Annotated in this window: 50 protein-coding genes and 1 riboswitch (1 of these 51 running past the window's edge); of the genes, 19 read left to right on the plus strand and 31 right to left on the minus strand. The window is 34.6% G+C overall.

Annotated features, from left to right (window positions below; genetic code table 11):
- The coding region (locus tag ACIQ2L_RS10170) for a choice-of-anchor L domain-containing protein (RefSeq protein WP_396158399.1) at window positions 1-4,106 on the minus strand (4,106 nt) is incomplete at its 3' end.
- A gap of 130 nt (window positions 4,107-4,236) precedes the next feature.
- Here ACIQ2L_RS10170 and ACIQ2L_RS10175 point away from each other — a divergent pair.
- The 4 genes from ACIQ2L_RS10175 (at window position 4,237) to ACIQ2L_RS10190 (ending at window position 8,878) form a co-directional block, all read left to right on the plus strand.
- Window positions 4,237-5,133, plus strand: coding sequence for a NifU family protein (locus tag ACIQ2L_RS10175; protein WP_396158401.1), 897 nt, complete (start codon window positions 4,237-4,239; stop codon window positions 5,131-5,133).
- A 110-nt stretch (window positions 5,134-5,243) separates the two neighbouring features.
- A complete protein-coding gene (locus tag ACIQ2L_RS10180; RefSeq protein ID WP_396158403.1) occupies window positions 5,244-7,295 on the plus strand; it encodes a thioredoxin domain-containing protein in 2,052 nt (683 codons plus the stop codon).
- A 47-nt stretch (window positions 7,296-7,342) separates the two neighbouring features.
- On the plus strand, window positions 7,343-7,732 hold the full coding sequence (locus ACIQ2L_RS10185; RefSeq protein WP_396158405.1) for a hypothetical protein: 390 nt from the start codon (window positions 7,343-7,345) through the stop codon (window positions 7,730-7,732).
- Window positions 7,733-8,044: 312 nt separating this feature from the next.
- Window positions 8,045-8,878: a mechanosensitive ion channel family protein gene (locus ACIQ2L_RS10190; protein WP_396158407.1), complete on the plus strand. Its 834-nt coding sequence runs from the start codon at window positions 8,045-8,047 to the stop codon at window positions 8,876-8,878.
- Between the two features lie 23 nt (window positions 8,879-8,901).
- Here ACIQ2L_RS10190 and tsaB read toward each other — a convergent pair whose 3' ends face one another.
- The 3 genes from tsaB to ACIQ2L_RS10205 form a co-directional block, all read right to left on the minus strand.
- Window positions 8,902-9,573, minus strand: a complete 672-nt coding sequence (gene tsaB, locus ACIQ2L_RS10195; protein WP_396158409.1) for a tRNA (adenosine(37)-N6)-threonylcarbamoyltransferase complex dimerization subunit type 1 TsaB — start codon at window positions 9,571-9,573, stop codon at window positions 8,902-8,904.
- Between the two features lie 84 nt (window positions 9,574-9,657).
- The gene (locus ACIQ2L_RS10200; RefSeq protein ID WP_396158411.1) at window positions 9,658-10,965 is read right to left on the minus strand and encodes an efflux RND transporter periplasmic adaptor subunit; all 1,308 of its coding nucleotides are present in this window, start codon (window positions 10,963-10,965) and stop codon (window positions 9,658-9,660) included.
- Window positions 10,966-10,967: 2 nt separating this feature from the next.
- Window positions 10,968-12,299, minus strand: coding sequence for a TolC family protein (locus ACIQ2L_RS10205; protein WP_396158413.1), 1,332 nt, complete (start codon window positions 12,297-12,299; stop codon window positions 10,968-10,970).
- A gap of 165 nt (window positions 12,300-12,464) precedes the next feature.
- Here ACIQ2L_RS10205 and ACIQ2L_RS10210 point away from each other — a divergent pair, with 165 nt between their 5' ends.
- On the plus strand, window positions 12,465-13,856 hold the full coding sequence (locus ACIQ2L_RS10210) for a DUF4403 family protein (protein ID WP_396158415.1): 1,392 nt from the start codon (window positions 12,465-12,467) through the stop codon (window positions 13,854-13,856).
- Between the two features lie 58 nt (window positions 13,857-13,914).
- On the opposite strand, the gene ACIQ2L_RS10215 is transcribed toward ACIQ2L_RS10210, so the two are convergent.
- The 11 genes from ACIQ2L_RS10215 to ACIQ2L_RS10265 form a co-directional block, all read right to left on the minus strand.
- A complete protein-coding gene (locus ACIQ2L_RS10215; RefSeq protein WP_396158416.1) occupies window positions 13,915-14,172 on the minus strand; it encodes a hypothetical protein in 258 nt (85 codons plus the stop codon).
- Window positions 14,162-14,755 carry a DUF420 domain-containing protein gene (locus tag ACIQ2L_RS10220; protein ID WP_396158418.1) on the minus strand — a complete coding sequence of 198 codons (594 nt, stop codon included), beginning with the start codon at window positions 14,753-14,755 and terminating at the stop codon, window positions 14,162-14,164. The genes ACIQ2L_RS10215 and ACIQ2L_RS10220 overlap by 11 nt, the downstream gene beginning before the upstream one ends.
- Window positions 14,748-15,434, minus strand: a complete 687-nt coding sequence (locus ACIQ2L_RS10225; RefSeq protein WP_396158556.1) for an SCO family protein — start codon at window positions 15,432-15,434, stop codon at window positions 14,748-14,750. Before ACIQ2L_RS10225 ends, ACIQ2L_RS10220 begins: the two co-directional genes overlap by 8 nt.
- A gap of 8 nt (window positions 15,435-15,442) precedes the next feature.
- Entirely contained in the window at window positions 15,443-16,102 is a 660-nt protein-coding gene (locus tag ACIQ2L_RS10230; RefSeq protein WP_396158420.1) for a hypothetical protein, read from the minus strand.
- 86 nt (window positions 16,103-16,188) lie between these two features.
- Window positions 16,189-16,545 carry a cytochrome C oxidase subunit IV family protein gene (locus ACIQ2L_RS10235; RefSeq protein WP_396158422.1) on the minus strand — a complete coding sequence of 119 codons (357 nt, stop codon included), beginning with the start codon at window positions 16,543-16,545 and terminating at the stop codon, window positions 16,189-16,191.
- Between the two features lie 21 nt (window positions 16,546-16,566).
- Window positions 16,567-17,595, minus strand: a complete 1,029-nt coding sequence (locus ACIQ2L_RS10240) for a cytochrome c oxidase subunit 3 (protein ID WP_396158424.1) — start codon at window positions 17,593-17,595, stop codon at window positions 16,567-16,569.
- A 43-nt stretch (window positions 17,596-17,638) separates the two neighbouring features.
- Window positions 17,639-18,220 (minus strand): heme-copper oxidase subunit III, encoded by a 582-nt coding sequence (locus ACIQ2L_RS10245; RefSeq protein ID WP_396158426.1) that lies wholly within the window; start codon window positions 18,218-18,220, stop codon window positions 17,639-17,641.
- 6 nt (window positions 18,221-18,226) lie between these two features.
- Window positions 18,227-19,141, minus strand: a complete 915-nt coding sequence (gene cyoE, locus ACIQ2L_RS10250; RefSeq protein WP_396158428.1) for a heme o synthase — start codon at window positions 19,139-19,141, stop codon at window positions 18,227-18,229.
- 303 nt (window positions 19,142-19,444) lie between these two features.
- The gene (gene accD / locus ACIQ2L_RS10255) at window positions 19,445-20,299 is read right to left on the minus strand and encodes an acetyl-CoA carboxylase, carboxyltransferase subunit beta (protein ID WP_396158430.1); all 855 of its coding nucleotides are present in this window, start codon (window positions 20,297-20,299) and stop codon (window positions 19,445-19,447) included.
- A 126-nt stretch (window positions 20,300-20,425) separates the two neighbouring features.
- A complete protein-coding gene (gene fbaA / locus ACIQ2L_RS10260) occupies window positions 20,426-21,493 on the minus strand; it encodes a class II fructose-bisphosphate aldolase (protein ID WP_396158432.1) in 1,068 nt (355 codons plus the stop codon).
- 61 nt (window positions 21,494-21,554) lie between these two features.
- A complete protein-coding gene (locus ACIQ2L_RS10265; RefSeq protein WP_396158434.1) occupies window positions 21,555-24,128 on the minus strand; it encodes a BamA/TamA family outer membrane protein in 2,574 nt (857 codons plus the stop codon).
- Window positions 24,129-24,165: 37 nt separating this feature from the next.
- Here ACIQ2L_RS10265 and ACIQ2L_RS10270 point away from each other — a divergent pair, with 37 nt between their 5' ends.
- Window positions 24,166-24,921 carry a TrmH family RNA methyltransferase gene (locus ACIQ2L_RS10270; protein WP_396158436.1) on the plus strand — a complete coding sequence of 252 codons (756 nt, stop codon included), beginning with the start codon at window positions 24,166-24,168 and terminating at the stop codon, window positions 24,919-24,921.
- Here ACIQ2L_RS10270 and ACIQ2L_RS10275 read toward each other — a convergent pair.
- The 4 genes from ACIQ2L_RS10275 to ACIQ2L_RS10290 form a co-directional block, all read right to left on the minus strand.
- Window positions 24,918-25,556: a porin family protein gene (locus tag ACIQ2L_RS10275; RefSeq protein WP_396158558.1), complete on the minus strand. Its 639-nt coding sequence runs from the start codon at window positions 25,554-25,556 to the stop codon at window positions 24,918-24,920. The two genes, ACIQ2L_RS10270 and ACIQ2L_RS10275, sit on opposite strands and share 4 nt — an antisense overlap.
- 89 nt (window positions 25,557-25,645) lie before the next feature.
- Window positions 25,646-26,377 (minus strand): bifunctional demethylmenaquinone methyltransferase/2-methoxy-6-polyprenyl-1,4-benzoquinol methylase UbiE, encoded by a 732-nt coding sequence (gene ubiE, locus ACIQ2L_RS10280; protein ID WP_396158438.1) that lies wholly within the window; start codon window positions 26,375-26,377, stop codon window positions 25,646-25,648.
- An 81-nt stretch (window positions 26,378-26,458) separates the two neighbouring features.
- Window positions 26,459-26,941 carry a dihydrofolate reductase gene (locus ACIQ2L_RS10285; RefSeq protein WP_396158440.1) on the minus strand — a complete coding sequence of 161 codons (483 nt, stop codon included), beginning with the start codon at window positions 26,939-26,941 and terminating at the stop codon, window positions 26,459-26,461.
- On the minus strand, window positions 26,938-27,276 hold the full coding sequence (locus ACIQ2L_RS10290) for a 2TM domain-containing protein (protein WP_396158442.1): 339 nt from the start codon (window positions 27,274-27,276) through the stop codon (window positions 26,938-26,940). The genes ACIQ2L_RS10285 and ACIQ2L_RS10290 overlap by 4 nt, the downstream gene beginning before the upstream one ends.
- Before the next feature lie 238 nt (window positions 27,277-27,514).
- On the opposite strand from ACIQ2L_RS10290, the gene ACIQ2L_RS10295 reads away from it, so the two are divergent.
- A complete protein-coding gene (locus tag ACIQ2L_RS10295; protein WP_396158444.1) occupies window positions 27,515-27,811 on the plus strand; it encodes an isoamylase early set domain-containing protein in 297 nt (98 codons plus the stop codon).
- Window positions 27,812-28,040: 229 nt separating this feature from the next.
- Here the strand turns inward: ACIQ2L_RS10295 and ACIQ2L_RS10300 are convergent, their stop codons facing one another.
- The 7 genes from ACIQ2L_RS10300 to ACIQ2L_RS10330 all read right to left on the minus strand — a co-directional run bounded on the left by ACIQ2L_RS10300 (window position 28,041) and on the right by ACIQ2L_RS10330 (window position 33,445).
- Entirely contained in the window at window positions 28,041-28,340 is a 300-nt protein-coding gene (locus ACIQ2L_RS10300; protein WP_396158445.1) for a helix-turn-helix domain-containing protein, read from the minus strand.
- Between the two features lies 1 nt (window position 28,341).
- Complete coding sequence (locus ACIQ2L_RS10305; protein ID WP_396158447.1) at window positions 28,342-28,680, minus strand: type II toxin-antitoxin system RelE/ParE family toxin; 339 nt, start codon at window positions 28,678-28,680, stop codon at window positions 28,342-28,344.
- Between the two features lie 141 nt (window positions 28,681-28,821).
- Complete coding sequence (locus ACIQ2L_RS10310) at window positions 28,822-29,766, minus strand: energy transducer TonB (protein WP_396158449.1); 945 nt, start codon at window positions 29,764-29,766, stop codon at window positions 28,822-28,824.
- Window positions 29,767-29,768: 2 nt separating this feature from the next.
- Window positions 29,769-30,617 carry a thymidylate synthase gene (locus ACIQ2L_RS10315; protein WP_396158451.1) on the minus strand — a complete coding sequence of 283 codons (849 nt, stop codon included), beginning with the start codon at window positions 30,615-30,617 and terminating at the stop codon, window positions 29,769-29,771.
- A gap of 91 nt (window positions 30,618-30,708) precedes the next feature.
- Window positions 30,709-31,335, minus strand: a complete 627-nt coding sequence (locus ACIQ2L_RS10320; RefSeq protein WP_396158453.1) for a bifunctional nuclease domain-containing protein — start codon at window positions 31,333-31,335, stop codon at window positions 30,709-30,711.
- 301 nt (window positions 31,336-31,636) lie between these two features.
- Complete coding sequence (locus tag ACIQ2L_RS10325) at window positions 31,637-32,605, minus strand: electron transfer flavoprotein subunit alpha/FixB family protein (protein WP_396158455.1); 969 nt, start codon at window positions 32,603-32,605, stop codon at window positions 31,637-31,639.
- A gap of 93 nt (window positions 32,606-32,698) precedes the next feature.
- A complete protein-coding gene (locus ACIQ2L_RS10330; RefSeq protein ID WP_396158457.1) occupies window positions 32,699-33,445 on the minus strand; it encodes an electron transfer flavoprotein subunit beta/FixA family protein in 747 nt (248 codons plus the stop codon).
- A gap of 273 nt (window positions 33,446-33,718) precedes the next feature.
- Between ACIQ2L_RS10330 and ACIQ2L_RS10335 the strand changes: the two genes are divergently transcribed.
- From ACIQ2L_RS10335 to ACIQ2L_RS10345, 3 genes are all read left to right on the plus strand, one after another.
- Entirely contained in the window at window positions 33,719-34,696 is a 978-nt protein-coding gene (locus tag ACIQ2L_RS10335) for a pyruvate dehydrogenase complex E1 component subunit beta (protein ID WP_396158459.1), read from the plus strand.
- 129 nt (window positions 34,697-34,825) lie between these two features.
- Window positions 34,826-37,318, plus strand: coding sequence for a DUF5686 family protein (locus ACIQ2L_RS10340; RefSeq protein ID WP_396158461.1), 2,493 nt, complete (start codon window positions 34,826-34,828; stop codon window positions 37,316-37,318).
- Between the two features lie 51 nt (window positions 37,319-37,369).
- Entirely contained in the window at window positions 37,370-37,969 is a 600-nt protein-coding gene (locus ACIQ2L_RS10345) for a DNA-3-methyladenine glycosylase family protein (protein ID WP_396158463.1), read from the plus strand.
- Here ACIQ2L_RS10345 and ACIQ2L_RS10350 read toward each other — a convergent pair whose 3' ends face one another.
- Window positions 37,970-38,689: a glycosyltransferase family 2 protein gene (locus tag ACIQ2L_RS10350; RefSeq protein WP_396158465.1), complete on the minus strand. Its 720-nt coding sequence runs from the start codon at window positions 38,687-38,689 to the stop codon at window positions 37,970-37,972.
- A 166-nt stretch (window positions 38,690-38,855) separates the two neighbouring features.
- Here ACIQ2L_RS10350 and ACIQ2L_RS10355 point away from each other — a divergent pair, with 166 nt between their 5' ends.
- On the plus strand, window positions 38,856-41,441 hold the full coding sequence (locus ACIQ2L_RS10355) for a sodium-translocating pyrophosphatase (RefSeq protein WP_396158467.1): 2,586 nt from the start codon (window positions 38,856-38,858) through the stop codon (window positions 41,439-41,441).
- An 82-nt stretch (window positions 41,442-41,523) separates the two neighbouring features.
- Here ACIQ2L_RS10355 and ACIQ2L_RS10360 read toward each other — a convergent pair whose 3' ends face one another.
- Window positions 41,524-42,138, minus strand: a complete 615-nt coding sequence (locus tag ACIQ2L_RS10360) for a deoxynucleoside kinase (RefSeq protein WP_396158469.1) — start codon at window positions 42,136-42,138, stop codon at window positions 41,524-41,526.
- A complete protein-coding gene (locus ACIQ2L_RS10365) occupies window positions 42,138-42,932 on the minus strand; it encodes a hypothetical protein (RefSeq protein WP_396158471.1) in 795 nt (264 codons plus the stop codon). Before ACIQ2L_RS10365 ends, ACIQ2L_RS10360 begins: the two co-directional genes overlap by 1 nt.
- Window positions 42,933-43,050: 118 nt before the next feature.
- Between ACIQ2L_RS10365 and ACIQ2L_RS10370 the strand changes: the two genes are divergently transcribed.
- From ACIQ2L_RS10370 to ACIQ2L_RS10380, 3 genes are read left to right on the plus strand one after another with little or no spacing between them, the layout of a single operon-like run.
- The gene (locus ACIQ2L_RS10370; RefSeq protein WP_396158473.1) at window positions 43,051-44,016 is read left to right on the plus strand and encodes a GLPGLI family protein; all 966 of its coding nucleotides are present in this window, start codon (window positions 43,051-43,053) and stop codon (window positions 44,014-44,016) included.
- Between the two features lie 30 nt (window positions 44,017-44,046).
- Entirely contained in the window at window positions 44,047-44,889 is an 843-nt protein-coding gene (locus ACIQ2L_RS10375; protein ID WP_396158475.1) for a GLPGLI family protein, read from the plus strand.
- Window positions 44,890-44,914: 25 nt separating this feature from the next.
- Window positions 44,915-47,644 (plus strand): carboxypeptidase-like regulatory domain-containing protein, encoded by a 2,730-nt coding sequence (locus ACIQ2L_RS10380; RefSeq protein ID WP_396158477.1) that lies wholly within the window; start codon window positions 44,915-44,917, stop codon window positions 47,642-47,644.
- Between the two features lie 202 nt (window positions 47,645-47,846).
- On the opposite strand, the gene metK is transcribed toward ACIQ2L_RS10380, so the two are convergent.
- Window positions 47,847-49,097 (minus strand): methionine adenosyltransferase, encoded by a 1,251-nt coding sequence (gene metK, locus ACIQ2L_RS10385; RefSeq protein ID WP_396158478.1) that lies wholly within the window; start codon window positions 49,095-49,097, stop codon window positions 47,847-47,849.
- 343 nt (window positions 49,098-49,440) lie between these two features.
- A riboswitch (SAM riboswitch) is annotated at window positions 49,441-49,535 on the plus strand.
- Window positions 49,536-49,945: 410 nt separating this feature from the next.
- Here metK and ACIQ2L_RS10390 point away from each other — a divergent pair.
- The 5 genes from ACIQ2L_RS10390 to ACIQ2L_RS10410 all read left to right on the plus strand — a co-directional run bounded on the left by ACIQ2L_RS10390 (window position 49,946) and on the right by ACIQ2L_RS10410 (window position 57,009).
- Complete coding sequence (locus ACIQ2L_RS10390) at window positions 49,946-50,941, plus strand: homocysteine S-methyltransferase family protein (RefSeq protein WP_396158479.1); 996 nt, start codon at window positions 49,946-49,948, stop codon at window positions 50,939-50,941.
- Window positions 50,942-50,968: 27 nt separating this feature from the next.
- Window positions 50,969-54,043 carry a vitamin B12 dependent-methionine synthase activation domain-containing protein gene (locus tag ACIQ2L_RS10395; RefSeq protein ID WP_396158481.1) on the plus strand — a complete coding sequence of 1,025 codons (3,075 nt, stop codon included), beginning with the start codon at window positions 50,969-50,971 and terminating at the stop codon, window positions 54,041-54,043.
- Between the two features lie 108 nt (window positions 54,044-54,151).
- Window positions 54,152-55,108, plus strand: coding sequence for a methylenetetrahydrofolate reductase [NAD(P)H] (gene metF, locus ACIQ2L_RS10400; protein ID WP_396158483.1), 957 nt, complete (start codon window positions 54,152-54,154; stop codon window positions 55,106-55,108).
- 52 nt (window positions 55,109-55,160) lie between these two features.
- Window positions 55,161-56,249: an acyloxyacyl hydrolase gene (locus ACIQ2L_RS10405; RefSeq protein ID WP_396158485.1), complete on the plus strand. Its 1,089-nt coding sequence runs from the start codon at window positions 55,161-55,163 to the stop codon at window positions 56,247-56,249.
- Window positions 56,250-56,259: 10 nt separating this feature from the next.
- Window positions 56,260-57,009, plus strand: coding sequence for a head GIN domain-containing protein (locus ACIQ2L_RS10410; RefSeq protein ID WP_396158487.1), 750 nt, complete (start codon window positions 56,260-56,262; stop codon window positions 57,007-57,009).
- 59 nt (window positions 57,010-57,068) lie between these two features.
- On the opposite strand, the gene gldA is transcribed toward ACIQ2L_RS10410, so the two are convergent.
- On the minus strand, window positions 57,069-57,671 hold the 3' portion of the coding sequence (gene gldA, locus ACIQ2L_RS10415; protein ID WP_396158489.1) for a gliding motility-associated ABC transporter ATP-binding subunit GldA. The gene runs 297 nt beyond the window's last position; the window shows 603 of its 900 coding nt (coding positions 298-900); the start codon falls outside the window, past its right edge; the stop codon is at window positions 57,069-57,071.

A 57,671-nucleotide genomic window follows, 5' to 3' on the forward strand; every position in this document is an offset into this window, starting at 1 on the left:
TCCGAATCTTTAGTAGTCAAATCAAAAGCACAATAAAAGCCATCGTTATTTAAACTGTCATCACAAACTACATAGTTTGTAGGGGTATTTATGATAGGTGCTCCAATTACAGTCACCGTAGCGGAACCTGCTTGGTTTTGTGAGCAGGTAGTAGCGCTACTTTCTGTAACACTGACTAGAGAATAAGTATATGTTGTAGCCGTTGCAGTTGATGGAATTGCAAGCGATACACTATCACCTGACGTAGTAGTTATTGAAAAAGGAACTGTATTAAGTGTATAGTTAAAAGTATAGGGAGCAGTTCCATTGGCTCCCGTAAAAGTAATAAAAGGAAGACTGGCGCCCATACATACGGCGGTTGTCCCTGAAATAGTTGCTGTGGGTGAAGGATTGATAGTAACTGTTACAGAACCAACTTGAGGTTGAGAACAAATTGTAGCTCCAGATCCTGTAACACTTACCAATTGATAGTTAAATATTCCAACTGCTCCAGTAGAAACTGAAAGTGTGACACTGTTTCCCACTGTAGTCGAAATCGTCTGAGACGTACCACTTGGATCTAAATAAGTAAATGTGTACGGAGCAACTCCATTGGCTCCTGTAAATGTTATCAATGGATTTGCAGCATTCTGACAAAGAGCCGTTGTTCCCGAAATTGAGGCTGTAGGCAAAGGAACTACTGTAACTGTAGCTGAACCAGACTGTAACTGAGAACAAACCGTGGTTCCAGAACTTACAACACTAACCAATTGATAAGTAAATGCACCTGCAGAATTAGTAGAAACTGGAATTGTTACACTATTTCCTGATACAGTTGAAATTGTTTGCGAAGCTGCATTTTCATCCAAATAGGTGAAGGTATAGGGTGCTGTGCCATTGGAACCTGTAAATGTTATGGATGGATTTGGCGTATTTTGGCAAACCGATGTAGTACCAGATATGGTAGCTGTAGGTAATGCTATAACTGCTACCGTCGCACTACCCGATTGAGCCTGAGAGCAGGCAAGAGCACCAGAACTTTGAACGCTGATTAAAGTATAAGTAAATGTTCCTGCTGTACCAGTCGCAACTGGCAATATAAATATATTTCCTGTACTTGGAGGTGATGTAATTGTCGTAACGCCACCGTCAGTACTATATGTAAATGTGTAAGGCGCAACTCCGTTAGCCCCAGTAAAAGTAATATTCGGACTAGGATCGTTTCTACACACTGATGTTGTTCCAGAAATTGTCGCAGTTGGCAATTGATTAACCGTTACGGTGGCTGTTCCTGATTGTAACTGAGAACATGCTGTAGTTCCAGAGCTTTGAACACTAACTAAGGTATACGTAAATACTCCGTCCGTGGAAGTAGAAACTGGAATGGTAACTGTATTTCCAACTGTAGTCGAAATCGCCTGAGATGTTCCACTTGGATTTAAATAAGTAAATGTGTAAGGTGCTGTTCCATTCAATCCTGTAAAAGTGATAGTAGGACTTGTAGCATTTCTACATACGGATGTTGTTCCTGAAATTGTTGCTGTTGGCAATGCCCTTACCGTAACTGTTGCTGTACCACTTACATTTTGTCCACAAGTTGTCAAATTTACACTAACCAAACTATAGACAGAATTAATAGTTAAGTTAGGGGTAATTACTGTACCGACACCTGAACCATCTAATGTAATTTGCGCAGGAGTTCCGTCTACTGTATAATCAACAACAGCAGTCGGTGTGCCATTAAAGGTAATCGTAGTACTTGTATTTGAACAGATTGTTGCTGTTCCTGAAATTGTTGCAATTGGCAATGAAGTAACTGTAACAGTAGCACTACCCGATTGTAACTGAGAACATGCTGGAGTTCCAGAGCTTTGTACACTGATTAAAGTATAAGTAAATGTTCCTGCTGTACCAGTCGCAACTGGCAATATAAATATATTTCCTGTACTTGGAGGTGATGTAATTGTCGTAACGCCACCGTCAGTACTATATGTAAATGTGTAAGGCGCAACTCCGTTAGCCCCAGTAAAAGTAATATTCGGACTAGGATCGTTTCTACACACTGATGTTGTTCCAGAAATTGTCGCAGTTGGCAATTGATTAACCGTTACGGTGGCTGTTCCTGATTGTAACTGAGAACATGCTGGAGTTCCAGAGCTTTGAACCCTAACTAAGGTATACGTAAATACTCCGTCCGTGGAAGTAGAAACCGGAATGGTAGCTGTATTTCCAACTGTAGTCGAAATCGTCTGAGATGTTCCACTTGGATTTAAATAAGTAAATGTGTAAGGTGCTGTTCCATTCAATCCTGTAAAAGTAATTGCTGGTGATGGTGAATTTTGACATACAGCCGTTGTACCAGAAATAGTAGCTGTTGGCAATGGATTTACAATTAATTGGAAAGTAGTTGTGCCAAAAAATGTTGGGTCAGCATTCTCCTCTAATCTTACATATAAAGTTTGACCATTTGTCCCAAATACAACTGAAGGATTAATTCCAAAACCACCACCATCTGCATCTGCCTGAGTTAAATGAAAACTTACGGTATAATCGGCTGGATTATAGCTGCCCAAAATAATTGGAATTTGTGGTAATAAATTAAAAATGGCTTCGCCAACTCCTGAAGCATTTTCGCAAAGTGAAAGATTAGGTGGCGTTGTTGGAATAGGATTAGTGTTGCATAACGTTGGATCTATTTGCAATGCAAATTGAGTAGTCACAATACAACCTGTAGCAAAATCTTCAACACTAGCATATATTATTTCGCCATCGGTACCATTATAATTGATAGCATTAGGAATTGCAAAAGATTGTTGTTGCGCATCGGATAAAGAGGTATAATAGCTCACAGGATTTGTTAATCCATTTTGAATAATTGGAGTGTTGTCACTTAAATTAAATGGCGCACTACATTGGGTTAAATCATTAGGAGTTCCAAGTGTAATCGAATTAATAAGGTATTCAACAACCATAGTATCCGTTTGTTGACAACCACCAGGATAGGTAATGGTTATTCCATAGGTACCCGCTTGGGTGATACTATAGGTAAATGAATTTGTTCCTATTGGATTACCATTTAACGTCCAAGCATAAGTTGCTCCAGTAATTGCTGCTAAACCCGCTTGTGCAACAATAATTTTCGAACCACAAACTGCTCTATTTCCAGTAAAGTCGGTTATTCCATCAAACTCTGTCCCAGTTCCTGCTATTTCTACAGTTCCGATATCAAAACTTCCACCACCTAAAAATACGGCAGAGTCATAGAGACTATCATTTAAGTCTGAAATAACTAATTTGATATGATATACATTATTCGGAATTACGGCTGATGTTGCTCTCATTTTAATGGTTTCACCATTAAAGTTTGTAGCTGCACTTGCAACTGCTCCTCCAGTATTTGAATTTCCAAAATAGGTCTCATTTGCATTACCACAATTGGCTCCAAAACCAGTAAAATACTGGCCATCATGAATTGTAGTTACTGAAATAGGAATAGTGGTATTTGGAACTAAAGCTAAATTAGTTGCAGGTGTGCCTGCCGTTTGATTTGTTAGAAAAAACGCAAACGCATCCGAATAACTGCATTGAAAATCTCCATATTCTTCTGAGGCAAATAAGAATTCAAAACTCATTTGATTGGTTAATGGAATAAAATCAAACTCTAAGATAGTAGCATTAAAATATTCATCCTCAGCACCAGGAAAAGGTGTTGGGTCAATTATTCCTAAACCAGCCATATAATCTGTTAAATCAGTATCTCCTGGCCAAGCATTAACGCCATTACTTTGTGTTGTTGAGTTTGGCCCAGGAGCGCCATTTGGCAGATTCGGTGGGATAGCAGTTGAAAATATACTTCCAGTACTTAAAATAACACCAGAAGATATTGGAAAATTTGGATTTGTATTCGTAAAATACCCAATACCATTAGTGGATCCAAAATTGGTACCCGTACTCCAAGTAATGTTGCTAATAGTTCCTACACAAGCTGCGCTACCAGAAGAAGGCGCAAATAAAACATCTTCCACAAGTTGCGGTACCGTATAGGTTGTGGTATTAACCGTAATGGGCTGTGAATAGCTATTCCATCCAACAAAAACGATAAATAATAAAAGTAAAATTCTTCTCATTAATAGGCAATTACATCAATGTTTTAAAAAAAAGAAAACATTCCTAGTGTTAATTAATTGTTTAATTGTCCAAATATAAGTATTCACTGAAAATAACTTTGTTAAATTTGTAGAAAAATAAACATTTCCGATGAAAATCAGTATAAAAGAAACACAAAATCCAACCATATTAAAATTTGAATTCCCAGAGTTTATTACGCAAAACGAAAACTTTGAATTCAAAAACATTGATGAAGCTAAAAATTCACCTTTAGCACAACAATTGTTTTATCTTCCGTTTGTAAAAACGGTATACATTTCGGGTAACTTTATTGCAATCGAAAGATTTGGAATAGTTGAGTGGTCAGATGTTCAAGATGATGTTGCAGAACAAATAGAAAATTTTGTAGAAAATGGTGGAATTATTGTGTTGCCAAATGAAAATCCAACAAAGAAACAACCGATAAGTGTTTATGGCGAAACCACACCAAATCCGGCTTCACTTAAATTTGTGGTCAATAAGGCATTAACAAAATCGGCAGCCGAATTCAAAAATATTGACGAAGCAAAACCATCACCGCTGGCACAAGAATTATTCAAGTTTCATTATGTGAAAGAAATTTTCATAGCCGAAAATTATATTTCTGTTACGAAATACGAAAGTAGTTCTTGGGATGAAATCACGTTGGAACTTCGAACGTTTATCAAACAATTTATCGAAAATGGCGGAACAGTTATCAATGAAAGCCAAATCGAAACTACTGAAAAGCAAGAAAAACAACAAATCAAAAATTTTGACAATCTCGATACAACCTCACAACAAATCATCAATATTCTCGAAGAGTATGTGAAACCTGCGGTTGCAGCCGATGGCGGTAACATCCTTTTTGATTCCTATGATGCAAATGAAAAGCGCGTAAAAGTAGTGTTGCAAGGTGCTTGTAATGGTTGCCCTTCTTCCACATTCACTTTGAAAAGCGGTATCGAAAATATGTTAAAAGACATGCTCAACGATAAAGATATTGTTGTTGAAGCATTAAATGGATAAATTTAGGAGCTATTCCCGCTTTCCATTATATCTTTTAGACCTGTCAGGTTTTTAAAACCTGACAGGTCTAAAAGGATGCCATTCCAATCGGGGCTAGAAAAAAATCTGCTATGAACGAACTACATCACGAAACCAGCCCTTACTTACTCCAACACGCCAACAATCCGGTGCACTGGAAAGCATGGAATACGAATTCTTTATCGCTTGCCAAAAATGAAAATAAGCTAATCATTATCAGTATTGGATACTCGGCGTGCCATTGGTGTCACGTAATGGAACACGAAAGTTTTGAAGATAACGATGTGGCCGCAGTGATGAATTCCAATTTCGTCAATATCAAAATTGACCGCGAAGAACGCCCCGATATCGATGCTGTATATATGAAAGCTGTGCAAATTATGACCGGTCATGGCGGCTGGCCCATGAATGTAGTAGCCTTACCCGACGGCAGACCTATTTGGGGTGGAACCTATTTCAGAAAAAACGATTGGATCAACTCTTTAGAAAGACTTAATGAAATTTATAAAGAACAACCACAAACCATTTTGGATTATGCAGAAAAATTAATCGATGGTTTACAATCGTTGAGCATCATTTCAAAAAGTGAATCCGAAAGTAATTTTGATTTGGAAGTGCTAAACACTTTAGTTTCTAAATGGCAAAAAAGCTTCGATTGGGATTATGGCGGAATGGCGCGTGCTCCCAAATTTATGATGCCAACCAATTATGAATTTCTTTTGCGATACGGCTATCAAACAAAAAATCAATCGATAGTAGATTTTGTAAATCTAACGCTAACCAAAATGGCTTATGGCGGATTGTTTGATACTATTGATGGCGGTTTTTCTCGCTATTCCGTCGATGTGAAATGGCACGTTCCCCATTTCGAAAAGATGTTGTACGATAATGGACAATTGGTTTCGATTTATGCCGATGCGTATAAATTGACGGGTAACCAACTGTATAAAGAGGTCATTGAAAAAACACTAAAATTTGTCGAAAAAGAATGGTTAACTAAAGAAGGAAGTTTTTATTCAGCAGTAGACGCCGATAGTTTAAATACAGAAAATCGTCTAGAAGAAGGCGCATTTTACGTTTGGACAAAATCAGAGTTGCAGCAGGTACTTCAAGAAGACTTCGACTTATTTTCTATTGTTTTTAATGTCAATGAATTTGGTTTTTGGGAACACGAAAATTATGTTCTAATCCAAAATAAATCGTTGGAAGAAATAGCAAAAGACCAAAATACTACTCTAGAAAATTTAGAACAAAAGAAAAAATCTTGGGAACAATTACTTTACATCGAAAGAGAAAAAAGAAGCAAACCACGATTAGACGATAAATGCCTAACGTCTTGGAACGCGATAATGCTTAAAGGTTTTGTTGATGCCTACAAAGCTTTGGGTCACAAAAAATATTTAGACATTGCGTTACAAAATGCACATTTTATTATCAATACGGTTTGGAGTTCAGAAGGCAATTTACAGCACAGCTACAAAGACGGAATTCGAGGCGGAGCCGAACAGAGCGTAGCTAAAGCAACGAGTAATGGTTTTCTTGAAGATTATGCTCATGTAATTCAAGCCTTTATTTCTTTATATGAAGTTACTTTTGATGAGCAATGGTTGCAAAATTCCAAGCAGTTAACGGATTATACTTTTGATAATTTTTATGACGCCAACCAACAATTTTTTTCGTTTACATCTCATCAAGACGAAGCCTTAATAACCAAACATTTTGAAGTAGAAGACAATGTAATTCCAGCCTCAAATTCTGTTTTGGCTGATGCATTGTTCAAGTTGAGTATCTATTTCAACAACAGTTATTACGAAAAAGTGAGTCAACAAATGGTTCAGAACATTGTCCCGACTGTTGATTATCCATCGGCTTTCTCAAATTGGCTTACTGTCTTACTAGATTTTTCAGAACAGAATAAAGAATTGGCCATTTGTGGGAACAATGCATTGGAGTATTTGTATACTTTAAATCAAAAGTATTTACCCAATATCATTATTGCCGGAAGTACTTCAATTTCAACACTTCCTTTTTTGGAAAATCGTTTTTCAGATAACGGGACACTTTTTTACCTCTGCCAAAACAAAACCTGTCAAAAACCTACTACAGATATAAAAGAAATCAGTCAAGAAATTGGACTTGAATAGAAGAAAATCGTATTATTGTTATTATTAACAAACTAAAAACTAACAGCATGGCATTTGGAGATTTTTTTAAAAAACTTTTTGGTTCTTCAACCAAAGAAATGGCAGATAAAGCAGAAACTTTTGCAGAAGAAACGTTTGAAAAAGCCAAAGTGGCTGCGGCACCAATGGTAGATAAAGTAGAAGACTTAATTGATTCGGCTAAAGAAAAAGTAAGTGAGCATATGCCCGCTGCAAAAGAAGCTATTGAAAATGTGGTTGAAACCGTAAAGGAAAAAGCGACAGAATTTGCAGAAAAAGCAGAAACTTTTGCTCACGAAACGGTAGAAACCGTAAAAGAAAAAGTAAGTGCATTTACTAGTGATGCTTCCGAAGATGCCGAAGAAGTTAGAACAAAAACAGAAGATACAGTTAAACCTGCTGACGAAAATGCAGATTAATTTAAATTGTTGTCCAATAAAAATTCAATTTAACAATTTTTACATTAAAAAATTTAAATCGCAAAGGCGCTAAGTCGCAATTTACGCTAACTTTTCTTTGCGCCTTTGTCCCTTTGCGAGAAATTAAAACAAGTAAAAGTTAATTAAAATTTTATAAAACCCAATAAAATCAATATCTAGTAAGATATTTAAAAAGTTTTATCGGACAACTATGATAAATTTATAAAAATATTATTTTTGTGTCCCGTCCCGATGCTTCGGGAGTCGGGATTTTTTTTATCCCGAATTTAGTTCAGGATCTAACGTATTAAAATGGAAAAGAAAAAACTACACTACATTCATTCGTTTGCCGATTATGTTGATCAATTTATCAAACTTTTAATTGATTATTCTCCTAAATTGATTACCGCTTTCATAGTGCTATTCGTAGGACTATATATAATTAGAATACTAAACCGGTTGGTTAGGAGAATTATGATTAAGCGCGAAATAGACCCAACATTGTCAAAGTTTTTAGCAGACAGTTTGCTTTGGGCAATGCGAATTTTACTTTTTGTTACGTTTATTTCAAAACTAGGGATTGAAACTTCCTCTTTTGTAGCCATTCTTGGCGCAGCTGGTTTAGCTATTGGTTTATCATTACAAGGGTCATTGTCTAATTTTGCTGGTGGCATGTTGATTATTTTATTCAAACCTTTCCGAGTTGGAGATACCATAGAAGCGCAAAATGTAATTGGAACGGTAGGCGAAATTCAAATTTTTGTAACCAAATTAATTACCGCCAACAATCAAACTATTTTTGTCCCAAATGGCATTTTATCCAATGGTGTCATTACTAATTATTCGTTACAAAAAAATAGAAGAGCCAATTTGCTTTTTAATGTTTCGTATGATACTAATATAAAAACAGCAAAAGAAATTGTGCTACAAGTCATGGAAAATAATCCAAAAGTTTTGAAAAACCCATCGCCAACTATAGTTGTTAATCTATTAACCGATTCAGCTATACAGTTAGCCATTCGTCCTTGGTCAAAAAATGAAGATTTTGTAGAAATGAGTTCCGATATTTTAGAAGGATGTAAAGATGCTTTTGATTCAGCCGGAATTGCGGTACAACCTTTTGTAAAAGAAGCTTCGAAGGAATAAGGCGTTATAAATGTTCAGATGAATTACTTAACCGTCAAAAAATCCTTCAAATAAAACGGCTCAAAATAAGCTACATCTTCACATTCGCTTTTAAGAAATTTTTCATAACTCAACGCACTCATTTCGTTTGCGGATGGAAAAACGATTTCGGGAAGAAAGTGAACGTTTTTTCCTTTAATAACGGTTTGGCATTTTTCTTGGCAATCGCCAATAAAATATAATGTTTCAGGGCAATCAGCGTAACTGTCTTCCGTTACTATCTCGGCTTGTACCTCGTTTATCCTATTGAGACCACCATCATAAACGGCACTATAAACTTCCATTCTTCGAGCATCAATCATAGGAACAATGTAGCCACCATCATAATTAATTACAGTAAGGGCTTTTTTGGCTAATATTTGTAGCGTATCTACAGCAAGTAACGGAATGCTCAAGGCATAGCACAAGCCTTTTGCCGTAGAAACACCGATACGCAAACCCGTAAAAGAACCAGGTCCTTTGCTTACGGCTACGGCATTCAAATTAGTAATACCAATTCCAGTTTCTTTTAAAATTTCTTGTATAAAAACATGCAGTTTTTCGGCATGAGAATACCCTTCTTCAGCTATTTCTTTGCACAAAACCGTTTCGCCATTTTTTGCTAAAGAAACCGAACAATTTTTGGTAGCTGTTTCTATGTTGAGGATATAAGTCAAGATAAATAAGTTGTAGTTTTGAATGGTAAACGCAGATTCGCAAATTAAACTGAATTTATTGTCTGCGAATCTGTGGTTAAATTTTTATTTTTTCTCTTTGTCTTTCTCCTTTTCAGAGTCTTTTTTAACACTGACATTATCACCAGAATTCAGGTCTTTAGTTACCGTAGTGTAAGGTCCAACAATTACGACATCTCCTTTTTTCAAACCAGAAATTATTTCAATATTGGTATCATCCTGAATTCCCGTTTTTACGATTCTAATTTTAGCTTTATTGCCGTCTTTTACAAAAACGCATTCAAACTTTTTATCGCTTTTTGCGGTTACTTTTTTATCTTCGGACTCCTCCTTAACTTCATAAATTTTTGTTGCTGTGGTATCCGATTTTACAACAACCGAACTAATTGGTACACCAATAACTTTTTCTTTTCGAGTGGTTATAATATCAACGGTAGCGGTCATTCCTGGGCGGAATGGTGAATAAGTAATCGGTTTCCCTTCTATTAAATCCATGTAGGATTCTTTTAAAATTCTAACTTTCACCTTAAAATTAGTTACTTGATCGGCTGTTGTAGCAGTACTGGCCGAATTAGAGATGCTAGTTACAATACCCTTAAACTCTTTTTTAAGATAGGCATCAACTTGAATTTTAGTGCTGTCTCCGATGCTTATTTTTACAATATCATTTTCATTAACATCTACTTCAACTTCCATATTGTTCAAATTGGCTACTCTCAAAAGTTCGGTTCCAGTCATTTGTTGTGTTCCTAAAACACGTTCGCCCAATTCAACGCCCAAAGAAGAGATAGTGCCATCAGCCGGAGCATAAATGGTGGTTCTGCCTAAATTGTCCTTGGCTTCTTTAACGGTTGCATTAGCACTTTGAACATTGTAATAGGCCGATTCTTTACTGGCTTTGGCTCCTTCAAAAACAGCAATGGCTTTATCCCAATCTGACCTTGAAATGATGCCTTTATCAAACAACGTTTTACTTCGATCGAAACTTGCTTTTGCTTCTTTAAACGTAGCATCAGCCTGATTCAATCCGGCTTTAGAACCTGATAGATTGGAAATCGTTCTGTTATAACCAGAAGTATACAAATCGGGATTTATTTTAACTAATAAATCGCCTTTTTTTACTACTTGACCTTCTTTTATGGGTAGCGCAATAATTTCTCCCGATACTTCAGAAGATATTTTTACCTCAATTTCCGGTTGAATTTTTCCGGTTGCTGATACCGTTTCAATAATTGTTATTTCATCAACTTTAGCGGTTTCAATTTCTTTAGAATCATCTTTACCACCAATAATTCCTTTTGATTTTAAAGTTATGGCTACAACTAATAAGGCAATAACGACTCCAACGAGTATATAAATTTTCTTTTTTGACATAATTATTGTTTTTGAATGATTGGGATTCCGAAATAGAACTCGAGTAATTTTATTTTAAATATGTAGTCGTATTTTGTTCGCAAAACTTCTGATTGCGCATTTTCATAGGATAATAAGGACTGACTGTAATCGAAAGAATTTAGCAAGCCAACGGCATAGCGTTCTTTTGAAAATTCTTGAGCAAATTTTCGTGCTTCAGCTGTTTTTAGTGCAGCTTCATAGGCAGCTTTAGCTGTTTTCAGATCGTTATATGCCTGATAAACGGTTCTTTCTAAATCCAACTCGGATTGATCTAAAAGCAACTTTGTTTTTTGCTGATTGATTTTACTTCTTTGAACTCTGCCACGAGTACTAAATCCGTTTAAGATGGGCACATTCAATTGTATCCCAATATTAGTACCGTCAAAAGCGGAAAGCTGATCCACAAAACCAAGTGGAATACTTTCAGACCAACGGGTGTTATATCCTGCAAAACCTGAAAGTGATGGTAAATAGCCTGCTCGGGAAAGTTGAACATCTTTTTTTGCAATATCAAGATTAGAACTAGCAATTTTTACATCATTGACCACTTCTTTTGCTTTAAGAATTATTGCCTCGGGCGTTTCAAGTAAAATAGTACTGGGTGGAATACTCATATCATCTACTGCAACATCAAAACTTGCATATTCTTTTAGTAAAAGTGTTTGTGCCAAAGCTAATTTAGAAATAATCAAAGTGTTTTCAGCAACAATAATTTGTTGTTCTTGGGCCGCATCGGTTGCTCTTAATTCATAAATATCTCCCGATGGAAGTGTGCCTGCTTGTATTAATTCGTTGGTACGTACTAGATTCTCTTTAGTGATTTTGTTTTGATTAATTAAAACCTTTAATTGTTCTTTATTGAATAAAATTTGCAAATAAGAATTAGCAACAGAAAGCGCAATATCGTCTTTCATTTTGCTCAATTTATAGCTGTTTGCTAGCTTGTTGAGCTTCACGCGTTGCAAGGTTTTCCAGTTTAATAAACCATTAAATAAATTTATTCCTGTATTAACATTTGCCGAAGCAGAACGAAAAGTTTCATTTTCAAATTGATTTGTCGCGGGGTTAATGTTGGCACCTGTATTTATTCCGTAATTTGCCGAACCAGAAACATTAGGAAGAAAATTTCCAATAGCTTCAAGTTTTTCAATATCGGAGGTATTTAAATCCAGTTCAGATTGTTTTACAGAAATGTTGTTTTTCAGCGCATAGTCAACACATTCCTGAAGCGTCCAGTTTTTTACTTGAGCTTTGGCCGAGAAACCAATAAATAAGATAAAGAGGAGCGCTGTTTTTTGGATGCTATATATCATAATAAAACTAGATTGCAAAAGTCAATTTTTATTGTTAACAAAGATATGATTTTTGTCTTTGGATTCTTTATTAAAAAAGATACAAACTTAGACTTGTCTTTTTTGATAATGTTACAGGATTATTACTTTTTTTACTTTTATTTTGCCAAAAAAATTATTTTCATCATGTATACTTATAAGAGAACATTTTCTATTTTATTCGCAGCACTAGTTTTTAATAGTTGTTCTACTACTCAAAAGATCGAAGCATTAAAACCTTTGCCTTCAGACGATACTCCGATGGTATTCAACAATAAGACTTCATTTGTAAATATGCCATTGGAAATTTCTTTAAAAGAAATAGAAAACCAATTAAATAAAACGTTAAGTGGTGAAATTTATAATGACTCTAATCTTGAAGATGACAAAACCGAAATGAAAATTATCAAAACGGCAGCCATTCGATTGATTGAAAAAAATGGAAAAATTCAAACCGTTCTTCCTCTGAAAATTTGGGCTCGATTTAAGTATGGAACGGATTTTATGGGGTTGAATGATACTAGAGAGATTTATCTTAACGGAACAATTACGATGACCAGCGATGTGAAATTATCGAATTGGAAATTATCGACAACCTCTAAAATTGAAGATTTTCAATGGGCTGAAAGTCCTTCGATAATGGTAGCAGGAAAAAGTGTGCCAATCACGTATATTATTAACCCAACACTTTCCATATTCCAATCGAAAATCGCAAAAAAAATTGATGAAGCCATTGAAAACTCTTGTGATTTTAAGCCATATGTTCTAGATGTATTGGAAAAAATGAGCACCCCATTTTTAACCAGCGAGCAATACCAAGCATGGTTTAAGTTAATTCCAATAGAAGTGTATGTAACGGATGCCACTTTGGGTAAAAAAGAAATAAAAATGGATTTAGGATTAAAATGCAATATGCAAACGATGGTTGGAACAAAGCCTAAAACTAATTTTGATAAAACGGCTATTCAATTTAAAGCAGTAACAAAAATTCCAGAAAAGCTAACAGCTAATATCGCCGCTATTTCAACGTATGATAGTGCTTCTAAAATTATCTCTAGTAACTTTAAAGGAAAAGAGTTTGTCTCTGGAAGTCGAAAAATCCTAGTTCAAAATGTAGCACTGTGGCAAAGAGATAGTAAAATAATTATTGCCCTTGAGATGACTGGAAGCATCAATGGAACTATTTATCTTTCGGGAACGCCAAATTATAATGCGGTGACCAAAGAAATCTATTTTGATCAAATGGATTATGTTCTGAATACAAAAGGATTACTAACCAAAACTGCCAATTGGCTACTACAAGGTGTGATTTTGAAAAAAATTCAAGAAAACTGTCGCTATTCTATTAAAGAAAATCTTGATGAAGGAAAAAAAAGTTTGTTGCCTTACTTGAATAATTTTTCCCCCATGAAAGGCGTTTTTGTCAATGGAACTTTTAATGATTTTGAATTTGAAAAAGTAGAAGTAACCGATAAAGCCATAGTAGCCTTTATTACTACCACTGGCAAAATGAATGTGAAAATTGACGGAATGGATTGATTTTAGTATTCAGTCCCAATCCCGAAGTTTCGGGATGGGACAGTTTATAGTGTTTAGTTCACACTGACTTCTTTTTATAATACATTCTATAAATGGCAAACCCAATCAAAGCTACCAAAATATAAGGAATTGCCATCAGGAAAACAATACCATCATTCACGGCTTCCACTTTAGTTTTATTGCCCGAACTTTCTAATGCTGCCCGACACATGGCACATTGCCCATAACTGGAAATTCCAAAAAACAAAAAACAAAATCCAATAAAAAAGTTTGGAATTTGGAATTTGGAATTTGGAATTTGAAATTTAATTAGCATAATAAGGAGAAATCATTAAATACACCACAACTCCAGTCACAGCAACATACAACCAAAGAGGGAAAGTGATTTTAGCTATTTTTTTATGTCTGTCAAATCGAGCTGCTAATGCTCTAACATAGGTAATCAACACTAATGGAATAATTGTAATTGACAATATAATGTGACTGAGTAAGATAAATATATACACTAATCGCAATGAACCAGCATTGACTTTTTCGGTTTCATCCAATATCTTGTTGCCGTCAATATCTCCATAAACTGTAGAATCGGCTGTCATATGGTAGGCAACATACATTACCAAAAATGCAACAGAACATGCGATTGCTGTGGTCATAAATCGTTCATGAACTTTCCGATTTCCATTTTTAATTGCCAGTACACCCATTATCAATAGCAATGCGGTAAAGCCATTTATTGAAGCATAAATTGGCGGTAAAAAGGAAAGTGGCTCTACTTCAATTCCAAAATCTTTTAATTTTACTGAGAATAATATTCCAACAACAACTGGTATCAGTATGGATACTAAAATTATTGAAAATTTATATCGTTGTTCTAAGGTTTGGTTCGTTTCTTTATTCATTTAATAGTTTTTTAATATCTTCTTTAACTGCTTTTACTCCTTTTTTATCTAATCCATCGTAATATAAAATTGGGTTTCCAAATTCATCATCTCTACATCTGATAGTGCCTTTTTTGTCAATTAACGCAAAAAGCCCCGAATGTTCAAACCCACCACTTACCTTTTTATTTTCACCTGCATAAAGATTAAATCCTTTGTTGGCAATGTTAAAAATATACTCTTTATCCCCTGTTAATAAATGCCAGTTTGAGGACTTTACACCAATTACTTCTGCATGTTTTTTCAATATTATTGATGTGTCGTATTCTGGATTTATAGATATGGAAGCTATTCCAAAATTGGGATTTCCAAAAAAATTATTTTGAATATCAACCATATTTCTATTCATTATAGGGCAGATAGAAGGGCAGGTTGAGAAAAAAAATTCAACAATATAGACTTTTCCTTTATAAGTATCATTTGTAATTTTTTGGTTGTTTTGATCGGTTAATTCAAATTTTGGTGCTGGGCCAATTTTTCTCAAACCAGTTTCAGGGTTTTTGTGATTGGATATTGCATCCAAACGGTCGCCTTGAACAACAGTGTTATTTTTAATTCTTTGAACTATTCTTGGAATGAAAATAATTCCAAAAATGAGTATTACGAAAGACAAACCTATATAAGAAAACTTTTTCATGATATTAAAATCTAAATTTCTCTGGTTGCATTGTTATTTCTTTTTAATGCCGCACGATATTCATACATAATGATTTTCATGTCATCCATCATTTTGTTATAAAGGTCAGAAACAAGAACGGTATCGTAACCTTCTTTATATTCAGGTTTTCCTTTTTTGTCTTCTCCTTTTCGGCCTCTAAGATTTCTTTTTTTATCGATTATAAAAACATTTGGTGTCGATAAAGAGTTGTCTAGTTTACCAACCAATTTAAGCTTATTATAAAAAGTAGTTATTTCATTTGGAGAGGCAAAAACAAAATGCCATCCTTTGTTCGTGCCTAGTTTCTTTATATCTAATTTCAATAATTCTTTTACCTGATTTTGTGTACCATCTGGAAGTACCATCACGACCTGAAAATCTTTGAAATCTTTATATTTGTCATAAATGGTTTCATAAAGATTAAATACACTTCCTTTATGTTTTGCCACATCGTTTCCAATAAAACCAAGTATTGTTATTTTATTAGTTAAAGTAACTGGACGGTCGTCTAACGTTTTCCAAGGTGTTACGTCTGGAATATTCTTAGTAATTGTTGGTAATGAAATAAAACTATTTACACCAGATGCAAAAAAAAGATAGGCAACTATTGGTAAAATAAATAAGATAAAAAGGACAATATTTTTTTTCATTTGAATTGAGAAAACAGATGTGCAAAAATAAAAAAAACCCGCCTAGTTACGGAACAGGACGGGGCTTTTTTTGAATTACTATTTTGTTAAAAATTCCATTTAATAGTGGCATTTTTAAAAACCTCAAACACATAATCAGCTTCAACCAAAAGGATGAATAGTAAATATAATGCAAGAAAAATGACAGTGGCAACGACTGCCCAGCGCAAACTACTTTTTTCACCTTCCATATGCATGAAAGCCCAAACAATATAGTATGCTTTATATAGTGTTAATATGATGAATACCCAGTTAAGTAAATTCATACTTAAAAAGTTATTGAAATATAAAAATTCTGGTCTTGAAATTCCTAAGTACACTTCGACTGTAGTTACTACAGACAAAAGAGCAAAAACCAGCCAAATTCTTTTTGTGTTTGATACGTGTTCGTGTGCGTGTGACATAATATAAACTTTATAATAATATTAAACTAAGTAGAAGAATGTAAATACGAATACCCAAACTAAATCGACAAAGTGCCAATAAAGTCCAACTTTTTCTACCATTTCATATGATTTTCTTTTTTCATATGTTCCTAAAACAACGTTTAAGAATATGATAAAATTGATGACAACTCCAGAAAATACGTGAAAACCGTGAAAACCTGTAATAAAGAAAAAGAAATCAGCAAATAGTTTACTTCCGTATTCATTATGTTCCAAATTAGCGCCTTCAACTACAATAGCACCATTTCCAACCATTACTTCCGACTCAGCTCTTGTTAAAATTTCTCTATGTTTGTTTTTATTCAAACCTGGTTGCAATTTTCTATTTGCTTTGTCTTCTTTAGTGTCTCTATAAATTTTTTCTGTTCTAACTAATAATTCAGGATGTGCTTTAAAACCAGCCTGTACTTCAGCAACAGAATAGGATGGCAACGTTGGTTCATCCATAAACCACCTTCCTTTGCTTCTTGTTAATTGCTCTCTTTCTTCTGGAAGCGTTACTGCAAAATCTGCTAATTTTACTCTTTCGCCTTCAGCATTTACAAATTGAATGATGCTTCCGCCTTTTGTTTCGATTGCACCATGTTCACCTTTAATGAAATTTTTCCATTCCCAAGCTTGAGAGCCCACAAAGATTAAACCTCCAACGATGGTTAATAACATATAGAACGCTACTTTGGTCTGTTTCATTTGGTGACCAGCATCAACCGCTAATACCATCGTTACAGAAGAGAAAATCAAGATAAATGTCATTAATGCCACATAATACATTGGCGCTTCTACACCATGCATAAAGGGAAAGTGAGTAAACACTTCATCGGCAATCGGCCAATTATCAATAAATTTAAATCTAGAAAAACCGTATGCTGCAAGAAAACCAGTAAAAGTTAAGGCATCGGATACGATAAAAAACCACATCATTAATTTGCCATAACTTGCACCCATTGGCTCATTTCCGCCGCCCCAAGTATTTTCAGTATTATTTCCAGTAGTAACTGTAGCTCCCATAAAAGTTATAAGTTAAAAAGTTCCCAAATTTAGATTTTTTTTCTTATTTAAAGAAATATAAAAACAAAAACAAGCAAACCCACAAGAAATCGAGAAAGTGCCAATACATCGCACCTAGTTCAATTCCAAGCAATTGACTTGAATTGTATTTTTGTTTAAAATGATTATAAATTATGATTAAAAGCGAAATTATTCCTCCAGCAAGGTGAGCCAAGTGAAGTGTTGCCAATACATATAAAAATGTAGTAGCAATATTGCTCTCTGGTCCGGTGAAAAAATAACCGCCATCCATCATTTGATGAAAGCCCTTAAATTGACAAAACACAAAGGAAATTCCTAATATAAGCGTTACTAAAAGAAAGGAAGTTGTAGCCAGTTTGTTGTCTTTTCGAATGGAAATTTTGGCTAAGTGAAATGTTACACTACACAAAATAATGGCAAGTGTACTGAAGTAAAAAGCCGTTGGAAATTGGAAATCTTTCATCCAATCTTCTCTAGACTTGCTTACGACAAATGCACTTACTATTCCAGCAAACATCATCGTCATGCTTCCCATAGCAAACAACAACAACAGTTTATACGATCGTGCAGTTCTTTCTTTATGTTCTTGAGCGGACATTGTCATACGAAATTATCTTAAAAATTTATCTAAAATATATACTAATTGCAGCAAAGATATATAAGAAACACTTACCAACATTAATGTTCGGGCCGCTTTTGCAGTTCTTAACTGATATAATTTTACGGCATAAAAAATCATCCAAAGTCCAAGTAAAAATACTATTACCGCAGCTACAGGAGATATAAATAATCGTCCAGTATAACCCAAGCAAGGTAACATCGAGGCAACCAACAACCAAACAGAATAAAGGATTGTTTGCAAGGCAGTCGAAGTATCTTTTTTTCCAGTAGGTAACATAAAGAAACCTGCTTTTTCATAATCGTCATACAAAAACCAACCGATCGCCCAAAAATGGGGAAATTGCCAAAAGAATTGAATTAGGAAGAGTGTTCCGGCTTCAATTCCAAAATTATTCGTTGCGGCAACCCAACCTAACATAAACGGAATGGCACCCGGAAAGGCTCCCACAAAAACCGAAAGTGGAGTATATAGCTTTAAAGGAGTATAAACACTAGTGTATAAAAAAATTGAAATCGCACCAAACATAGCTGATTTCTGATTGACATTATATAAAAGGATAAGTCCAATAATAGTTAGCAAACTAGCCACAAATAATGCCTGATTGGGCGACATTCTACCCGAAGCTACAGGACGGTTTTTAGTTCTATCCATTAAAGCGTCAAGGTCTTTTTCAATGACCTGGTTAAAAGCGTTTGAGGCTCCAACCATACAGTAACCACCAACAGCAAGCATGAATAATTTAATCCAACTAAAAGCGCTCTCTGGATTTCCATCTGTTCCAAATCCGAGAAGATATCCTGCAATTGAAGAGAACACCACGCTGATAGCCAAACCAGCTTTGGTGATTTCTTTGAAATCAAATGCAATTTTTTTAAAAGTAAAGGGAGTAGCTGTTGCGCTCAAAGATGCTATATTAGTGTTCCGTCAAAACTGGCTCAAAGGTACTTTATAGAAAACGATTTGACAAAAATAGTGAGGACATATTTTTATAATTTTTTAGGGTTAGGAGCGAATGGTCATTGTGTGTTTGTGGTCCGTATTCCCGCTTTTCGCGACTCGTCCAAAAAGACGAGTCTAGCTTCAATCGGGGCTAGATGAAAAACCGTTTTAATTTTTGGCAACTAATAAAAAATGCCCCAAATAGTGTCTAACTTTTTGGGGCATGCACCAACCGAGCATTTTATAAATAATTACTAGAATCAAAATTTATCGTATCGGCTGGTTCAAAATCAAATCAAGATACAAGTTAATCTTGTCCTTAAGTTCTTTTCTTGGGGCTATAAAGTCAAGGAATCCATGATCTAATACGAATTCTGCTGTTTGGAAACCTTCTGGCAAATCTTTACCAGTTGTATCACGCACAACCCTTGGACCTGCAAAACCAATCAAAGCACCAGGCTCCGAAATATTTACATCACCAAGCATCGCATAGGAAGCGGTAGTTCCTCCTGTAGTCGGATCGGTACACAAAGAAATATACGGAATCTTAGCTTCGGCCAACTGCGCCAATTTTGCTGAGGTTTTTGCCAATTGCATCAACGAATAAGCAGCTTCCATCATACGCGCACCACCCGATTTTGAAATCATCACAAAAGGAATTTTGTGTTTGATAGAATAATCAATGGCACGTGCAATTTTTTCACCTACAACGGCACCCATAGAACCACCAATAAAGGCGAAATCCATACAGCAAACCACCAAATCCTTACCTTTCGATTTTCCAACACCTGTGCGAACCGCATCTTTCAATCCAGTTTTAGCAATGGCATCTTTTAAACGGTCTGAGTATTTCTTAGTATCTACAAAATGTAAAGGATCTTTAGAAGTCATTTTAGCATCTAACTCCTTGAATTCATTGTTATCAAACAAGATTTCGAAATATTCTTTACTGCCAATTCGAACATGAAAATCATCTTCAGGACTAACCCAAAGATTTCTAGCTAATTCATCTTGATCAATAATTTTTCCCGTTGGCGATTTATACCATAGTCCTTTGGGAACGTCTTTTTTATCTTCTGTTGCAGTGGTGATTCCTTTTTCTGTTCTTTTAAACCAGGCCATATTTTTAAGTATTCAGTGTTCAGTTTTTAGTATTCAGTCTTAGTGTTCAGTCTCCAGTCTCCAGTATTCAGTCTCAGTTCTCAAGAATATATAAAACTGAAAACTGTGACTGAAAACTGAACACTATTAAAGAGTGTTCACATTGTTCAAGTCAGCAAATGCCTGTTCTAATCTTTTGTTAAACGTTAATTCCCCTTCGCGTATCCATTTTCTTGGGTCGTAATGCTTTTTGTTAGGAGAATCTGTTCCGTCAGGGCTTCCTATTTGAGTTTTTAAATAATCAATATTATTCACCATATAATCACGAATGCCTGCCGTATAGGCAAATTGTAGATCAGTATCAATATTCATTTTGATAACACCATACGAAATGCCTTCTCTGATTTCTTCTATAGTAGAACCAGATCCACCATGAAAAACAAAGTCAACGGGGTTGTGACCAGTATTGAATTTATTCTGAACATAATCCTGAGAATTTTTCAATATTTTTGGAGTCAATTTTACATTACCTGGTTTATAAACACCATGAACGTTTCCGAAAGCTGCTGCGATAGTAAATCTTGGCGAAATTTTAGAAAGTTCTTCATAGGCATAGGCTACTTCATCAGGTTGAGTGTATAATTTTGAGCTATCAACGTCTGAATTATCTACACCATCTTCTTCACCACCTGTAATTCCTAATTCGATTTCTAAAGTCATTCCCATTTTGCTCATTCGAGCCAAATAGGTTTTACAGATTTCAATATTTTCATGAATTGGTTCTTCTGACAAATCAATCATGTGAGAAGAATACAACGGTTTACCCGTTTCTGCAAAATGTTTTTCAGAAGCATCTAACAAACCATCAATCCAAGGTAATAATTTTTTGGCACAGTGGTCTGTATGAAGAATTACAGTTGCTCCGTATGCTTCTGCTAATGTATGAATGTGTTTTGCGCCTGCAATTCCACCTGCAATTGCTGCTTTTTCACCAGCATTCGAAAGTCCTTTCCCAGCATTATAAGCAGCGCCACCATTTGAAAATTGAATAATAACCGGAGCTTTTAATTTTGCTGCAGTTTCCAATACACCGTTAATAGTGCTTGAACCGATAACATTTACGGCAGGAAGTGCAAATCCCTTTTCTTTAGCATAGGCAAAAATTGCTTGAACTTCATCTCCTGTGGCAACTCCAGGTTTAATATTGTGAGACATTGTTGTGTGTTTTTAAAGTTAATCCCGAAGGTTCGGGATACAAAAATAATAATTTCTAATTTTAGAAAGGATAATTAATTCCAATATTTATAACCGATTTGTCAAAGCGCATTTCCTTGAACCATTTTTCGTTTTCTGGATTAGCTGGATTGTAGGTTTTGAATCCTAAATCGAATCGCACTATAAAGAAATTGAAATCATATCTTAATCCAAATCCAGAACCAACGGCAATGTTTTCTAGAGATTTTAAACCAGTGAATTTAGCATCTGGATTTGTAACTATATCTGATATATTCCAAATATTACCAGCATCTATAAAGAAAGCCCCGTTTAATTGTTGAAAAATATTGTATCTGAATTCAGTACAGAATAACAGCTTCATATTGGCTTCATTAAAATCATTTATAGAGCCTGTTTTTCCCGGTCCTAATTCATAAGATTGCCATGCTCTAATGTCATTTGTTCCCCCAGCAAAATAACTTCGAGAGAATGGAATACTGTTGGAGTTACCATAAGGAATAGCAACACCACAAAACGCTCTTGTTGCCAGTACTTTTTTTCGGGATAAATCCCAGTGTTTTATGAATTCAAATTCCGTTTTTATATATTGGGAATATACCACCCCAAAAAGACTGTTACTGCCATTTGAATCTTGTGGTTGATTTGAGCCATCAGCCAATAACGACAATAAATTTCCTGCGGATTCTATTTTTGCTTTAATGGCATAAAAGGTATTGTCAGACAAATCTTTTTGGGATGTTTTTGAATACGTAACGCTTGTAGAAAATATTAAGTTGTTTTCTGTTAGTCTGTTTTTTTGTTCATTGATGCTGCGAATTGTTTCATAATCACTTGGTGATGGGAAAACTTCGGGGTTATCGCCTAAAACATCATTTAAAAAACCATTAGTACCCGATTCAATAATTAAATCATCTTGTGTTACATCGCCAGTGCCATCACCAGTGCCAACCCACAAGGGGTTTGTATTGTATATTTTTGCTTGTTTATTCAAAGCATCAAAAGACGAACGATATACATTAAAATAATTACTCGGATTAATATTTCGTACAAATTGTACATTAAACATGTCAAACCGGAAATTAGTTCCTTTTTTTGGTGTCCAGTTGTATACTAATGAACTTGTAAAATTTTGTTTGTCCAATCCAATGTTGGTTTGTTTAGAATAACCTATACTAATGGTTGTGTATGGGATCATGGACTTTGGAATGATTTTGTCGGTTTTAAACGGGAAAAATATTCGTGGAAAGTTCAATTTGGCATCTGTTCCAATTTCCGAAATATTGAAAAAGTTATTATTTGGATTCGCTAAGTCTTTTGAGGCACCAATATTTCCTCTAAAGCCAATTTCAAATGTTTCGGCACCATTAAATACATTTCGAATCCCTAAAAAAGTATTGCCAGATATTCCAAAATCCTGAATATTGGAATGAGTAAAATCGGTAGAAAAACCAAAAGTATATTTTTTTCTTGGCGACAAATAAATGTTGGAAATTAAACCATTTTTGTCATTTTTGTCTTGAATATATTGAATTATTGGATAATTAAATACTTTAAGATTACTCAAATATTTAGAAGTAAGCGTAGTTTTATTATCTGAAAAATAATTTCCTTTAATTACAAAAATACCATCTGTAATCGATTTTGGACGGTATTTCAATTTATTAACACTATATAAAGTGAAATCTTTATAAACCATACTGTCTTTTATTGGGAGATTTTGATTTGCTGGACTGTGATCGGTGTAAATGTTAACTTTGTTTATTTTGTACAATTCGAACGGAATACTATAAACACTGTCTTCTACTCTAATGGATTCATTTTCTATTATTAAATCAACATTAGCAAGATGGTTAGAATTCAAAGTATCAATATCATAAGTAACATAATTTTGCTGAAAACGAAAAGCACCATTGTTTCTGAACTCTTCTGTAATTCGTGTTTTTTCGGCATCAAAATCGCTGGTCGTAAATCTAGCCCCTTTTTTTATTAAAGAATTTTTTGTCTTTAATTGATATATTGAATCCAACGATTTGCTTGAAATATAACTGTTTATAGAGTCAATTATATAGGGCTTTCCAGTAACGATATCGTATCTGAGTTTTACTTTTTTTGGATCAATACTATCTATTTTATATTTGGTTGTTACATCAAAATAGCCTCGATTGAAATAATATGATTTCAAACGTCTGAGCGATTTTTTTGTGCTTGCGGTATCCAAAATAACTGGAGCCTCACCAGTTTTTCTTAAAAAATCATGAATCCCAGCATACCAGAAGGATTGGCCTAATCGTTTGACTTGTTTTTTAGAAAGCCATTTCACTTTTCGGTTATATTTTTTTGGATTGTTAGCAAACTTGGCCCTGTATATAGAATCGGTTTTTTCTTTAGCCAAGTTGAAAATATTCAAACGAAGACGATACCCCAGAAGCGTACTGTTTTGTTTTTGGTATAATTGATTGAAAATATCCTCACCATTGTTTTTTTTACCGTCAACATAAATAGTATTATTGGTCAAAAGACTTTTTCCTGTTGGAACTCTTTTTGTGGCATTACATCCAAAGATAATGACACCAATTAGAAGAAATAATGATATTTTTGTCAGACTATTTTTCAAGCGTTGTGAAATATTTAATTCAAAAGTACAGTATTTTATGGTTAGTAAAAGCCAAATTAAACTAATTACAAGTCTTCAATTAAAAAAATACAGAAACGAGCATCAATTGTTTATTGCTGAAGGTGTAAAAGTAATTCAAGAATTAATACTATCAAATTTGGTATTAGAACATTTATTTATGACTGAAGCCATTTTTGAAGATGTAATTATTTCAAAGAAAACCTTGGTAACTGAACAGGACATGAAACGAATTTCAGCTCTCAGTTCACCAAGCCCTTGTTTGGCTATTTTTAAGATTCCGAAACCATCCAAAATTGAAAACAAAGGGCTAATTGTTGCATTAGATGATATTCGAGATCCTGGAAATTTAGGCACCATAATTAGGCTCTGCGATTGGTTTGGTGTGAAGCAATTAGTATGTTCTCCCGAAACGGTTGATGTATATAATCCTAAAGTAATTCAGGCTACCATGGGTTCAATTACTAGGGTGAATATCAATTATGTTGATTTGAACGTATTTATTTCAGAAACTATGCTACCTGTTTTTGGAACTTTTATGCATGGCAACAATATATATAACGAAAAATTACCCAACGAAGCTATTTTGATTTTAGGGAATGAGGCCAATGGTATTTCCTCAAGAATAGAAAAAAGTATTAAAAATAAAATTGCCATACCACGTTTTCCTTCGGCAGTCGGCAACGCCTCGTGTGGTGATATACAACAAACCGAAAGTTTAAATGTAGCAACAGCAACGGCTATATTCCTTAGTGAATTTAGAAGAATATCCTAATGAAACGTAAAATTAATAAGCAAAGCTCTTGTTTTCAAGGATTCGATGTTTCCTGTCCATGGACTGTTCGGATCAGTATCCCGAATTAGTTCGTCGTTAAATCCAAATACACCTCGAATTGAGGGAGAGAATTTAAAATATTCAAAATACAAATCAATACCAAATCCCATGGTATAATTTTGAGTCGTTGGTTTTACTCGAAATTTTTGCTGTAAATTATCATCTTTAGATTTAGAATTGCTAGAGAGATTCAAGGTAGTCGATACACCACCCAACAGATATGGTCTTACATTTCCAGTTCGCAAAGATGAAAACTTCACGATTAACGGAAAATCAATATAGGTTGCTTTTACTTCTCTAACGCCATCTCTTTCATTGTCAAATTGTAAATAGTTGATGGTTCTGCTAGCATAATACAATCCGGGCTCAAAACGTAATTCAATATATTCTTGAAGGCGAAGTACGCCAACCAATCCAACATTAAATCCAGAATTTCCTTTAACTTCAATTGGTGGTCCAGTGTTCGTTTTGAAATCGGTTTTAAAATCAAAACTGCTAAATCCTAAATAATATCCCCAATACACTCTTTGCTTATCAAAATTCTCCAAATTGACTATAGGATCTTTGGTAAACATACTTTTGCCCAATTGCCCTTTGGCTTGGTGAGAAAACAATAGTAGTAGAACAACTATTTTGTAGATATTATTGCGAAAAAAAGTTAAGTTCATTTTTTTGTGGCGGTGTAAATTGTGGCAACACCAAATGTTTGAGGCATCGCTTTACAGTCTATAAACGAAATTTTTCTCAAAATATTGTTTAAAGCTTCTCCAAACGGAAAATTAGCGGCCGATTCAGATAAATAGCCATAAGCATTGTTGTCTTTAGAGAAAATTTTTCCAATGATTGGCAAAATGAATCGCGTGTATAAAGCATATCCTTGTTTGAACGGAAATTTGGTTGGGACAGAAGTTTCTAGAATTACAAATAGTCCATTTGGTTTCAAGACTCTATAAATTTCAGCCAAACCTTTTTCAAGAGTTTCAAAATTTCTAATTCCAAAAGAAACTGTAATGGCATCAAAAAAATTATCTGGATACGGCATGTTTTCGCTGTCGCCCAAAACCATTTCTATTCTATCAGTTAAATTTTCTTTTGCTATTTTTTGCTTTCCCACTTCGAGCATTCCTGCAGAAATATCAAGCCCAATAATTTTTTTAGCAGCTGTTTTTGCCATCAAAATTACTAAATCTCCAGTTCCGGTAGCTATATCTAGAATGGTTTCTGGATTTTTATCAGAAACTAATGCGACTACTTTATCTCTCCATGTTACATCAATGCCAAGCGAAATAACCCGGTTCAAACTGTCGTAGTTTCCAGAAATGTTGTCGAACATTTGAGTAACTTGTTCTTTTTTGCCCAATGATGAATCTTTATATGGAGTGATAGACTTTGACATGCTTGAATTTTCGACAAATATAAGCCAATATTTTAATTAGAAGAATTGCTTTCTGAATTCACTATTGCCTTTCTTTAACAACTACTTCCGGAGAAAGGTTTGAAAGCTAAAGTCATAAAGGTGATTTTCATCTTTTGGATGAAACGCTGCTGATGTCAATTCCCATATATCTAAATCTATTTCTGGAAAGAAAGTATCCGCTTCAAAAGTGTGATTCACTTTGGTGATGTCTAATTTATGGGCTATTTCAATAGATTGATTGTAAATTTCTCCACCGCCAATAATAAACAGTTCCACCTCTTTTGGACAAACGGCAATGGCTTTCTCTAATGAGTCAACAATAATGCAGCCTTCAGGATGGTAATTTTTTTGACGGGTGATAATAACGTGAGTTCTATTGGGTAATGGTTTTGGGAAACTTTCAAAAGTTTTTCGTCCCATGATAATATGATGACCAGTGGTTAACGTTTTAAATCTTTTAAAATCATCGGGCAAATGCCAAAGCAATTGATTGTTTTTGCCAAGCGCATTGTTTTCTGCAACAGCAGCAATAATGGTAATCATTCGGCTGTTGGTTTTGAATTTTCTAAATCGTTTTTTAGTTTTTCAATTTTTTTGTTTTGTTGCAACATCAATTTATCAATTTGGGCTCTTTCCCAATTCTTATTCATAAAACTATCGGTAATAAGGACTTTAATTAGGTGGAAAATAAAAATGCAAATCCAAACAGATACAACCCAAATCCACCAATTGGTTTCGTCATGAAAGTTTAACAAGTGATTTGAAGTGAATAAAAAAAGACTCCCAATTAAGAGTACAATAAAATGAATAAACAACCATTTTTTTTGCTTGATTCTATCTCTTGCATATTCGTATAATTCATGTTGTGCTGCTTCCATAAGATGAAATTTGTGGCTTAAAGATAAAATTTATTTTTAAAATTACGAAATATGATTTTAAGATATCATTACTCGAAAACGTTTTCTTAATTAAGTATGTAAAATTTAATTCACTTTTAATTATACATCTTCTTTTAATTTGGCTTAGTTTTTAGCAAATTATCAAAAGTGATTTTGCATGTAAATGGTATTAAACTATTGCTTTACTTTGCCACAGTAATCTATAAATGAATTAGTTATGGCTATTAAGAAACAAGTTATAAAAACAAAACCGGTTGTTAAAGTTACCTTTTCAATCGATGCAAAAGATGCAAATACAGCGTCAGTAGTTGGTGATTTCAACAATTGGAATCCAGCAGAAGGAGAATTGGCAAAATTAAAAAGTGGCACTTTTAAAGCAACTTTTGAGTTACCAAAAGATAATTCTTTTGAGTTCAAATATTTAGTGGATGGAGCTTATGTAAATGACCCAGAAGCCGATAGTTATGCTTACAATGAATTTGCTGGTGCAGAAAACAGTGTTTTGGCACTATAGTTTTTTTGTTTTTATCTAAAATTTAAAATCCGTTTAGTGTATTCTAAACGGATTTTTTTATGGAATTTGACGAGTGTTTTAGAATTCTTTAGGCCTCCCGCCGCTTCATGAAGTGACGAACCTTGTTATGGCATTTTTTCCATTAAGATAAAACTTCTTGGGGAAAAAAAATTTGAATTTTGCACATTTTTCCCCATTTTAGGAATGGCTGTTAGCAAACGTAATTCAATTACAAAAATGTAAATCCTATTCGTTTGTTTAATCCGATTTCAAAAATTCTGATTAAAGTAGAAAGTTGAATGTTTCCTTTTCCATTTTCAATTCTAGAAATATAACTTTTTTTAGTTCCGGTTTTTTCTGCTAACTGTTCTTGAGTTATTTTAGCTTCTTTTCTAGCATCTTTTAGCATTTCGCTGATGATAAACATCTGTGATTTTTCTTCGAAATCATTTCTGCTTTCAGTTCCAATTTTTCCATGTTCAACTTCTATAAGTTGATCAAACGTTTTTATGTTTTTATAATCTTTCATTTTATATGTTTTTTAGTTGAAAATATTCGTTCATTAAAATCAATGCTTTTTCTAATTCATTTTTTGGCGTTTTCTGTGTTTTTTTCTGAAAACCATTAAAAAGCACAATCAATTTTCCTTTGTCAAAACAGCAAAATATCCTGTAAATATTAGACTGGAATTCAATTCTTATTTCATAAAGTCCATTTGTTCCAGTTAAGTGTTTTAAAAATTTTTCAGGAACTTTTTCAACTTGTTTAATTAATTCGAGAACATACTTTATTTTCTCTTTTACTTTTTCATCTTGCGCTTGGTAAAATTCAATAAAGTGGTTTTCGTAAAATATAATCTCTCTATTCATTTGACAAAGTTATCTTAAAAGTTAACATATAGCAAATAAAATTTCAAATATTATTTCCGATTTCTTATTTAGGTTTTCGTGAAGTATTATATTTACTATGGTTTCGAACACTTATGATTGTAAATCGCTATCGGGTTTTTTTTACTGCGCAGTCAAACTCAACGGCAAAGAATAAAGGCATTTTACAAAAACACCTTTTTGTTCACCTGGATTCCATTCGTCATAGCTTGTAAGAACTCGGATTGCTTCTTCATCAAGACCATATCCTAAGCTTTTCATGATTTTAGGTTCAACAATTTTACCTTCTTTATCAACCACAAATTGAAGTACAATCCTTCCTTGGACTTGATTTTGTATGGACTCTTTGGTGTATCTAAATTTAGAACCTATATATTTATAAAAATGCTGTATTCCTTTTTTTGGTTCTGGTCTTTTTTCCAGTACAGTATATGTTTTTTTTGTCCCGTCATTTTTTGTGGTTTCACCCACGATAAATTTTCCGTTTACATACTTTTCATCGAAGATAATCCCTCTTTTTGAACTTTCCCCATTCCAATCACCTTCCTTGTATCCGTTTTTATAAGAGCCGTTTTCTGTGTAGAATTCATCCGAAGTATTACAGTTGCCGTTTCCGTTAATCACAGTCTGTGTGCCATTTTCATCCCAGAAATGGCTAACTTTATAAAAATAATCTGTTCCAAACTTTTCGCTGTCAAAAATTCCTTCCTCTTTTGGTTTGCCACTTTCGTACCACTTTTTTGAAACACCGTTGAGTTTTTTGTTTTGATAAGAAAAGGAATTTTTTTTATTTCCATTTTCATAATAGTTGATTTCTTCACCTATTGGATGCCCGCCATCTTTACCACTGATTGTCTTTTCACTTTTTAAATTCCCACTTTTGTAGTACTCTAGATATTTATATTCAGGTTTGTCCAAAAAATAATCCTTTACAATTATTTTGGTGTAGTAGTCATCGGCAGTAGCTATTTGATGCAATGAATCTGAATAAAATATTTTGTCATTTGCTTCTTGGGCAAAAAGCACTTTGGAAAATAATAAAAAGAAAAGAATAATTTTTGTTTTCATAACTATATAGCTACAATTCCTTTAATATGAGGATGAGGTTCATAACCTTCCAAAGTGAAGTCTTCAAAAGTAAAATCGAAAATATTTTTCACTTCTGGATTTAGAATCATTTTGGGTAATGGTTTTGGTTCACGAGACAATTGTAATTCCAATTGTTCAAAATGATTGTTATAGATATGGGCATCGCCAAAAGTGTGGATGAATTCGCCAACTTGCAATTCACAAACCTGAGCAATCATCATGGTTAACAAAGCATAAGAAGCAATATTAAAAGGCACACCAAGAAAAACATCAGCACTTCTTTGATATAAAAGGCAAGATAGTCTGCTTTTTTCTCCCCCTTCGGGGGCTGGGGGGCTTACATAAAACTGAAAAAAAGCATGACATGGAGGCAAAGCGGCTTTTCCATTGGCTACATTTTCTGCAAATGATTTTGATGTATCGGGAAGCACAGAAGGATTCCAAGCAGAAACTAACATGCGTCTGCTGTTTGGGTTTTTCTTTAAAGTTTCGATTAATTCTGTAATCTGGTCAATTTCTTCGCTGTTCCAGTTGCGCCATTGATGGCCGTAAACAGGTCCTAAATCGCCATTCTCGTCAGCCCATTCATCCCAAATTTTAACGCCGTTTTCTTGTAAATACCCTATATTAGTATCGCCTTTTAAAAACCAAAGTAATTCGTAAATAATTGATTTTAAATGCAGTTTTTTGGTTGTCACTATTGGGAAACCTTCATTCAAATCAAAACGCATTTGGTACCCAAAAACACTCTTGGTTCCAGTTCCTGTTCGGTCTCCTTTTTGGCAACCGTTTTCCAAAACGTGTCGCACTAAATCGTGGTATTGCTTCATTTTCTTAGGTTTATAAGTTGCGGGTTTCGAGTTTCAAGTTTTGGTAGCAAGTATCTAACTAGTAACCCGAAACTCGAAACATTCAAACCGTTTATGATTCCCTCTTCGAAATTTCATCTCTAATTTTAGCTGCCTTTTCGTAATCTTCGTCTTGAACTGCTTTTTCTAACGCTTCGTGCAGTTCAGAAAGACTCATAATTTTATAAACATCAGTTGAATCTTTACCTTCACTGTCAAATCCAAAAGTTTCCGGAGTAGAAAGTACACCTTCATCGTCGGGATTTGAATTTTCTAATTCACCTGGATTGTTGAGGTAAATCCCCGCTTTATCTAAAATATTTTTATAGGTAAAGATTGGTGCCGAAAAACGTAACGCTAATGCAATAGCATCAGATGTTCTGGCATCAATTATTTCCTCAATTTTATCTCTTTCGCAAATAATACTAGAGTAAAAAACACCATCTACCAGTTTGTGAATAATGACTTGCTTAACCACAATATCAAATCGATCAGCAAAACTTTTGAATAAATCGTGGGTTAAAGGTCTTGGTGGTTTTATTTCTTTTTCCAAAGCAATGGCAATAGATTGTGCTTCGAATGCACCAATTACAATGGGTAATTTTCGTTCACCATCTACTTCATTTAAAATCAAAGCGTATGCTCCATTTTGAGTTTGACTATAGGAGATCCCTTTTATGGTTAGTTTTACTAAACTCATTTAGATTTTAGATTTTTATCCCGATAGCTATCGGGATAGATATTAGATTTCAGAATTGGAATAAATAGTTGAAAATGTTTTCAAAAATTCAATACAATTAACTCCCGAAACTTCGGGATAGCCCTGTTAGAAGTGAAAAGATCCCGATTTTTCGGGACTTCCAACGAATAGCAGGAATTGCGATTGCAAAGTAACAAAAAGTTTTTGCTAAAGAAAACTTTTAAATCCCAAAAAAACAAAAATTCCAAATTCCAACTTTTATTATATTGGAATTTGGAATTTGAAAAATTGGAATGTATTATTAAGCGTTTTGCGCTTTGAAAGCAGCTAATTTTTCTGTTAATCTAGGCAAAATATCAAAAGCATCTCCCACAATACCATAATCGGCAACTTTAAAAAATGGTGCTTCAGCATCAGCATTTATAACCACTTTTACTTTGGAAGAGTTAATTCCAGCAATATGTTGAATGGCTCCAGAAATTCCCACGGCAATGTATAAATTAGTGGCAACGGGTTTTCCTGTTTGTCCTACGTGTTCGCTGTGAGGACGCCAACCCAAATCGGAAACTGGTTTGGAACAAGCGGTTGCTGCGCCAAGTACAGTTGCTAAATTTTCGATTAAACCCCAGTTTTCTGGACCTTTTAATCCGCGACCACCAGAAACTACCACATCAGCATCGGCAATGGTTACTTTACCCGAAGCTTTTTCTACTGATTCAACTTTTACATTGAAATCAGAATCGTTTAAACTTGGTGCAAAATCTTCAGCAACAGCAGCAGCTGTGCTTTCAAATATGCCATAGGAATTTTTAGCTAAGCTTAATACTTTAACATCGGTTGAAATTTCGGTAACATTGGAAGCTTTGTTAGAAAAAGCGGTTCTTTTTACTTGAAATGGTGAAGTGCTCAAAGGCAACCCAACTACATTTGAAGCAAATCCAGCTTCTAAACCTACAGCTAGAAATGGTGCTAAGTACAAACTATCTGTAGTTGAAGAAAGTAAAATTATTTTGGCACTTTCTTTTTGTGCAGCTTGTTTGATAACATCGGCAAATGCTTTGGCACTGAAATTAGCTAGCTTTTCGTTAGAAACTTTCAATACTTTGTCAACTCCGTATTTTGATAATTCTGTAACATCTCCAGCATTTACTGTTACAGCCGTTACAGTTGTTCCTAATTTTTCGGCTACTTTTTTGGCATAAGAAGCCAATTCAAATGCTACTTTTTTGAATTTTCCATCTGCCGACTCTGCGTATATTAATAATGACATAATTTTTTGTTTAAAGTTTAAAAAAATAGTGTAAGAGTTTAAGTTTTTAAAAGTTTAATACAAAACCCGAAACCCTAAACTTCTAACCCGTAACTAAATCACTTTTGCTTCGTTGTGTAATGCATTTACTAATCCATCAAGATCATCTGCAGCAAACAATTTGACAGCTGATTTTGGTGCTGGTTTTTCAAATTTCACGGCTTTGGTATTGTTGTTTGCGGTAACAGGTTCAAGAACGGTTAAAACTTTAGTTCTTGCTGTCATAATTCCTCTCATGTTTGGAATGCGCAAATCTTTTTCTTCCACTAATCCTTTTTGACCACCAATAATTAAGGGCAATGAAGCCGAAATTATTTCTTTTCCACCGTCAATTTCTCTAGATGCATTTGCAGTAGTTCCATCAACTGTAAGTTCGGTACATGAATTAACAAAATTGAAATCTAATAAACCTGCTAACATTCCTGGCACCATTCCACCATTATAATCCAAAGATTCTTTTCCGCAAATTACTAAATCGTAATTTCCAGATTTTACTACTTCCGCTAATTGCTTTGCAACAAAAAAGCCATCAGTTGGAATTGCGTTTACACGAATAGCTTCATTTGCACCAATGGCCAAAGCTTTTCTCAACGTAGGTTCAGTATCTGGTCCTCCAACATTGACAACAGTAACTGTTGCACCTTGTTGTTCTTGAAACCAAATGGCTCTTGTTAATCCAAATTCATCATTGGGATTGATTACAAATTGAACACCATTAGTATCGAATTCGGTATCACCATTGACAAAATTAATTTTTGATGTAGTATCAGGCACATGACTGATACAGACTAATATTTTCATGAGTGTTGAGTGTTTGTTGAAAAATTTGAAGCACAAAAATATAATAAAATTTCGAATAATGTACTATGCGCGCATAATATTTTTCAGTATTATATCGATTTCGTATTAGATAAATACAGTGATTTTTATTTCACTCAAAAAGTGGAACTGTTAAGTAAGATTATTTATAACTTAAATATGTTTTTTAATCGTTTTTAATTTTTATTTTTGCCATTCAAATTTTCCCTCTCCCGAAACTTCGGGATGAGTTCGAGATGAAAAACAGTAAAGAAAATGAGAACAATACAATTTAGAGAAGCTATTGCCGAAGCGATGAGTGAAGAAATGCGTCGTGACGAATCAGTATATTTAATGGGTGAAGAAGTTGCCGAATATAACGGTGCTTACAAAGCTTCGAAAGGTATGTTGGATGAATTTGGACCAAAAAGAGTTATTGATACGCCTATTGCTGAATTAGGTTTTGCCGGAATTGCAGTAGGTTCAGCAATGAATGGTTGTCGCCCGATTGTAGAATACATGACGTTCAACTTTTGCTTGGTTGGTATTGATCAAATTATCAATAATGCAGCCAAAATGCGGCAAATGTCGGCTGGACAATTTCCAATGCCAATGGTTTTTCGTGGACCAACAGCTTCTGCAGGACAATTAGGAGCAACACATTCGCAAGCTTTTGAAAATTGGTTTGCCAATACGCCAGGATTAAAAGTGGTTGTACCATCCAATGTTTATGATGCAAAAGGATTATTGAAAGCTGCCATTCGAGATAATGATCCCGTTATTTTCATGGAAAGTGAGCAAATGTATGGTGACAAAGGAGAAGTTCCAGAAGAAGAATATACAATACCTATTGGTGTAGCTGATATCAAGAGAGAAGGAATAGATGTAACCATTGTTTCTTTCGGAAAAATCATTAAAGAAGCTTTAATAGCGGCAGATGAATTGGCCAAAGAAAATATTTCTTGTGAAATTATCGATTTGAGAACTGTTCGCCCAATGGATTATGATTGTATTATCAATTCGGTTAAAAAAACAAACCGATTAGTGGTTTTGGAGGAAGCATGGCCATTTGCTAGTGTTGCCTCTGAAATTACTTATATGGTTCAAGAGAGAGCATTTGACTATTTAGATGCGCCAATTCAAAGAATCACCACAGCCGATACACCAGCACCTTATTCGCCAACTTTATTAAAAGAATGGTTGCCAAATGCTGAAGATGTTATCAAAGCAGTGAAAAAAGTAACTTATAAATAGACCGTTAGATTTTTTAGATTATTCAAGGTGAGAAATTTATTTTAAAAACATGGAACTCTAAAAATCTAATTATCTAAATACCTATATTTGAAGCTTCATCAGAACAATTTTGATGAAGTTTTTTTTGCCATGAAAAAGATCTTTACGCTATTTATTTTCTTTATTGCATTTACTAATTATTACAGCTTTGGACAAACCAAAGTTAGTGGTGTAGTTCTAGATAATTCAAAACAACCAATCCCTTATGCCAATGTAGTATTTAAGGGTTCTAATACAGGCGTAGTTTCCAATGAAGACGGTAGATTTTACATTGAATCTCCAGATAATTATACGGAACTAATAGTTTCTTTTATTGGCTTTCCAGATAAAGTAGTGACCTTACCTAAGCAGGTAAATTATGATTTTAAAGTTATTCTAACAGAAGGCAACACTTTAAAAGAAGTAAAAATCTTTGCCGGTAAAACATCCAAAAAGAATAATCCGGCTTTAGATATTCTTAGAAAAATTTGGGAACGAAGAAGAAAAAATGGATTGAAAATGTTCAAACAATATCAATTTGAAAAATACGAAAAAGTTGAATTTGATATGAATACCATCGACAGTGCTTTTATGAAAAGTAAAATTTTTAAAGGCATGGAATTCGTATTCAAAAACATAGATACTTCTAGAGTTACAGGAAAAACTTACCTACCCATATTCATAAACGAATCCTTGATGGATGTTTATGGAGATAACGAAAACAAGAGAACAAAGGAAGTCCTTAAAGCCAACAAAAATTCAGGTTTAGGGAGTGGCGAAGGCGTAAATATGTTTATTAAGGATTTATATAACGATTATGACATCTATGATAATTATCTAAGTTTATTTGACAAAAGTTTTACCAGTCCATTATCCCGAACAGGAATAGATGTCTATAATTATGTTTTGTCAGACACTGCTGTAATTGATAATAAAGTATGTTATAATATAGTTTTCTATCCGAGACGAAAAAACGAATTGACTTTTAAAGGGGATTTTTGGGTTAATGACACCACTTTTGCCATCAAAAAAATAACCATGGCCATTACAAAAAGCGCCAACATTAACTGGGTAAAAGACATTTATTTAGAGCAAGAATACGAAGTGCTGAATGATTCTGTCTTTTTGCCAACCAGAGATTACATGATGTCTGACTTTGCTTTGAGAAAAAAAGAGGAATCTAAAGGAGTTTATGGTAAGAGAACAACTTTATATAGAAACTTTAAATTTGATGAAAAAAAACCAGATAAGTTTTATAAAGATGAAGTCAATTATATAGACAATACTGTTTATGCAAAGTCGGATGATTATTGGGAGGAAAACCGTTTTGAAAAATTAAACAAAGATGAGCGGAAAATCTATAAAATGATTGACACCCTCAAATCGGTTAAGAAATTCAAACAATTATACAGTTTAGTGTCTATTTTAGGTAGCGGTTATATAGAAATTCCAAAATGGCACCTAGATTACGGGCCTATCTTTTCTACTGTTGGATTTAATGAAGTCGAAGGTTGGCGATTAAGAACTGGGGGCAGAACTTATTTTGGGCCAAATGATTTGTGGCGTATTCAAGGCTATACTGCTTATGGTTTTGAAGACAATAAATTTAAATATGGCATTTCTGGTAAATGGATGATTGATAAGAAAAACCGAATCATTATCTCAGGAGGAAATAGACGAGATGTTGAACAAATTGGCGCCAGTTTAACAACAACCAACGATGTTTTAGGAAGAAGTTTTGCTTCATCAGCGCTTTTTACAACCGGCGCTAATGGTAAATTAACTAACATCAATTTGACTACTTTAGCTACCGAGATTGAACCTATAAAAAATATAACCTTTCAATTAGGATTCTCATACAGAACTTTGGAATCAGCGTCGGATACTTTTGCACTCGATTATTATACGGATGCTACACGTACAACCACAAAAAGTAAAGTAACTCAATCGGAATTGAATGTTCAGATAGAAATGACTCCAAAGAAAAAAACAATAGGATATGGTGTAGAAAGAAGAAATATAGACGCTCCATTTAGTAGAATATTTGTGAATTATAGTCAAGGTTTTAAAGGATTTATCAATAGTGATTTTGATTATCAAAAAATTCAGTTGTACTATAAACAACCAATAATTATTGGTGCTATTGGAAGATCTAATTTCATTATGGAATTAGGAAAAACATTTGGACAAGTGCCGTTAGGTTTAATGAGTGTAGTGCCAGGAAACCAAACATTATTTATCATCGACAACACTTTTAGTAATTTGAACTTTTATGAATTTGTTTCCGATCAGTATGCTACATTTCAATGGGAACACAATTTTCAAGGTAAATTATTTGCTCGCATACCTTATTTAAGGAAGCTTAATCTTAGGGAAATAGTCGGCGTTAGAGGCGTTTATGGTACCGTTACTGATGAGAATCGATTAATTAATGCATCGGGTTTAATTTATCAAGCACCCGAAAAACCGTATTGGGAATATAGTGCTGGAATTGGAAATATATTTAAAGTGTTCCGACTTGATTTAGCTTGGCGTGGAAATTACAGAGATATTCCAGACACGAGTAATTTTACGATAAAAGGCTCATTCGGATTTTACTTTTAAGCGGACACGAGTGTAGCGAACTGACGCAGTAATTCATTGCAGTTTCACCCTATGGAAGAATCCCTATCATTTTTGGTTGAAAAAGAACCCGTTTTCAAGACATTGCAACTGCAATATGGCAACTATTTTATTCCGTCAAGACCAGCAGGATTTGTTACGCTTTGCAAATTAATCTTGGAGCAACAGGTTTCTATAGATTCGGCGAAAGCCTGCTTTTTAAAAATAGAAAACTTTTTAGGTACCGTTTCACCAGAAACAATTAGTAAATGTTCTGATGAAGATCTGAAAAGTTGTGGCGTCAGCCGACAAAAAATAGGGTATCTCAAAATACTATCGGAAGCTGTTTCTGGTGAATTAGACTTGGAAAGCTTTTCTGCAAAAACAGCAGATGATGTTAGAAACGAACTCATTCAAATCAAAGGAATTGGTCATTGGACTATCGATGTATATTTGATGTTTGCCTTGCAATCACCCGATATTATTACGCTTCGAGATATTGCGGTTGTGAATACAATCAAAGAATTATTTGATGTGCATACCAAAGAAGAAATGGAAACGCTTTCGGAAAATTGGAAACCCTACAGAACTATGGCTACTTTTATGCTTTGGCATCATTATCTGGAGAAAAGAAACAGAAAACCATTCGTTTGATTATTTGAAAATGCCGTATCTAAAAATACAGTAAATGGCATGAAAACCATCTTTCCAACCAATCTTCTTCCCTTCCTCAAAAGTTCTACCATAATAACTTATACCGACTTCATAGATTCTTATTTTTGGAATTCGAGCTATTTTTTGAGTGATTTCGGGCTCAAAACCAAAACGTTTTTCGTTTAGTTTTATGGACTTTAAAACATCAGCACGGAACATTTTGTAGCACGTTTCCATATCAGTCAAATTCAGATTGGAAAACATATTACTCAAAAAAGTCAGGAATTTATTGCCGATACTGTGCCAAAAAAACAATACACGATGTGGATTTCCACCCATAAAACGACTGCCATAAACAACATCCGCAACACCTTCAACAATTGGTTTTAAAAGAATATTGTATTCCTGTGGATCATATTCTAAATCGGCATCCTGAATCACAATAACATCTCCCGTAGAAACTTTTATTCCGGTATGAAGAGCCGCACCTTTCCCTTTGTTTTTATCATGTTCAACAAAAATCATGTTCAAATCGGAATTGTTTTCTATATAGTTTTTTACACTGTCGACAGTATTGTCTGTGCTAAAATCATTGACAATAATGATTTCTTTGTCAATTTTATCTGTAAGAGAAACCTCCTTAATTTTGTCCAATATTTTATAAATAGTTGGACCTTCATTAAAGCAGGGAATGATTATGGATAGTTTTTTAATTTCCATCGAAATGATAAATTTGCCCAAAAATAGTTTTTTTGTTTTAGTAAGCAATAATTTACTTTAAATAGGTGTATAGCAACGGATCTAATATTCGTAAATTATATTGTTTTTATTTGTTAAAGTTTTGTTACTTTTGCCACCGATAAAATTTATAACCAAAATTATATTTATGGAATCATACATGATTTATGTGCCGATATTTATGGCATTAATTGGATTGGCTTTTATGGCAATCAAAAGAAGTTGGGTATTAAAACAAGACGCTGGAGATGGTAAGATGAAAGAAATTTCAGATTACATCTATGAAGGTGCTTTAGCTTTCTTAAAAGCAGAATATAGATTGTTAGCAATTTTCGTAGTTATTGCAAGTGTTGTTTTAGCTGGAATTACACAAATAGATGGTGTAAAAACACATTTATTAATTGTAGTTGCCTTTATTTTTGGCGCTTTCTTTTCGGCTTTAGCTGGAAACATGGGGATGAAAATTGCAACTAAAACCAATGTTAGAACTACCCAAGCTGCCCGCACCAGTTTACCACAAGCGCTAAAAGTTTCTTTTGGTGGCGGAACCGTAATGGGATTAGGAGTTGCTGGTTTAGCTGTTCTTGGTTTGACAGGTTTTTTCATTATACTTTTTCAAAAATTTATGGGAGGTGTATGGACTTCAACTGAAGACATGACCGTTGTGTTGGAAACACTAGCCGGTTTCTCTCTTGGAGCAGAATCTATTGCATTGTTTGCTCGTGTTGGTGGTGGTATTTATACCAAAGCTGCTGACGTTGGTGCTGACTTAGTAGGTAAAGTTGAAGCGGGTATTCCGGAGGATGACCCAAGAAATCCTGCTACAATTGCAGATAACGTGGGAGACAATGTGGGAGACGTTGCCGGAATGGGTGCCGATTTATTTGGTTCTTATGTAGCAACAGTGTTGGCCGCAATGGTTTTAGGGAACTATGTTATCAAAGATATGGGCGGAAAAATTGTGGATGCTTTTGGTGGCATTGGACCTATCTTATTACCAATGGCTATTGCTGGCTTCGGAATTTTGTTTTCTATAATTGGTACAATGTTGGTGAAAATTACAAGTGATGACGCTAAAGAAGCTCAAGTTCAAAAAGCATTAAACATAGGAAACTGGGTTTCTATTGTTTTAACCGCTATTGCGTGTTTCTTCCTTGTAGATTATATGTTGCCACAAACCATGAAAATGGAATTCTTCGGTGAAGGATTACAAGATATATCTTCAATGCGTGTTTTCTATGCAACTTTAATCGGATTATTTGTTGGTGGAGCTATTTCATCGGTAACGGAATATTACACAGGATTGGGTACTAAACCAGTTTTGGCAATTGTACAAAAATCTTCAACTGGTGCAGGAACCAATGTAATTGCTGGTTTGGCAACAGGTATGATTTCTACTTTCCCAACAGTAATTTTATTTGCTGCTGCAATATGGTCAACTTATGCATTGGCAGGATTTTACGGAGTTGCGCTTGCTGCTTCTGCTATGATGGCGACTACGGCTATGCAATTAGCCATCGATGCTTTCGGACCAATCTCTGATAACGCTGGTGGAATCGCTGAAATGAGCGAATTGCCAAAAGAAGTTCGTACACGTACAGACATTTTAGATTCTGTGGGTAACACAACGGCTGCAACAGGAAAAGGTTTTGCAATCGCTTCGGCGGCATTAACTTCATTAGCTTTATTTGCAGCTTATGTAACGTTTACAGGAATTGACGGAATTAATATTTTCAAAGCACCCGTTTTAGCGATGCTATTTGTTGGTGGAATGATACCTGTAGTTTTCTCGGCATTGGCCATGAACTCTGTAGGTAAAGCGGCAATGGACATGGTCTATGAAGTGCGTCGTCAGTTCAAAGAAATTCCGGGAATTATGGAAGGAACAGGTAAACCCGAATATGGTAAATGTGTAGAGATTTCTACCAAAGCAGCTTTACGCGAAATGATGTTGCCTGGAGTTATGACTATTGGTTTCCCAATTGCAATCGTGCTTTTAGGTAAATTAGTTTATGCTGACAATAACCAATTAATCGCTGAAATGTTAGGTGGCTATATGGCTGGAGTTACTGTATCTGGAGTTCTTTGGGCTGTGTTCCAAAACAATGCTGGTGGTGCTTGGGATAATGCTAAAAAATCGTTTGAAGCTGGAGTTTTGATTAATGGAGAAATGACGTATAAAGGTTCTGATGCTCACAAAGCAGCGGTGACTGGAGATACTGTTGGAGATCCTTTCAAAGATACTTCTGGTCCGTCAATGAATATTTTAATTAAATTAACATGTTTAATTGGATTAGTAATTGCGCCAATTTTAGGTTCAGGACATGCTGATACTGCAATGGGTTCATCATGTTGTGCTCCAACAGAACAATGTGCCTCGATGAGCAAAGAAGAGTGTGAAGCAAAAGGGTGTACAAAAACTGATTGTGAAAAAATGAAGCCAAAATGCGACATGAGCAAATGCGCTACCATGACTAAAGACGAATGTGCTGCTATGTGCGACAAAAATGGATGTTCTGATGAAGATAAAGCAAAATGTATGGCAATGTATGACGAGAATGGTAAATTCAAAGGTGAAGTTAAAAATGAAATTTCAAAAATGGTTTTTATGGAAAAAACAGATAACGGTAAAGTAAAAGCTACTGTTTCTAAAACCATTAATGGTAAAGTAACTGAAGAAACTTTTGAAGGCACAGAAGCCGAAGTAAAAGCTAAAGTAGATGCTTTGAAATAATATTTATTAGAATTTGTAAAAATGCCCCGTCTCTAATTAATACCAGACGAGGCATTTTTTTATTTTGATATAAATCTATTTCCTAAAACAACCCATTTATCTCCGCATTAATTCGATTGATAATGATGCCTAAATCTTCTGGATTGTTTACAAAATCAACATTGTCAACATCAATAATTAGTAATTTTCCTTTGTCATAGGTGTGAATCCAAGCTTCATAACGCTCATTCAATCGGCTTAAGTAGTCAATAGAAATAGTATTTTCATAATCACGACCACGTTTATGAATTTGTGACACCAAATTTGGAATTGAGCTTCTCAGGTAAATCAACAAATCAGGTGCGCCAACCAATCCTTCCATCAATTGAAAAAGATCAGAATAATTCTGAAAATCACGATTGGTCATCAACCCCATAGCATGCAAATTAGGAGCAAAAATATGTGCGTCTTCATAAATAGTTCTATCCTGAATAATGTTTTTCCCACTTTCTCTAATTTGAAGTACTTGTCTAAAACGTGAATTAAGAAAATATATTTGGAGATTAAAACTCCAGCGCTCCATTTGATGATAAAAATCATCTAAATATGGATTGTCAACTACATCTTCAAAATGAGGTTCCCATTTAAATTGTTTGGCTAAAAATCGTGTAAGTGTAGTCTTTCCGGCTCCTATATTTCCTGCTACTGCTATGTGCATTATGGTAATTTTATTTTATATTTCTTAATTTGTTGGTTGGTAAAAATAGCCAAAATTTGGTCTTTGTAATAATAATTTTGAAAGGATTTCTCAACAATTTCTATTTCGTAAATCGTTTTCGTTACATTATTCAAACAATACAGAATATTGTCTCTTGAAAATAGAATTTTCTCACTGTCAATAATTTGAATTTTCTCAAAAGGAGGAATGTTTGCCAACAAGGTGCTTTTTCCAAAAATATCGATAGCATACCAATTGTTAAGGTCATCAATCCAATAAAAATTATTAAAATCGGATTGAGTATGTTGTATGGTTTCTTGTATAGGATTTCCAATATTTTTAGAACTATTTTTTAAATAATCAAACAATAGTATTTGTTGCGTAAGTGCATTATAAATCCAAAATTGATTTTGTGCAGCCAAACCAATTTTAGATGCAAAAATGGTATTGTCAATTTCAAAGAGATTTAATTTCTGTATCTCGTTCAGTTGATTGTCAAGTGAAATTATGGTATTAAAATCTTCATAGAAAACTACTAGTTGCAGTGGATTAATATAATCAACCGAAGTAATTTTACCCAAAGCAACGTTTTTATATTCCCATGTTTGGGGGTCGTTTTGCTTTGTAAAAACATTGTCTTTAATGTAATAATTATTGCCTAAACCGTCAAAACCAATATAGGTTTTGTTTTCTAGCTTAGTAGCACTCAAAACACTAGTTTTTAGTTTTTGGTTTTGACAAAAACCATTGGTATAAACAAATAAAATAAGAAAATAAAAAATGTTTTTCATCATAGGGCTAATTTACGCTAAACGAATTTAATTTTGACAAGACAAAAAAAATAATTTAACAAAACATTGGTAACAGATTTCGCATGGATTCGTCATATTTGTTTTTTTAAATCAAAAAACAATGAAATTCAAGATTATTAAAACAGTTCGCCTTCTAGGCTCGAGTTTCGGATTCCAAAGAAATTCAACTCATTTGAGTAAAGAAATATTTTATTCTTTAGCATTATTATTTTCGTTTAGCATTGCTAATGCACAAAAGGATTTTCAAGGAATGGCGGTTTATGAATCCAAAACCAGCACAGCCGATTTTAAATCTCGTTTTGAAGGAAACAAAGAAATTACTCCCGAAATTCAAAAAATGATTGAAGAACGAATGAAAAAAATGTTTGAAAAAACCTTTTTTCTCAACTTCGACAAATCAGCTTCGATATACAAAGAAGAGGAAAAATTAGATACTCCTGGTCAAGGGCAAGGAGGAATGCGAATGATGTCTTCCTTTATGGGTGGCGGCGGAACCTATTATAAAAATGTAAAAGAGAAAAAATATACCGTAGATAAAGAGTTTATGGGTAAAGAATTTTTAATCAAAGACACATTAACTACCTACAAATGGCAAATGAGTTCTGAGGCAAGAGTTATTGGCGGGTATAATTGTTTTAAAGCAACAGCTGTAATTCCTGCCAGTAAAACCGATTTTAGAAATTTCAAACCCAAAAAGAAAGAAGAAGTAAAAGAAGGCGAAGCTAAAGTAGAAGAAAAAGAAAAGAGAACCAATTTCATGGATGATTTTGAGTTGCCCAAAGAAATAACAATAACAGCGTGGTATACTCCAGAAATCCCTGTAAACCAAGGGCCAGAAGGGTATTGGGGTTTGCCCGGATTAATCTTAGAAGTTAACGACGGTAAAACCGTAATTCTTTGTTCTAAAGTAGTTTTGAATTCGAAAGACAAAGTCGAAATTAAAGCGCCTAACAACGGAAAAGAAATCTCACAAAAAGAATATGACGAAACCGTTACCAAAAAAATGCAAGAAATGAGTGAGATGAATGGTGGAAGAGGCGGGTTTCAAATGAGAACTACACGATAAATATTTAATCAATCATTAATCAAATAAATCATGACAAAAGTTGTGCTAGTTTCATCATTTTTGCTAATGGGTTTTTTAGCAAAAGCGCAAGATTTTCAAGGAAAAGCAGAATATTTTTCGAAAAGAGTTATTAAAGAAAAAGTTGAAAAATTAAGTTCTGAAACAAAAGATGCTATTGACCCTGAATTAGAAAAAGCAGTTAAAGAGGCAATGAAGATTGCTTCCGAAAAACAATACCTCCTTTCGTTTAATAAAACAGAATGCCTGTATGAGCAACCAGAGGAATTAGAAAAACCTGAAGCTCCAGCTACAGCAGGAATATCAGTTAAGGTTCTCTTTTCAGGAGAAGGTAAAAAATATCTCAACCTTAAGGACAAAATCTGCATAGAAGAAGCCGATATTTTCGGCAAGGAATTTTTAATCGTCGAACCGCTGGAAAAACCCGATTGGAAACTACTAAATGAAACCAAGAAAATAGGCGATTACAATTGCTTTAAAGCCGAACTTACAGTTCAAGTTACTGAGAAGCAAAGAAATGAATACGAAGAATTTCTCAAAAAAGAAGCAGTAAAACCAGCGTTGTTTAAAATGGATGAACCTAAAGACAAAGTAATTATGGCATGGTACACTCCTGAAATCCCAGTGAGTTTTGGACCAAACAAGTATTGGGGCTTACCGGGATTAATTCTAGAAATCAATGAAGAAGAGACTATTATTCTTTGTTCTAAAGTTACCTTGAGTAACAAAGAAAAATCAAAGATTAAAGTGCCTAATACAGGTGAAAAAGTGACCCAAAAGAAATTTGACGAAATCGAAAAGAAAAAAACGGATAGCATGAAAAATGAAGATGGCGTGATTATTTTTGAACGTTAACATACAAGTTTTATAAGCCATAATCATGAAAAACAAAATACTCTTTTTTTTCCTTCTTGTTTCATCAGTTTCCTTTGCTCAAAACATCCGTTTTGAAGGAACCATTACAGACAACAATAAAGCACCTCTAGAAATGGCTAATGTCATGGCAATGAACCAAGGCACCAAAGCGATGGATGCTTATGCCATTACCAATGATAAAGGTAAATTTATTTTGAATCTAAATGCCAATGCTACCTACATCATAAAATTGAGTTATTTAGGAATGCAAAGTAAAGAGATTACTATAACTACCCAAACTCAAAATATTACGCAAAGCATTACAATGGAAAGTGGCGGAATTGACCTTGAAGGAGTTGAAATTGTGCGTGAAATGCCTGTTTCCATAAAAGGAGATACTATAGTGTATAACTCCGATTCTTTTACCAACGGAACAGAACGTAAACTCGAAGATGTGCTGAAAAAATTACCTGGAGTAGAAGTTGATGCCGAAGGTCAAATAAAAGTGGAAGGGAAAGCAGTTACAAAGTTGATGGTTGAAGGCAAAGATTTCTTTGATGGTGATACTAAACTTGGGGTAAAAAATATTCCTGCCGACGCAATTGATAAAGTGCAAGTGCTTCGGAACTACAATGAAAATTCCATAATGAAAGGTGTCGAAAATAATCAAGATAATCTAGCCATGAATATCAAACTAAAAGAAGGAAAGAAAAACTTTTGGTTTGGCGATATGACTGCCGGAATTGGAGTTGGTCATGACGATACCCGCTATAATGTCGCACCAAAAGCGTTTTATTATAGTCCAAAATACAGTATCAACATCATGGGTAATAGTAATAACGTAGGAGAACAAGCTTTTACTATACAAGATTATTTTAGGTTTAGTGGTGGTTTTAGAAACATTATGGGGAAAGGTGGCGGAAGCATAAATGTAGGCAGTAATTCATTGGGAATTAACTTTTTTCAAGATGATAGAGTAAAAGAAATCGAATCGCATTTTGGAGCCACGAATTTTTCGTATAATCCTTCAAAGAGCTGGAGTTTAAGCGGATTTATCATTGCTACTTCTACTTTAGTTGATACCGACACACAATCAACAGTAAATTTTTTGCAGCCAAATTCGGAACAAGTTGCTTCTGCCGAAATCAGACAAGACCTAGGGAATCAAAAAAATAATTTGGGATTGTTTAAATTGAGTTCCACCTATAAACCTAGTGCAAAATTTCAACTCGATTATGATATTCTAACACGACTCTCAGCCCAAAGAGAAAACAATAATTTAAACAGACAGGTATTTAACTATTTAGATAATACGGATGCAAGCGAAAATATTCTAACGTCTAAAAAGCAAGACCCTATCAACATCAATCAAAATCTTAGTTTTTATTATACACCTACCGATAAGCATATTTTTGCTTTCGAAAGTCAATATTTGTATCAAAACGAAGATCCATTATACAACGCCAATCTAGAGTCTCGACCATTTGATTTTGATGGGTATAATCAAAGTCAAAACCGAAACGATATTACACAAAGTCGATTTATAAAAACCAATAAATTTGACAGCCGTCTCGATTATTATTATGTACTTACTCCAAAAGTAAACCTCAATTTTACGTTAGCCAATTCCTATGTCTATCAAAGTTTGAATTCAACAATCTTTCAACGTTTGGATAATGGAACCATTAATAATCTGACGGCAACCGACAACACAAATGACGTTGGGTATCGCTTTAATGACTCTAGCTTAGGGTTTCATTTAAAATGGTTAACAGGTAAATTTACCTTGACGCCCGGAGTAACATTGCATCGTTTCAATCTAACAAATTCACAGTTGGCAATAAATACCAAGCAAGAATTGACTCGATTTTTACCCGATTTTCAAATGATTTATCAAATAAAAAAATCGGAATCTTTAACCTATAACTATGCATTGACAAACAATTTTACCAACGTCAACAATTTTGCATTAGGAACAATTTTTAATAGTTATAACAGTTTGTTTTCCGGAAATCGAAACCTAGAAAACTCAGTCGTGCATTCACACACTTTGAATTATCAAAAATTTAATATGTTTAATTTTGAAAATTTTGGTGGATTTATAAACTACACCCGAACTACCGAAGCAGTAAAAACAAGAGCGTTATTCGAAGGCGTAAATCAAGAAGGTTCGCCATTTAATTCTCCTTTTGGTGATGAAAATCTTTCCGGAAATTTTCGTTACGGTCGCTCATTTCTAAAATATTATAAAGCTAATTTTAATGCTAATGTTAACTGGAGCAAGTTTTATAATATTCAAGTAAATCCTCAAACTTCAGCAGAGGATATTGTTGATACCGAAAGTTTCACTCAAAATTATAGGCTAGGTGCTTCTACTAATTTTAAAGACATTCCAAATATTGAATTGTCATACAGTTATACCGTTAATCAATATCCAAATGATACTTTTTATACCGATAGTCCTTCGGTTAAATTGGATTATTTCTTCCTGAAAAGTTTCTCATTTGTTTCTGAATATGAGTTTTTTCATTACTATAATAACGATAATACCGTTGATCAAGAATACGACTTTCTATCGGCAAGCTTGACCTATCAAAAAACAAAAGCCAGTCATATGGAGTATAAAATTGCTGCGACAAACATCCTAAATACTACTTCAATTAATGATGATAGTTTCTCTCAGTTTTCTACTAGAAATTCTCAATATCAAGTACAGCCGAGATATATAATTTTCAGTTTAAAATATAATTTGTAGCCAAGAACCCTGCTGTCCGCTCTATCTTTTTTGTTTTGTCATGCTGAGCTTATAGAAAGGCTTTTTCTAAAACAAAAAAGGATGCCGCTCCCATCAGGCCTGCCTGCCAGTAGGCAGGGCTAAAAACAAAAAACCTGTTCAATTGAACAGGTCTTTCTTTGCGTTCTTTGCGCCAATATCTTTGCGTCTTTGCGTTTAAATATTAAATTCCAAAAGCCGCTTTTACTTGATCAACATAATCCAATTTTTCCCAAGTAAATAACTCCACAGTTACTGTTTTTGGAGCGCCATTAGGCAATTGGAACGTTTTAGTAACGGTTTCCGGAGTTCTTCCCATATGACCGTAAGCAGCCGTTTCACTATAAATTGGATTTCTCAACTTTAAACGTTGCTCTATAAAGTACGGACGCATATCAAATACATTTTCCACCACTTTACTAATTTCTCCGTCGGTCATGTTTACTTTTGAAGTTCCGTAAGTTACTACGTTGATAGAAGTTGGTTTTGCCACTCCAATAGCATACGAAACTTGTACTAAAACTTCATCACACAATCCGGCAGCCACTAAGTTTTTTGCAATATGACGGGTTGCGTACGCCGCCGAACGATCTACTTTTGATGGGTCTTTTCCAGAGAAAGCACCGCCACCATGAGCTCCTTTTCCACCATACGTATCCACAATGATTTTTCTTCCTGTTAAACCTGTATCTCCGTGCGGTCCACCAATTACGAATTTTCCAGTTGGATTAATGTGATACGTAATATTATCATTAAAGAAATGAGCATATTGAGGATATTTTGCCTTAATTCTTGGAATTAAAATAGACACTAAATCACTTTTAATTTTGGCCAACATTTCTGCTTCAGCGGCAAAATCATCGTGTTGTGTAGAAATTACTATCGCATCTATACGTTGTGGTTTGTTATCGTCAGAATACTCTAAAGTTACTTGTGATTTTGCATCAGGGCGAAGGTATTTAATTTCGTTATTTTCTCTTCTTAAGTTGGCTAATTCAATTAATAAAGCATGTGCGATATCCAAAGCCAATGGCATGTAGTTTTCCGTTTCATTAGTAGCATAACCAAACATCATTCCTTGGTCGCCAGCACCTTGCTCTTCTTTGCTAGCTCTATCAACACCTTGATTAATATCGGCTGATTGCTCATGAATAGCCGATAATACACCACAAGAATCAGCTTCAAACATGTATTCGCTTTTGGTATATCCAATTTTACGAATAACTTCTCTTGCAATAGATTGTACATCAAGATAGGTGCTCGACTTTACTTCACCAGCCAAAATAACTTGTCCGGTTGTAACTAGTGTTTCACAAGCTACTTTTGACTCAGGGTCAAACGCCAAAAAATTGTCGATTAATGCATCTGAAATTTGATCAGCAACTTTGTCCGGATGTCCTTCACTCACTGACTCCGACGTAAATAAATAAGCCATAATTTTTTTATTTTTATGCTGAATATATTTCAGCATCTGTTAAAATTAATTGTATAGAAAAAAAATCGGATTGCTTTGAAAGCTAAAGAAGAAATTCTGCTTTAGCATTTTTTTATTCTGAACTTGTTTTAGAATCTCATAAAAGATTCAAGTTCGAATAGAGGTTGCAATCAGTTCAAATTTTTCCTCTTAATTTCGAGTGCAAATGTATAAAATCAAATTGAATTGCAAATTATTATCTGTTTTTTTTATAACATTAGTCTAATGAAAAATTAAAATCAAAAAAAATACTTGCAAATCCCAAATCTATACCATTACTTTGCAACGTTCATAAACTTATTGATTGTTATCACGAAAGCTGGAGGGAATAGACCCGATGAAAGCTTAGCAACCTCCACCTCCGTGGAAAGGTGCTACATTCTATCTTTATGCTGAACACTTGAATTGAACTTGTTTCAGTTTGTTTCAGCAGCTGTTAAATCAGAAATAGAGAACAGATAACCCGAGAATTCTTCTCCCTTTCACGATAACCAATAACATAATGTCAGACTGAGCTTGTCGAAGTCATGAGCTATTGGATTGCGTTTTTTTGTAATCCATACCTGCATGCCTGCCGGCAGCTACCTGCTGTACGTTGCAAGTCCCTAAAAAAAGGGAGCTTTCCACTTCCATCAGGGCTATAGAACAAACCATTTTTCTATAATTAAGTTTTCAAAAGAGCCATTTCTTAATGAACCTTAATTTCTTAATGGTTTAAAAATAAGAGCTGGGGCTTTGCGTCTCTGCGAGAAATATAAAATAAAAGGCAACGTCCCAAAATTTCGGGATTTAGGTTAAAAATGAAAATTATGTTACAAATTCAAGACGCCATAAAAGAAAGAATCCTTGTCCTCGACGGGGCCATGGGAACGATGCTGCAACGCAACAATTTTTCCGAAGAAGATTTCCGCGGCGAACGATTCGCAACTTTTCCACATCCGTTAAAAGGAAACAACGATTTGCTTTCCATAACCCAACCCGAAGCTGTAAAAGAAGTACACCGACTGTATTTTGCAGCCGGTGCTGATATTGTTGAAACCAATACATTTTCAGGAACCACCATTGGAATGGCCGATTATCACCTGGAAGATTTGGTTTATGAATTAAATTTTGAATCAGCCAAAATTGCCCGCGAAGTGGCCAACGAATTTAAAGATAAACCCCGCTTTGTTGCAGGTTCTATTGGTCCAACAAACCGAACAGCAAGTATGTCTCCCGATGTTAACGATCCTGGATTTCGTGCCGTGACTTTTGACGATTTACGAATTGCCTACAAACAACAAGTAGAAGCTCTAATTGATGGAGGCGTTGACGTACTTTTAGTAGAAACAATTTTCGATACTTTAAATGCAAAAGCAGCATTATTTGCCATAGAAGAAGTAAAAGAAGAGCGCAATCTCGATATTCCCGTTATGGTTTCGGGAACCATTACCGATGCTTCTGGAAGAACACTTTCAGGGCAAACAGTAGAAGCATTCCTAATTTCAATTGCCCACATCGATTTACTAAGTATCGGATTTAACTGCGCACTAGGAGCTGACCAATTAAAACCGTATTTAAAACGTTTGGCCATGAACACCCAACTCAATATTTCCGCACACCCAAACGCAGGTTTACCTAATGCTTTCGGGCAATACGACCAAACTCCGGAAGAAATGCAGGCGTTAATCAAAGAATATTTAGAAGATAATTTGGTAAATATTATTGGCGGTTGCTGTGGGACAACTCCAGAACATATCAATGCAATTGCAGAAGTGGCTAAGAAGTTTAAACCAAGATCAATTAACAACCCTGTCAGAGTTTAAAACTCTGACAGGGTTAATCAGAATAAAATGTCGTTAAATAAATACTTAAAATTATCCGGTCTCGAACCTTTAGTTGTAACTCCTGAAACTAATTTTATTAACGTAGGCGAACGAACAAACGTTACAGGTTCACGAAAATTCCTTCGATTAATTAAAGAGGAGAAATACGACGAAGCACTTTCTGTAGCTCGTGATCAAGTAGAAGGTGGCGCACAAATCATCGATGTCAATATGGACGAAGGAATGTTGGATGGCGTTTACGCCATGACCAAATTTTTAAACCTTATTGCAGCCGAACCCGATATCGCTCGTGTTCCCGTAATGATTGATAGTTCCAAATGGGAAATCATTGAAGCGGGTTTGAAAGTAGCTCAGGGAAAAGGTGTCGTAAATTCCATATCATTAAAAGAAGGAAAAGAAACGTTCATTCATCATGCCAAATTAATCAAAAGATACGGAGCCGCAGTAATCGTAATGGCTTTTGATGAAAATGGGCAAGCCGATACTTACGAACGCAGAATTGAAATCTGTAAAAGAAGCTATGATATTTTAGTAAATGAAGTACATTTTCCTGCCGAAGATATCATTTTTGACCCAAATATTTTTCCGGTGGCAACCGGAATGGACGAACACAAATTAAATGCACTAGATTTTTTCCGAGCTACCAAATGGATTCGGGAAAATCTACCCTATGCCGGCATTTCTGGTGGCGTGAGTAACGTTTCTTTTTCTTTTCGCGGAAACGATAAAGTACGTGAAGCCATGCATTCTGCTTTCTTATATCATGCTATTCAAAACGGGATGACTATGGGAATCGTAAATCCAGAAATGTTGGAGATTTATGATGAAATTGATAAAACACTACTAGAACATGTTGAAGATGTTTTGCTCAACAGAAGAGAAGACGCAACCGAGCGACTATTAGATTTAGCCGAAAGTTTTAAAGGAGGCCTCACCCCCAACCCCTCTCCAAAGGAGAGGGGAGCTTGGAGAGATGGAACCATCCAAGAAAGATTGACCCATTCGTTAGTTAAAGGAATTGACGAATTCATTGAAATAGATGTTGAAGAAGCGAGAGCAACATCGGAAAAAGCGATTGATGTTATCGAAATCAATTTGATGGCTGGAATGAATGTAGTGGGAGATTTATTTGGAAGCGGAAAAATGTTTTTGCCTCAAGTAGTAAAATCGGCGAGAGTAATGAAAAAAGCTGTGGCATATCTTTTGCCCTTTATAAGCCCCCCAACCCCCAAAGGGGGAGTTAAGTCATCTCAACATTGGGCTACTGCTAATTCCTATAACTACGGATTATTAAAACAATTTGCTTTAGAAATGAGAAATAAACCAACTGAAGCCGAAAAAGTGCTTTGGAACGTTTTGAGCAACAAAGGAATTGATAATAAAAAATTTAGAAGACAACATATTATTGGTGATTATATAGCAGATTTCATCTGTTTAAACTTAAATTTAATTATTGAAGTAGACGGAAGTATTCATCAATTACCAGAAAATCAGATAAGTGATGCTGAAAGAACAAAGTGGTTGTTATCGGAAGGTTATAGAATAATTCGATTTACAAATGATCAAGTGTTATTTGATTTAGAAAATGTAATTAAAAAAATTAAAGCAAACTTGGTAGCTCCCCCTTCGGGAGCGGGGGGGGCTGGAAAAGTATTAATGGCAACCGTAAAAGGCGATGTGCACGATATCGGTAAAAATATTGTAGCGGTTGTTTTGGGCTGCAACAATTTTGAAATTATTGATTTGGGCGTGATGGTACCACCCGAAAAAATTATACAAGCTGCCATTGAACATCATGTGGATATTATTGGATTAAGCGGATTGATAACGCCTTCTCTTGATGAAATGGTGTATCTCGCCAAAGAAATGGATAAATTAAACATCAAAATTCCAATTATGATTGGTGGCGCCACAACTTCTCGAGCTCATACCGCTGTAAAAATTGCGCCAGAATATCAAGCAACAGTGGTTCACGTAAACGATGCTTCGCGTGCGGTAACCGTCGCCAGTAATCTGTTGCAGACAGAAACCAAAGTTGAATACGCCAAGACAGTTCGCGCCGAATACGATAAATTGCGTGAAGGGTATTTAAATAGAAGTCGGGATAAAAATTATCTATCTATTGAAGAGGCACGTAAAAATAAATTGCAGTTGGATTGGAATAATTTTCAACCCGTGAAGCCAAATTTTATAGGCACCAAAACTGTTGCCGTTGAACTTTCGGAATTGGTTGATTTTATAGACTGGACACCCTTTTTTAATTCATGGGAATTGTACGGAAAATATCCTGCGATATTAACAGATGAGGTTGTTGGCGAACAAGCCACTTCTTTATTTGCTGATGCTCAAAAAATGGTAACCCAAATCGTTTCCGAAAAGTGGTTGACTGCCAAAGGTATTCTCGGAATTTTCCCAGCAAATACAATAAATGACGATGACATAGCAGTTTGTCAGACTGAGCTTGTCGAAGTCCATTTCCTTACCTTACGTCAGCAATCACAAAAAACGGCTGGTGCGCCTAATATTGCATTAGCTGATTTTATGGCACCAAAAGACAGCGGAAAACAAGATTACATCGGCTGTTTTTGTGTAACCACAGGATTTGGCGTAGATGAAAAAGCTGCCGAATTTGAAAAACAATTAGACGATTATAATTCAATTTTAGTGAAAGCATTGGGTGACCGATTGGCCGAAGCTTTCGCGGAATATTTGCACCTGAAAGTCAGAAAGGAAATTTGGGGTTATGCTTCAGAAGAAAGTTTATCTAATCAAGATTTAATCGAAGAAGAATACAAAGGAATTCGTCCTGCGCCCGGTTATCCAGCATGCCCAGACCATTTGGAAAAACCTACGATTTGGAAATTATTAAACGTAGAACAAGAAATAGGAGTACGATTAACCGAAAGTATGGCCATGTGGCCGGCGTCGTCGGTTTCTGGGTATTATTTTGCCCATCCTGATAGTAAGTATTTTGGACTCGGAAAAATAAAAGAAGACCAAGTAATAGATTACGCCAAACGAAGAGGAATTTCCACTGAAATGGCGACCAAATGGCTTGCGCCGAATATAAGCCCCACCTAACCTCCCCAAAGGGGAGGAATATAAACCCGATGAATGATATTAATAACTTAATTTAAAATCTGATATACCCCAGTCAGTAAGCCCTCCTTTGCAGGGTTGGGGATGCTCATGAAAGTAACACAACATATAGAAAAAGCAAACGGAAAACCTTTGTTTTCTTTTGAAATTTTACCGCCTTTGAAAGGACAAAATATTCAATCCATTTTTGATAGTATTGATCCATTGATAGAGTTTCAACCTCCGTTTATTGATGTGACCTACCATCGGGAAGAATATGAATATAAGGAATTGCCCAGCGGTTTATTGGAAAAGAAAATTGTTAAAAAAAGGCCCGGAACCGTTGGAATTTGCGCAGCAATTCAAAATAGATATGCTGTAGATGCTATTCCACATATTTTGTGCGGCGGGTTTTCAAAAGAAGACACGGAGAACTTATTGATTGATTTGGATTTTCTCGGAATTGAAAATGTAGTAGCACTTCGAGGCGATGCCCTGAAAACCGAAACCTATTTTCATCCAGAAAAGGATGGGAATGAGTATGCTACCGATTTGGTCTTGCAAATTAGTAATTTGAACAAGGGAATATATTTAGACGAGGATTTACAAAACTCGGCGCAGACTAATTTTTGTATTGGAGTTGCTGGCTATCCCGAAAAGCATATGGAAGCGCCGAGTTTGGATAGCGACATACATTTCTTAAAACAAAAAATTAAAAACGGAGCCGATTATATTATTACGCAAATGTTTTTTGATAATAAAAAGTTTTTTGATTATGTAGAAAAAGTTCGTGCCGCCGGAATAACCATTCCTATTATTCCAGGTCTAAAACCAATTGCAACCAAGAAACAATTGAATTTAATTCCCCATCGATTTTCTTTAGAATTGCCTGATGATTTGATTATGGCTGTAGTAAAAGCAAAAGATAACGACGCGGTAAAGCAAATCGGAATAGAATGGTGTACGCAACAAAGTAAAGAATTAGTTGCTGCTGGAATTCCAGTTTTGCATTATTATTCTATGGGAAAAGCCGAGAATATTAAGGAGATAGCGAAAGAAGTTTTTTAATTCTGAATTCACAAAATTATATTCAGTTATATTTGTAACTTAAATTTTTTGAATGAGGAAGTTTTACCTTATTTTTTTGTTTTTTTCTTTTTCGATTTTTAGCCAAAATAAAAATCCTTTCACACTAGACGTATCGCTGTTAAGAGGAAATGCTTTGCCACATACAGAAGATATGTACCATCTAGTAAATGGTCATCCGGATGGGATAATGGTTAATTTTGGCAAAAGAACTGACGGTTCCAAAGAATGGCATCAAGCTTATAATTACCCTGAATATGGCGGTTATTTTCTGTATCAAGATTTTAAAAGTCAGCCATTGGGACAAAACTATGCTGTAGGTGCTTTTTATAATTTTTATTTTTGGAAAAGGCAACTTCAATTCAAAATTTCTCAAGGAATTGCATTCACTACCAATCCTTATGACAAAGTAGATAATAGCAAAAATAAAGCATTTGGAAGTAAATTAATGGGAAATACCAATTTCGGATTTACCTACGATAACCAAACACTTTTCAAAAACATTGGTTTTCACGCCGGAATTTTATTTACACATTATTCCAACGGAAGAGTAAAATCGCCCAATAGTGGCATTAATACTTACCTTTTAAATCTTGGTGTTAATTATAATTTTTCTGAAAATTTTAACCGAATAGCGGATACAACTCAAGTCAAAAAATCATACAAGGAACCAATAAAATATAATGTTATTCTTAGAACAGGTGTCAATGAAAACCCCATAGTCAATAGCGGACAATTTCCTTTTTATCATGTAGGTTTTTATGCCGACAAAAGATTGAATAGAAAAACGGCGCTACAGTTTGGGGCCGAATTGTTTTTAACACAATCCATCAAAGAATACATAAAATATTATTCAGTTGCTTATCCAGAAGAAAATGTTGAACCCAACACCGATTATAAAAGAATTGGAGTTTTTATTGGTCACGAATTAATAATTAACCGAATTTCTCTCGAAGCACAAATTGGATATTATGTGTATCAACCTTTCAAAAAGGATATTCCAATTTATGATAGAGTGGGTATAAAATATTATTTTACCGATAAAATATTTTTAGGATTTACAATCAAAACGCATCTTTTTTTAGCTGAAGCATTGGAATTTGGAATTGGTTATAGAATTTAAAATTAAAATCATGAAAAAGTTATCTTTATTACTATTCGTATTCATTACTTTCAATTCCTGCGAAAAACCAAGCGATTGCATCGAAAGTTCGGGAACAATTATTACTAAAGACATTTCTGTAACTAATTTCAAAAAAATAAAAGTATATCGCGGAATTGAAGTGATTATTACTCAAGGAACAGAATATAAAGTGCAAATTGTTGCCGGCGAAAATTTTATTGATAATATTGAAGTAAATCAAAATGGTGACCAACTTATTTTCAAAGACAATACTAGTTGCAATTGGGTTCGCGATTATGGTCAAACCAAAATTTTAGTCACAACGCCAACACTAGAAGAAGTCTATTCGAAAACCGATAGGAATATTAGTTCTAATGGTGTTTTGAGTTTTACAAACTTGACAGTTTTGTCGCTAGATAAAGATGCCGATGGCGAAAGCGGAGCTGGAACAGGCGATTTTATTTTGAATATCAATAATTCCACACTGACTATTGGCAATAATAATGTATCACGGTTTTATCTTTCGGGACAAACGATTAACGCCAATTTTAATTTCTATTTTGGCGATGGCAGAATTGAAGCCCAGAACTTAATTGCTCAAAATGTTGGGGTTTATCATCGCGGGTCAAACGATATGATTGTAAATCCTATTCAAAGTGTAACTGGTGTTCTGAGCAGCACAGGGAATTTAATCTTGAAAAATGTGCCACTTATTGTAGATGTTGAAGAATTGTATCAGGGGAACGTAATTTATCCTTAAAATTATAGTTTGCACAGTCTCAGTTTTCGGTTTTTTTGATTGTAAACTGCTACTGAACACTACTTCTTTGTTTTTTCCCTGAAAATCTGTTCTAAATTTTTGCTTTTCAGACTAATTTGTAGTGTTTTCAATCCATTGTCATGAGCAAAATCAAAAACTTTCGGACGCATGTCTTCTTCGGTATTGAAAGTCAGTAACCAAATGTTGTCAACAGTATTTTTATAGGTTTTAATGTTTGTTAAATTTGCCAATAAAGTTGCATCAATAGTTTTGTCAAATTCCACTTCTATAATTTGTTCTTTTTCCTCAGAAACTAATTTGTTTAATTTTTTATCGGTTACAATTTTTCCATTATCAATAATAATGACACGGTCGCAAATAGCTTCCACTTCCTGCATGATGTGTGTGGAAAGAAAAACGGTTTTGTCTTTGCCAACATTTTTTATCACATTTCTAATTTCGACCAATTGATTTGGGTCTAAACCTGTTGTTGGCTCATCTAAAATCAAAACATCTGGATTGTGTAACAATGCTGTTGCTAGTCCAACTCTTTGGCGATACCCTTTGGATAATTGTCCAATTTTCTTATGACTTTCAGGCGTTAAACCAGTCAATTGAATTACTTCTTCAATTCGGGTTTTGCTCACTTTATAGACATCAGC

The organism is Flavobacterium sp., from assembly GCF_044369455.1.
Classification (GTDB): Bacteria; Bacteroidota; Bacteroidia; order Flavobacteriales; family Flavobacteriaceae; genus Flavobacterium.

What these genes read in the sequence shown, in the direction of transcription:
- ACIQ2L_RS10235 (WP_396158422.1), bottom strand. Translation starts at nt 16,545, where the DNA reads ATGTCACACGCACACGAACACGTATCAAACACAAAAAGAATTTGGCTG.
- ACIQ2L_RS10410 (WP_396158487.1), top strand. Translation starts at nt 56,260, where the DNA reads ATGAAAAAGTTATCTTTATTACTATTCGTATTCATTACTTTCAATTCC.
- ACIQ2L_RS10220 (WP_396158418.1), bottom strand. Translation starts at nt 14,755, where the DNA reads ATGAATAAAGAAACGAACCAAACCTTAGAACAACGATATAAATTTTCA.
- ACIQ2L_RS10350 (WP_396158465.1), bottom strand. Translation starts at nt 38,689, where the DNA reads ATGGAAATTAAAAAACTATCCATAATCATTCCCTGCTTTAATGAAGGT.
- ACIQ2L_RS10200 (WP_396158411.1), bottom strand. Translation starts at nt 10,965, where the DNA reads ATGTCAAAAAAGAAAATTTATATACTCGTTGGAGTCGTTATTGCCTTA.
- ACIQ2L_RS10290 (WP_396158442.1), bottom strand. Translation starts at nt 27,276, where the DNA reads ATGGAAGCAGCACAACATGAATTATACGAATATGCAAGAGATAGAATC.
- ACIQ2L_RS10405 (WP_396158485.1), top strand. Translation starts at nt 55,161, where the DNA reads ATGAGGAAGTTTTACCTTATTTTTTTGTTTTTTTCTTTTTCGATTTTT.
- ACIQ2L_RS10395 (WP_396158481.1), top strand. Translation starts at nt 50,969, where the DNA reads ATGTCGTTAAATAAATACTTAAAATTATCCGGTCTCGAACCTTTAGTT.
- ACIQ2L_RS10335 (WP_396158459.1), top strand. Translation starts at nt 33,719, where the DNA reads ATGAGAACAATACAATTTAGAGAAGCTATTGCCGAAGCGATGAGTGAA.
- ACIQ2L_RS10360 (WP_396158469.1), bottom strand. Translation starts at nt 42,138, where the DNA reads ATGCACATAGCAGTAGCAGGAAATATAGGAGCCGGAAAGACTACACTT.
- ACIQ2L_RS10380 (WP_396158477.1), top strand. Translation starts at nt 44,915, where the DNA reads ATGAAAAACAAAATACTCTTTTTTTTCCTTCTTGTTTCATCAGTTTCC.
- ACIQ2L_RS10270 (WP_396158436.1), top strand. Translation starts at nt 24,166, where the DNA reads ATGGTTAGTAAAAGCCAAATTAAACTAATTACAAGTCTTCAATTAAAA.
- ACIQ2L_RS10330 (WP_396158457.1), bottom strand. Translation starts at nt 33,445, where the DNA reads ATGAAAATATTAGTCTGTATCAGTCATGTGCCTGATACTACATCAAAA.
- ACIQ2L_RS10275 (WP_396158558.1), bottom strand. Translation starts at nt 25,556, where the DNA reads ATGTTTACCAAAGATCCTATAGTCAATTTGGAGAATTTTGATAAGCAA.
- ACIQ2L_RS10285 (WP_396158440.1), bottom strand. Translation starts at nt 26,941, where the DNA reads ATGATTACCATTATTGCTGCTGTTGCAGAAAACAATGCGCTTGGCAAA.
- ACIQ2L_RS10190 (WP_396158407.1), top strand. Translation starts at nt 8,045, where the DNA reads ATGGAAAAGAAAAAACTACACTACATTCATTCGTTTGCCGATTATGTT.
- ACIQ2L_RS10345 (WP_396158463.1), top strand. Translation starts at nt 37,370, where the DNA reads ATGGAAGAATCCCTATCATTTTTGGTTGAAAAAGAACCCGTTTTCAAG.
- ubiE (WP_396158438.1), bottom strand. Translation starts at nt 26,377, where the DNA reads ATGTCAAAGTCTATCACTCCATATAAAGATTCATCATTGGGCAAAAAA.
- ACIQ2L_RS10355 (WP_396158467.1), top strand. Translation starts at nt 38,856, where the DNA reads ATGGAATCATACATGATTTATGTGCCGATATTTATGGCATTAATTGGA.
- metK (WP_396158478.1), bottom strand. Translation starts at nt 49,097, where the DNA reads ATGGCTTATTTATTTACGTCGGAGTCAGTGAGTGAAGGACATCCGGAC.
- ACIQ2L_RS10215 (WP_396158416.1), bottom strand. Translation starts at nt 14,172, where the DNA reads ATGCTAATTAAATTTCAAATTCCAAATTCCAAATTCCAAATTCCAAAC.
- ACIQ2L_RS10300 (WP_396158445.1), bottom strand. Translation starts at nt 28,340, where the DNA reads ATGAAAGATTATAAAAACATAAAAACGTTTGATCAACTTATAGAAGTT.
- ACIQ2L_RS10320 (WP_396158453.1), bottom strand. Translation starts at nt 31,335, where the DNA reads ATGAGTTTAGTAAAACTAACCATAAAAGGGATCTCCTATAGTCAAACT.
- accD (WP_396158430.1), bottom strand. Translation starts at nt 20,299, where the DNA reads ATGGCCTGGTTTAAAAGAACAGAAAAAGGAATCACCACTGCAACAGAA.
- ACIQ2L_RS10315 (WP_396158451.1), bottom strand. Translation starts at nt 30,617, where the DNA reads ATGAAGCAATACCACGATTTAGTGCGACACGTTTTGGAAAACGGTTGC.
- ACIQ2L_RS10185 (WP_396158405.1), top strand. Translation starts at nt 7,343, where the DNA reads ATGGCATTTGGAGATTTTTTTAAAAAACTTTTTGGTTCTTCAACCAAA.
- ACIQ2L_RS10230 (WP_396158420.1), bottom strand. Translation starts at nt 16,102, where the DNA reads ATGAAAAAAAATATTGTCCTTTTTATCTTATTTATTTTACCAATAGTT.
- ACIQ2L_RS10340 (WP_396158461.1), top strand. Translation starts at nt 34,826, where the DNA reads ATGAAAAAGATCTTTACGCTATTTATTTTCTTTATTGCATTTACTAAT.
- ACIQ2L_RS10295 (WP_396158444.1), top strand. Translation starts at nt 27,515, where the DNA reads ATGGCTATTAAGAAACAAGTTATAAAAACAAAACCGGTTGTTAAAGTT.
- ACIQ2L_RS10305 (WP_396158447.1), bottom strand. Translation starts at nt 28,680, where the DNA reads ATGAATAGAGAGATTATATTTTACGAAAACCACTTTATTGAATTTTAC.
- ACIQ2L_RS10175 (WP_396158401.1), top strand. Translation starts at nt 4,237, where the DNA reads ATGAAAATCAGTATAAAAGAAACACAAAATCCAACCATATTAAAATTT.
- ACIQ2L_RS10325 (WP_396158455.1), bottom strand. Translation starts at nt 32,605, where the DNA reads ATGTCATTATTAATATACGCAGAGTCGGCAGATGGAAAATTCAAAAAA.
- ACIQ2L_RS10245 (WP_396158426.1), bottom strand. Translation starts at nt 18,220, where the DNA reads ATGACAATGTCCGCTCAAGAACATAAAGAAAGAACTGCACGATCGTAT.
- ACIQ2L_RS10205 (WP_396158413.1), bottom strand. Translation starts at nt 12,299, where the DNA reads ATGATATATAGCATCCAAAAAACAGCGCTCCTCTTTATCTTATTTATT.
- fbaA (WP_396158432.1), bottom strand. Translation starts at nt 21,493, where the DNA reads ATGTCTCACAATATTAAACCTGGAGTTGCCACAGGAGATGAAGTTCAA.
- ACIQ2L_RS10310 (WP_396158449.1), bottom strand. Translation starts at nt 29,766, where the DNA reads ATGAAAACAAAAATTATTCTTTTCTTTTTATTATTTTCCAAAGTGCTT.
- ACIQ2L_RS10365 (WP_396158471.1), bottom strand. Translation starts at nt 42,932, where the DNA reads ATGATGAAAAACATTTTTTATTTTCTTATTTTATTTGTTTATACCAAT.
- ACIQ2L_RS10210 (WP_396158415.1), top strand. Translation starts at nt 12,465, where the DNA reads ATGTATACTTATAAGAGAACATTTTCTATTTTATTCGCAGCACTAGTT.
- ACIQ2L_RS10375 (WP_396158475.1), top strand. Translation starts at nt 44,047, where the DNA reads ATGACAAAAGTTGTGCTAGTTTCATCATTTTTGCTAATGGGTTTTTTA.
- ACIQ2L_RS10370 (WP_396158473.1), top strand. Translation starts at nt 43,051, where the DNA reads ATGAAATTCAAGATTATTAAAACAGTTCGCCTTCTAGGCTCGAGTTTC.
- ACIQ2L_RS10390 (WP_396158479.1), top strand. Translation starts at nt 49,946, where the DNA reads ATGTTACAAATTCAAGACGCCATAAAAGAAAGAATCCTTGTCCTCGAC.
- metF (WP_396158483.1), top strand. Translation starts at nt 54,152, where the DNA reads ATGAAAGTAACACAACATATAGAAAAAGCAAACGGAAAACCTTTGTTT.
- ACIQ2L_RS10180 (WP_396158403.1), top strand. Translation starts at nt 5,244, where the DNA reads ATGAACGAACTACATCACGAAACCAGCCCTTACTTACTCCAACACGCC.
- ACIQ2L_RS10240 (WP_396158424.1), bottom strand. Translation starts at nt 17,595, where the DNA reads ATGGGAGCTACAGTTACTACTGGAAATAATACTGAAAATACTTGGGGC.